The sequence below is a fragment of the Saccharibacillus sp. JS10 genome (assembly GCF_024436065.1).
Lineage (GTDB): Bacteria > Bacillota > Bacilli > Paenibacillales > Paenibacillaceae > Saccharibacillus.
The window spans coordinates 1-54356 of the sequence record NZ_JANFNS010000010.1 but is presented as its reverse complement, the minus strand read 5'-3'; the positions used below and the strand labels follow the sequence as shown (position 1 = coordinate 54356).

43 protein-coding genes, 1 tRNA gene, 1 other RNA gene and 1 riboswitch are annotated in these 54356 nt (G+C 47.1%); of the genes, 18 read left to right on the top strand and 27 right to left on the bottom strand.

Translation table 11 applies throughout. From position 1 onward, the window contains the following. Positions 1-357: 357 nt before the first annotated feature. The 13 genes from recR to NOM90_RS18830 form a co-directional block, all read right to left on the bottom strand. Positions 358-954 (bottom strand): recombination mediator RecR, encoded by a 597-nt coding sequence (gene recR / locus NOM90_RS18890; RefSeq protein ID WP_255944256.1) that lies wholly within the window; start codon positions 952-954, stop codon positions 358-360. A 26-nt stretch (positions 955-980) separates the two neighbouring features. Then, positions 981-1295: a YbaB/EbfC family nucleoid-associated protein gene (locus NOM90_RS18885; protein WP_255944255.1), complete on the bottom strand. Its 315-nt coding sequence runs from the start codon at positions 1293-1295 to the stop codon at positions 981-983. Positions 1296-1365: 70 nt separating this feature from the next. Beyond that, positions 1366-3105 (bottom strand): DNA polymerase III subunit gamma/tau, encoded by a 1740-nt coding sequence (gene dnaX, locus NOM90_RS18880; RefSeq protein ID WP_255944254.1) that lies wholly within the window; start codon positions 3103-3105, stop codon positions 1366-1368. Positions 3106-3229: 124 nt separating this feature from the next. Then, positions 3230-3497, bottom strand: an RNA gene (ffs, locus tag NOM90_RS18875) — signal recognition particle sRNA large type. Positions 3498-3916: 419 nt separating this feature from the next. Further along, entirely contained in the window at positions 3917-5194 is a 1278-nt protein-coding gene (locus NOM90_RS18870; RefSeq protein WP_255944253.1) for a radical SAM family protein, read from the bottom strand. Positions 5195-5328: 134 nt separating this feature from the next. Continuing rightward, positions 5329-6702, bottom strand: a complete 1374-nt coding sequence (gene rho, locus NOM90_RS18865; protein WP_255944252.1) for a transcription termination factor Rho — start codon at positions 6700-6702, stop codon at positions 5329-5331. A gap of 412 nt (positions 6703-7114) precedes the next feature. Then, positions 7115-8368, bottom strand: coding sequence for a UDP-N-acetylglucosamine 1-carboxyvinyltransferase (locus NOM90_RS18860; RefSeq protein ID WP_255944250.1), 1254 nt, complete (start codon positions 8366-8368; stop codon positions 7115-7117). Positions 8369-8561: 193 nt separating this feature from the next. Beyond that, positions 8562-9416, bottom strand: a complete 855-nt coding sequence (gene fba / locus NOM90_RS18855) for a class II fructose-1,6-bisphosphate aldolase (RefSeq protein ID WP_255944247.1) — start codon at positions 9414-9416, stop codon at positions 8562-8564. Between the two features lie 158 nt (positions 9417-9574). Then, positions 9575-9943, bottom strand: coding sequence for a response regulator (locus tag NOM90_RS18850; protein WP_255944245.1), 369 nt, complete (start codon positions 9941-9943; stop codon positions 9575-9577). A gap of 251 nt (positions 9944-10194) precedes the next feature. After that, on the bottom strand, positions 10195-11799 hold the full coding sequence (locus NOM90_RS18845; RefSeq protein ID WP_255944243.1) for a CTP synthase: 1605 nt from the start codon (positions 11797-11799) through the stop codon (positions 10195-10197). Positions 11800-12092: 293 nt separating this feature from the next. After that, the gene (gene rpoE, locus NOM90_RS18840; RefSeq protein ID WP_255944264.1) at positions 12093-12608 is read right to left on the bottom strand and encodes a DNA-directed RNA polymerase subunit delta; all 516 of its coding nucleotides are present in this window, start codon (positions 12606-12608) and stop codon (positions 12093-12095) included. Between the two features lie 146 nt (positions 12609-12754). Further along, positions 12755-14434 (bottom strand): arginine--tRNA ligase, encoded by a 1680-nt coding sequence (gene argS, locus NOM90_RS18835; RefSeq protein WP_255944242.1) that lies wholly within the window; start codon positions 14432-14434, stop codon positions 12755-12757. Beyond that, positions 14424-14855, bottom strand: a complete 432-nt coding sequence (locus tag NOM90_RS18830; RefSeq protein WP_255944241.1) for a YwiB family protein — start codon at positions 14853-14855, stop codon at positions 14424-14426. The genes argS and NOM90_RS18830 overlap by 11 nt, the downstream gene beginning before the upstream one ends. 173 nt (positions 14856-15028) lie before the next feature. On the opposite strand from NOM90_RS18830, the gene NOM90_RS18825 reads away from it, so the two are divergent. Both NOM90_RS18825 and NOM90_RS18820 read left to right on the top strand, forming a co-directional pair. Beyond that, a complete protein-coding gene (locus NOM90_RS18825) occupies positions 15029-15154 on the top strand; it encodes a hypothetical protein (protein WP_255944240.1) in 126 nt (41 codons plus the stop codon). Positions 15155-15192: 38 nt separating this feature from the next. Beyond that, positions 15193-15867: a DNA-3-methyladenine glycosylase gene (locus NOM90_RS18820; protein ID WP_255944239.1), complete on the top strand. Its 675-nt coding sequence runs from the start codon at positions 15193-15195 to the stop codon at positions 15865-15867. A 92-nt stretch (positions 15868-15959) separates the two neighbouring features. Here the strand turns inward: NOM90_RS18820 and NOM90_RS18815 are convergent, their stop codons facing one another. Beyond that, positions 15960-16475, bottom strand: a complete 516-nt coding sequence (locus NOM90_RS18815) for a YwhD family protein (RefSeq protein WP_255944238.1) — start codon at positions 16473-16475, stop codon at positions 15960-15962. A gap of 460 nt (positions 16476-16935) precedes the next feature. Then, positions 16936-17074: riboswitch (cyclic di-AMP (ydaO/yuaA leader) on the top strand. A gap of 7 nt (positions 17075-17081) precedes the next feature. On the opposite strand from NOM90_RS18815, the gene NOM90_RS18810 reads away from it, so the two are divergent. Both NOM90_RS18810 and NOM90_RS18805 read left to right on the top strand, forming a co-directional pair. Continuing rightward, entirely contained in the window at positions 17082-17552 is a 471-nt protein-coding gene (locus NOM90_RS18810; protein WP_255944261.1) for a C40 family peptidase, read from the top strand. Between the two features lie 178 nt (positions 17553-17730). Next, positions 17731-18219, top strand: a complete 489-nt coding sequence (locus NOM90_RS18805; protein ID WP_305121091.1) for a GNAT family N-acetyltransferase — start codon at positions 17731-17733, stop codon at positions 18217-18219. On the opposite strand, the gene NOM90_RS18800 is transcribed toward NOM90_RS18805, so the two are convergent. Then, positions 18216-18509 carry a hypothetical protein gene (locus NOM90_RS18800; RefSeq protein WP_255944237.1) on the bottom strand — a complete coding sequence of 98 codons (294 nt, stop codon included), beginning with the start codon at positions 18507-18509 and terminating at the stop codon, positions 18216-18218. The genes NOM90_RS18805 and NOM90_RS18800 overlap by 4 nt on opposite strands. A gap of 220 nt (positions 18510-18729) precedes the next feature. On the opposite strand from NOM90_RS18800, the gene motA reads away from it, so the two are divergent. The 3 genes from motA (at position 18730) to tadA (ending at position 21114) form a co-directional block, all read left to right on the top strand. After that, entirely contained in the window at positions 18730-19533 is an 804-nt protein-coding gene (gene motA, locus NOM90_RS18795) for a flagellar motor stator protein MotA (protein WP_255944236.1), read from the top strand. Then, positions 19517-20365 (top strand): flagellar motor protein MotB, encoded by an 849-nt coding sequence (locus NOM90_RS18790; protein WP_255944235.1) that lies wholly within the window; start codon positions 19517-19519, stop codon positions 20363-20365. The genes motA and NOM90_RS18790 overlap by 17 nt, the downstream gene beginning before the upstream one ends. Positions 20366-20592: 227 nt before the next feature. Further along, the gene (gene tadA, locus NOM90_RS18785) at positions 20593-21114 is read left to right on the top strand and encodes a tRNA adenosine(34) deaminase TadA (RefSeq protein WP_255944233.1); all 522 of its coding nucleotides are present in this window, start codon (positions 20593-20595) and stop codon (positions 21112-21114) included. A gap of 42 nt (positions 21115-21156) precedes the next feature. Here the strand turns inward: tadA and NOM90_RS18780 are convergent, their stop codons facing one another. Continuing rightward, entirely contained in the window at positions 21157-22254 is a 1098-nt protein-coding gene (locus tag NOM90_RS18780; RefSeq protein ID WP_255944232.1) for a DUF6612 family protein, read from the bottom strand. 250 nt (positions 22255-22504) lie between these two features. Next, positions 22505-23413, bottom strand: a complete 909-nt coding sequence (locus tag NOM90_RS18775; RefSeq protein ID WP_255944231.1) for a YitT family protein — start codon at positions 23411-23413, stop codon at positions 22505-22507. A 301-nt stretch (positions 23414-23714) separates the two neighbouring features. On the opposite strand from NOM90_RS18775, the gene NOM90_RS18770 reads away from it, so the two are divergent. Next, on the top strand, positions 23715-29183 hold the full coding sequence (locus tag NOM90_RS18770) for an Ig-like domain-containing protein (protein ID WP_255944229.1): 5469 nt from the start codon (positions 23715-23717) through the stop codon (positions 29181-29183). Positions 29184-29238: 55 nt separating this feature from the next. Here the strand turns inward: NOM90_RS18770 and NOM90_RS18765 are convergent, their stop codons facing one another. The 7 genes from NOM90_RS18765 to guaB all read right to left on the bottom strand — a co-directional run bounded on the left by NOM90_RS18765 (position 29239) and on the right by guaB (position 36225). After that, positions 29239-29757 (bottom strand): hypothetical protein, encoded by a 519-nt coding sequence (locus NOM90_RS18765; RefSeq protein WP_255944227.1) that lies wholly within the window; start codon positions 29755-29757, stop codon positions 29239-29241. Between the two features lie 233 nt (positions 29758-29990). After that, a tRNA-Ser gene (locus NOM90_RS18760) sits at positions 29991-30079 on the bottom strand. Positions 30080-30220: 141 nt separating this feature from the next. Further along, positions 30221-31504: a serine--tRNA ligase gene (gene serS / locus NOM90_RS18755; protein ID WP_255944225.1), complete on the bottom strand. Its 1284-nt coding sequence runs from the start codon at positions 31502-31504 to the stop codon at positions 30221-30223. A gap of 7 nt (positions 31505-31511) precedes the next feature. Further along, positions 31512-32102 (bottom strand): pyridoxal 5'-phosphate synthase glutaminase subunit PdxT, encoded by a 591-nt coding sequence (pdxT, locus tag NOM90_RS18750; protein WP_370866646.1) that lies wholly within the window; start codon positions 32100-32102, stop codon positions 31512-31514. Between the two features lie 28 nt (positions 32103-32130). After that, complete coding sequence (gene pdxS / locus NOM90_RS18745) at positions 32131-33012, bottom strand: pyridoxal 5'-phosphate synthase lyase subunit PdxS (protein WP_305121090.1); 882 nt, start codon at positions 33010-33012, stop codon at positions 32131-32133. Between the two features lie 92 nt (positions 33013-33104). After that, positions 33105-34523, bottom strand: a complete 1419-nt coding sequence (locus tag NOM90_RS18740) for a D-alanyl-D-alanine carboxypeptidase family protein (RefSeq protein WP_255944258.1) — start codon at positions 34521-34523, stop codon at positions 33105-33107. A 244-nt stretch (positions 34524-34767) separates the two neighbouring features. Continuing rightward, a complete protein-coding gene (gene guaB / locus NOM90_RS18735; protein WP_255944222.1) occupies positions 34768-36225 on the bottom strand; it encodes an IMP dehydrogenase in 1458 nt (485 codons plus the stop codon). A 361-nt stretch (positions 36226-36586) separates the two neighbouring features. On the opposite strand from guaB, the gene NOM90_RS18730 reads away from it, so the two are divergent. Genes NOM90_RS18730 through NOM90_RS18710 form a run of 5 tightly spaced genes read left to right on the top strand, consistent with a single transcriptional unit; the run spans position 36587 to position 41283 of the window. Further along, a complete protein-coding gene (locus NOM90_RS18730; RefSeq protein WP_255944221.1) occupies positions 36587-37699 on the top strand; it encodes an amidohydrolase/deacetylase family metallohydrolase in 1113 nt (370 codons plus the stop codon). Then, positions 37665-38771, top strand: coding sequence for a DgaE family pyridoxal phosphate-dependent ammonia lyase (locus tag NOM90_RS18725; protein WP_255944220.1), 1107 nt, complete (start codon positions 37665-37667; stop codon positions 38769-38771). The genes NOM90_RS18730 and NOM90_RS18725 overlap by 35 nt, the downstream gene beginning before the upstream one ends. Before the next feature lie 16 nt (positions 38772-38787). After that, positions 38788-39552, top strand: coding sequence for a 2-dehydro-3-deoxy-phosphogluconate aldolase (dagF, locus tag NOM90_RS18720; protein WP_255944257.1), 765 nt, complete (start codon positions 38788-38790; stop codon positions 39550-39552). Next, complete coding sequence (locus NOM90_RS18715; protein ID WP_255944218.1) at positions 39545-40561, top strand: sugar kinase; 1017 nt, start codon at positions 39545-39547, stop codon at positions 40559-40561. Before dagF ends, NOM90_RS18715 begins: the two co-directional genes overlap by 8 nt. Positions 40562-40569: 8 nt before the next feature. After that, complete coding sequence (locus NOM90_RS18710; RefSeq protein ID WP_255944217.1) at positions 40570-41283, top strand: GntR family transcriptional regulator; 714 nt, start codon at positions 40570-40572, stop codon at positions 41281-41283. A gap of 335 nt (positions 41284-41618) precedes the next feature. On the opposite strand, the gene NOM90_RS18705 is transcribed toward NOM90_RS18710, so the two are convergent. Continuing rightward, on the bottom strand, positions 41619-42911 hold the full coding sequence (locus NOM90_RS18705; RefSeq protein WP_255944216.1) for a glycoside hydrolase family 125 protein: 1293 nt from the start codon (positions 42909-42911) through the stop codon (positions 41619-41621). A 42-nt stretch (positions 42912-42953) separates the two neighbouring features. After that, on the bottom strand, positions 42954-45737 hold the full coding sequence (locus NOM90_RS18700; protein WP_255944215.1) for an alpha-mannosidase: 2784 nt from the start codon (positions 45735-45737) through the stop codon (positions 42954-42956). Between the two features lie 465 nt (positions 45738-46202). On the opposite strand from NOM90_RS18700, the gene NOM90_RS18695 reads away from it, so the two are divergent. The 4 genes from NOM90_RS18695 to NOM90_RS18680 all read left to right on the top strand — a co-directional run bounded on the left by NOM90_RS18695 (position 46203) and on the right by NOM90_RS18680 (position 50750). Then, positions 46203-47057 carry an ABC transporter permease gene (locus NOM90_RS18695; protein WP_370866645.1) on the top strand — a complete coding sequence of 285 codons (855 nt, stop codon included), beginning with the start codon at positions 46203-46205 and terminating at the stop codon, positions 47055-47057. Between the two features lie 12 nt (positions 47058-47069). Further along, positions 47070-47981, top strand: coding sequence for a carbohydrate ABC transporter permease (locus NOM90_RS18690; protein ID WP_255944212.1), 912 nt, complete (start codon positions 47070-47072; stop codon positions 47979-47981). 37 nt (positions 47982-48018) lie between these two features. After that, positions 48019-49623, top strand: a complete 1605-nt coding sequence (locus NOM90_RS18685) for an extracellular solute-binding protein (protein ID WP_255944210.1) — start codon at positions 48019-48021, stop codon at positions 49621-49623. A gap of 101 nt (positions 49624-49724) precedes the next feature. Next, complete coding sequence (locus NOM90_RS18680) at positions 49725-50750, top strand: glycoside hydrolase family 130 protein (protein WP_255944209.1); 1026 nt, start codon at positions 49725-49727, stop codon at positions 50748-50750. 27 nt (positions 50751-50777) lie between these two features. On the opposite strand, the gene NOM90_RS18675 is transcribed toward NOM90_RS18680, so the two are convergent. Then, positions 50778-53096 carry a helix-turn-helix domain-containing protein gene (locus tag NOM90_RS18675; protein WP_255944207.1) on the bottom strand — a complete coding sequence of 773 codons (2319 nt, stop codon included), beginning with the start codon at positions 53094-53096 and terminating at the stop codon, positions 50778-50780. Between the two features lie 188 nt (positions 53097-53284). Here NOM90_RS18675 and NOM90_RS18670 point away from each other — a divergent pair, with 188 nt between their 5' ends. After that, the gene (locus NOM90_RS18670; RefSeq protein ID WP_255944205.1) at positions 53285-54271 is read left to right on the top strand and encodes an aldo/keto reductase; all 987 of its coding nucleotides are present in this window, start codon (positions 53285-53287) and stop codon (positions 54269-54271) included. Positions 54272-54356 lie beyond the last annotated feature (85 nt).

The following is a 54356-nucleotide window of genomic DNA, read 5'->3' as shown; positions in this document are numbered from 1 at the left end:
CGTATCTCTCAGCGGCGACTTTTATATCCTATCACAGTTTCAAGCAGTTCGTCAAGCACTTTTTTAAAATTCTTTTTTCAGTGCGTTTCGTTCGGCTGAAGTTGTGAGGTCTTCGTTTGGAAGAGCCGTTTATTAATGTATCACGTAGTAAGCCAGCAAGTCAACACTTTGTTTGCAAATTTATTGATATTTATACGTTTTATCAATAAAAGCGGGCTTTTGAGCAGCAATACTTATCGGATTATACCTTGAGAACGCTTCTTTGTCAGCGGGTTTTAGAAAAATTACATATAAAAAGACGTCCATGAGTTGAACTCCCATGAACGTCTTTTAGAAAAAGATGATGCTATCTTACTTTTATAGTTCTCTACGTCCTTCCAAAGCTTTGGAAAGTGTTACTTCATCGGCGTATTCCAAATCTCCACCTACCGGAAGACCATGCGCAATCCGGGTGACTTTAATCTCGAACGGACGAACCAGACGCGAAATGTACATCGCTGTCGCTTCACCTTCGATATTCGGATTGGTCGCCAAAATCAACTCTTGCACTTTTTCATCGCTTAGACGGTTGAGCAGCTCTTTCAATCGAATATCGTCAGGGCCGATTCCTTCCATAGGAGAGATCGCACCGTGAAGAACGTGATAATACCCGTCAAACTCTTTGGTACGCTCCATCGCGACCAAATCTTTGGGATCTTGAACCACACAAATGACTGACGCGTCGCGCTGTTTGTCTTGGCAGATTCGACAAGGGTCGGTATCCGTGATATTCCCGCAGATCGAACAGTAATGCAGATTCCGCTTCACGCTAACCAGCGCTTTGGCAAAATCGATCACATCGTCTTCTTTCATATTCAATGCGTGAAAAGCCAGCCTCGCAGCCGTCTTGGGTCCGATTCCGGGTAGACGGGAGAACGATTCAATCAGCTTGGCAATCGGCTCTGGATAATGCAAGGCCACACTTCCCTTTTAGAAATAGTTTAGAATAGACCTGGAATTTTCATGCCGTTCGTGAATTTGCCCATATCTTGGTTTGCCAGATCTTCCGCTTTTGTCAAAGCATCGTTAACAGCAGTCAAGATCAAGTCTTGCAGCATTTCCACATCTTCCGGATCTACCGCTTCAGGTTTGATATTAATCGCGATCACTTTTTTATGACCGTTTACTTCTACGTTGACAACGCCGCCGCCCGAAGAACCTTCAACTTTTTTAGTGCCGAGTTCTTCTTGAGCTTTCATCATTTGCTCTTGCATCTTTTTAACCTGTTTCATCATTTGGTTCATATTGTTATTCATCGTAATCTCTCCTTAAAAGTAAACCTCGATTTCACCGCTATTTAAAAATAGACGACGCACCGGGTGGGATTCATTCTTTGATAACAACCAGATCTTCTCCAAACAAATTCAAAGCTTCGTCTACCCACGGCTCTTTGCTGCCTGCCTCTTCCTCTTGTTGCAATTCCAACACTTCGGATTGAGGAGACGCCGCTGACTCGGCAGATTCTGTCCAGTCTTTTTGCATAATCGTGAGCAAACTCCATTGACCGCCCAAGAAATCCGATAATACTTGTTCCACGACTTGGCGATTTGCCGGTTTTTCGATCGTTTCCCGATGAATATCGTTTTTAAAAGCGACCAATACGGAATCGTCCAATGCCGATACCGGCTCACCGTTGGTAAACCAAGCATGAACCGTGACCTTCTCTTCTTTTACCCGTTGAAGCACTTGATTCCACTTACTGCGAATATCTTTGAACGAATCATCGTCTTTGCGTGCCAGATATTGATCCATATGAGGCGGAAGCTTAGCCATACGAGATACACGTGGTGCATTTTGACGAGCAGCCGGACGATTTCCACCCGACTCATTGCCGCCGCCACCCGCAGATACTCCGTTACGCATCGCTTGCTCTAGCTTTTTCTCCAGATCAGCGATGCGACTTTCGAGACGTTTGACACTTTGAGTGTCTATTGAAGGAGAAGTTGCACTTACTGCATCTTGCGATGCCGCTTCGGCGCGATCTCCTACACTGACAAGATTCAATAACGCCACTTCAAATAAAATTTGCGGATTGGCTGCGTATTTCATCTCGTTCTGATAACGACTCAATGTATCAATCGTGCGGAACAGATGGTCTTTGGAAAAATGCTCGGCGACTGCGCGGAAAGATTCGGCATCAAGTACACGCTCGGTCATATGCTCAGCATTCGGAACCATTTTGATCATTAACAGATCGCGGAAGTAGTAAAGAAGGTTCTCCATACACTTATCCGCACTTTTGCCGTCTTGCATCCAACTCTCAACGGTTTGCAGAACGCCGCCGGCGTCTTTGGCAGAAAGATATTCGGCAAGTGCCGAAAACTGCTCGGAAGCAATCCCGCCTGTCATCCCAAGTACTTGGTCGTAAGTGACTTTGCCTTCGGTGAAAGACGAAATCTGATCGAGTACACTCAGTGCATCTCGCATCCCGCCATCGGATAAGCGCGCAATATACTGCAATGCACTTTCTTCAGCTTCAATCTGTTCTTCGCGGCAAATTTGAACCAAACGCGACGTTTGCTCTTCCAGCGACACTCTACGGAAATCAAAACGCTGACACCGTGAAATAATCGTCGCCGGAAGCTTATGCGGTTCGGTTGTCGCCAAAATAAACATCGCATGCTCCGGCGGTTCTTCGAGCGTCTTCAATAGAGCATTAAACGCTTCCGTCGTAAGCATATGGACTTCATCGATAATATAAACTTTACGCCGAACTTCGGTCGGAGCATATTTGATCTTCTCGCGCAGATCCCGGATCTCTTCTACACCCCGGTTAGAGGCAGCATCGATCTCAAGCACGTCCATCACCGCACCGGCTGCGATACGCTTGCACGTCTCGCATTCGTTACACGGTTCGGGAGCAGGTCCTTTTTCACAGTTCACGGCTTTTGCCAAAATCTTCGCGGCACTGGTCTTGCCCGTTCCCCGAGGTCCGCTGAACAAGTAGGCATGAGACACCCGTTGTTCACGAATCGCGTTCTGCAACGTTCGAATAATATGCTGTTGTCCCACCATGTCCTGGAAGGACTGCGGCCGCCAAGCCCGGTAAAGCGCAATATGTTCCATTAGCGGCTCCTTCTTTTTTGGACTATCGTCTTCCCTTAATTATACTATATTTTCAGCCAATAAAAAACAAAAACACCTCTGCCTGCGGCAAAGATGTCGATCATTCACTTATTAAAAAGTTAAACCGTGCACCCGCCTTCGATACGTTGTCATCCAAGCGGCACCTCTACCCAACAACTCGGACTAGGCCACCCTCCGGCACAAAAGCTGGTCTGCTTATGGCTGCTTCCTTCCGGATCTGACCAGGTTCACAGGTGCTCATTGCGGAGGACCCAATCGTCAACATTATGTGTAAAGACCAAACCTTACAGGACAAGACCTCGAACGGGAATTCAACCTCGCTATAGCGGATTGCGAGTTACAGGGCACCGCTACCTCCCCGTCTAGCACGGCATTATTGATTATACGGGATACAAAAAGAAAACGCAAATGGTCGGCTTTATGATTGCCGACCGCGCCTTGGGTTCGGTTTCGATCGGCGCTCGGCTTGTTTTCCGGCCCGAAGATGTATTCATCTTCGGGTAAACGGAAATCCAAAAGTCGCTTCGATTCGAAACCGAACCTGCGGCGCTCGTTTCCGGCTCCCTTTTTGCTGGGAGGGAGCGGAAACGAAATGACAAAAGGCTACGCGGCAATCTAAACCGCGCAGCCTTTTGTCTATTTTAAAACCCACAACCTTCAAGATAAGGTTGTGGAGCGCCGCTCGAAGAGTTTAAGTTCGTTCGGAGCGACTTCGGCTTTGCTTCATTGTGATTGGAGACAATCTTGTCTCCAATGGGGGAAGCAAAACGAGCGGAGCGAAAGAATGAACTTAAACTCGCCCTACGATCGGACTTTTAGCACGGCGCTGATCAACCGGCGGCACATGCGTATACGAGCCGATCACAACGTTCGGCAACTCTTCGCGGAAAATCTCCAGCATCTGCTTCATGCCCAGCAGTTCGCTGCGCGCAGGAGGAATAAGCTCCATATAGCTTTCCGGGTCAATATTCAGATTCCGCATCTGAATCAATTTCAGATCGGTGCGACGCGCAAATTCGATCATCGCTTCGATCTCTTCTTCACGGTCGGTAACACCCGGGAAGATCAAATAGTTGATCGACGTATAGACGCCTTGCTGCGCAGCGTAGATCATCGACTTTTCAACATTTTTGAGATTATAAGCACGCGGCTTGTAGTACGCATTGTAATGATCGTCCAAAGCGCTGATCGTACTTACGCGCATCAGATCAAGACCTGCATCCACGATCCCGCGGATATGGTCGGTCAAGCCGGCATTCGTATTGATATTGATATAGCCCATATCGGTACGCGAGCGAACTTCGCGCATCGCTTCGATAATGATCTTAGCTTGCGTAGAAGGCTCGCCTTCGCAACCTTGACCGAAACTGATGATCGACTCCGGCGTCGTCAAATGTTCCATCATAATCTGAACGATCTCGTCTGTACGCGGACGGAAGTTCATCCGAGTTTGCGGCGCAACAAAGCCGCTATCGTCCGGTTGCTCAGAAATACACCCGAAGCAGCCTGCATTACAAGAATACGAAACAGGAACGCCGCCTTCCCAGCGGCCGAGGAACGTATTCGAAGAAGTCAGACACTCGTAACCCAGCGCACAGTTAGACAAATGCGCATAAAGGCGATTTTCTGGATACTTTTCGACGAAGTCGTGCACTTTTTTGTTCAGTTCTTTTTTATCGCAATTGTCCGGGTTCCACTTTTCTGGATCATCGCATTGTTCCGCTGTTACATAGAAGTTTCCGTCTTTCCAGACGACAGCGGAATAACCGAATAACGGCAATTTGTATTCTTTGTCGGTTTTGACGTAGCCAGGCAAAGCTAGACGCGTAAAACCTTGCGGAAGCAAAGCGCCAACCGCTTGCATTCCGTCGAGTGCGACCATTTCGCCACTATCGGGATCAAGAGCGACTGGTTTGGTACTTGGAAGACCGACCAATGTCGCGCCTTCCGGGAGCGGAATCAGTTCTTCGTCCATAATTTCAATAATTATATCAGCGCTACGCGCCAAAGCTAACAGTTCGGGGTGATCGTATACGTTGCCGTTTTCGTCGGCATAAACCAAATGCATGGATGAAGTCTCCTTTTAGCGGGCTTGCGCTTGATGCTTTGACGCATGAACTCTTGTATTTACAGCTATTATCGTCTCGTTTACGCCGTTTGATTACTGAGCGGCGCAGCGCAATGTAACCCGATATCGATCTTTTATTTTGTCGGTACAGTAGGTGCAGTTGTCGCGGAAGCGGTCCGTGCCGGGCGTCTAGTTGAGCTTGAAGACGAGTTTCCGCTAGTTTTTGCAGCTGTCGAAGATGTCGGTTTTGCTTTGCTTTTTTCTTCGGTCACATCTAACGACGCCAAAAACTCAGCGTTATTTTTAGCATTTTTCAGCTTTTTCAGGAAACCTTCGATAAAGTCGAATGAATCGTTCATGCTTTTACGTACATGCCAGACCGCATCCAACTCTTCTTTGGACAATAACATTTCTTCGCGGCGCGTACCGGAACGACGAATATCGATCGCCGGGAAAATTCGACGTTCGGCAAGTTTGCGATCCAAATGCAGTTCCATATTACCAGTTCCTTTAAATTCTTCATAGATAATATCGTCCATTCTGGAGCCGGTGTCAATGAGTGCCGTCGCCAAAATCGTCAAACTGCCGCCTTCTTCGACGTTACGAGCCGCTCCGAAGAATCGTTTCGGACGGTGGAACGCGGCTGGGTCGATACCACCGCTTAGCGTACGACCGGATGGCGGGATAACCAAATTGTAGGCGCGTGCAAGTCTTGTAATGCTATCCAATAAAATAACGACGTCTTTTTTGGATTCGACCATACGCAAAGCTCGCTCTAATACGAGTTCCGCAACTTTGATATGATTTTCAGGCAATTCGTCAAAGGTCGAGGCTACGACTTCGCCTCGAACCGAACGCTGCATATCGGTGACTTCTTCCGGACGTTCGTCGATTAGTAATACGAAAAGTTCAATATCCGGATTGTTTTCCGAGACGCTGTTGGCGATTTCTTTGAGCAATTGCGTTTTGCCGGCTTTTGGAGGAGCAACGATCAAGCCGCGCTGACCTAAACCTACAGGAGCAATCAAGTCAACAATACGTGCCGACAAGCGATTTTGCGTTGTTTCCAATGGAAGCTTTTTCTCCGGATATAACGGGGTCAGCGCCGGGAAATGAAGACGTTCCGAAGCGGTAGCCGGGTCGAGTCCATTAACGGCATTTACTTGTAGCAAACCGAAATAGCGTTCATTTTCTTTAGGAGCACGGCATTTTCCCGATACCAAGTCTCCGCTACGCAGATCAAATTTACGAATTTGAGAAGCAGAGATATAAATATCTTCGGTACTTGGCAAATAATTGATTGGACGTAAAAATCCGTAGCCTTCAGGTAAAACTTCGAGTACACCTTGCATAAACATCAGACCGCTTTGTTCCGCCTGTGCACGCAAAATAGCAAAAACTAATTCTTTTTTCTTCATTTGGCTGTAGTACGTAATTTGATGTTGCTTCGCTAATTTATAAAGATCGGTCAATTTCATAACTTCCAAATCGGAAATTTGTAAATCCATGTAAGATAACCACCTATTCAATTTTATATTGGAAGGCTCCGCGCCGCTTAGTAAAAAGCTCTAGCCGGATACCGTATGTGCAAATTTAACGTTTGATCGAAGACCGATGTCTAGAATCAAATCAAATATATTCATCAGAATATCTATATTTAAACGAAAACCGAACTGCGCTCGTAACTACGATGTAAAAAATTTGGAGTCTGACCAATGAGTGTTAGGCGCGAATCGCTCAGAAAGAGTTATCGATCAACGTTGAAATCGGGTCAAGCCCGAAGAAAGAGACAGGAGTAAGACGTCTGGAAATGAGAGAAACGGAGAAAGGAACTTCCATTTACTTACGATAAGCATTACCCAATTTATAAAAAGCTGAAAAAAATGCGGACGCGACCGGAGGTCGCGCCAGCCTTGAAAATCACACCGTTTGACGCCAAACATCGGCTCCCAAACTACGAAGATTAGCGACCAGATTATCGTAACCGCGATCAATATACTCGACGCCTTCGATCTCGGTCACACCGTTTTCTACGGTAAGCCCCGCAATGACTAATGCAGCACCAGCACGCAAATCAGCAGCTTGAACTTTTGCCGCATTTAATTTGCCACCTTCAATGACCGCAGAACGACCTTCGACACGGATTTTTGCCCCCATACGAACCAGTTCAGGCACATGCTTAAAACGATTACTGTATACAAAATCGCTTAATACACTTGCTCCATTCGTCTGTGTCAACAAACTCGTCATTGGCGATTGAAGATCGGTCGGGAAGCCTGGGTAAACCAGAGCTTTGACATCAATATGCTGATAATCAGGCCCGCCGATAATACGGATACTTTCATCCATTTCTTCAACCGTAACGCCGATTTCTTGCAATTTGGCTGTTAACGCTTCTAAGTGCTTGGGAATAACGCTATCAATTAACACATTGCCTCGCGTTGCCGCAGCAGCAATCATGTATGTTCCGGCTTGAATTCGGTCAGGAATAATCGAATGTCGGCAACCATGCAGCTTTTCAACGCCTTCGATACGGATTGTCTCTGTACCGGCGCCTTTGATGCTGGCTCCCATTGAGTTAAGTAAAGTCGCTACGTCTATAATTTCAGGCTCTTTCGCCGCGTTTTCGATAATGGTAGAGCCTTTGGCTTTTGAAGCCGCCAGCATAATATTGATTGTTGCTCCTACACTTGCAACATCCAAATAGATTTTGGTTCCGACAAGGCCTTCTGAATGCAAATGAATAGCGCCGTGTTCATTTACTGCGGTCGCTCCCAATGCTTCAAATCCTTTGATATGTTGATCGATTGGACGAGGTTCAAAATTACAACCTCCAGGCAATCCGATCAATGCTTCGCCAAACTTGCCGAGTAAAGCTCCCATCATATAATAAGAAGCTCTTAATTTTTTGACCGATCCATTAGGCATCGGAATCGACTTGACTTGAGACGGATCGATTCGCATCTGGCTACCTTCCCAAGATACGCGAGCGCCAAGCCCTTCAAGAATCTCAGCATACACCGCTACGTCGCTGAGCAGCGGGAGGTTGTCCAATATCACTTCGGAATCGGCAAGAAGCGCCGCAGGAATAAGCGCAATTGCGCTGTTTTTCGCACCGCTGATCGTAACCGTTCCTTGAAGCGGACGACCGCCAGTGACCATTAATTTCTCCATAAGTTGAAAGGTCCCCCTACATGTTGTGCAGCCATTCAAAGAAGACTGAAAATTTAAACACACCGATTTTAAAACAAAATGGAAAGACACCGCTAGGCACGGTGACCTTTCCATAATGAATGAGTGCTTCAGGTTTTGCAATAAAAATCGAATTTACGCGCAAAAAGGGCGCACATTCGATTCTCGCCTACATTTAGGCTTTGTTGCTCGAACCGAATTCTTTAATTTTGCTGATTACAGTTGCTTTGATTGCATCGCGGCCCGGTACGATAAATGTACGTGGGTCATAAGCGTCAGGCTTAGCAGCCAGAACTTCGCGAACAACTTTAGCAAATGCGATTTGGTTTTCTGTGTTTACGTTGATTTTCGACGTGCCCAGAGAAATCGATTTTTGGATGTCATGCAGCGGGATACCCGTACCGCCGTGAAGTACCAGTGGAAGGTTAACCGCATCGCGGATTTCTTCCATCTCTTTGAAGCCCAAGTTTGGCTCGCCGTGGTAAGGACCGTGTACGGAACCCAGTGCTGGAGCCAATGTGTCGATACCTGTTTCTTTTACGATGCGTACGCATTCGTTCAAGTCAGCATATTGAATACCGCCGATTACGTCGTCTTCTTGTCCGCCTACAGTACCAACTTCAGCTTCTACCGAAGCGCCTTTGGAATGTGCGTATTCAACGACTTTTTTCGTCATTTCGATATTCTCTTCGATTGGGTGGTGCGAACCGTCGATCATAACGGAAGTGAACCCAGCGTCGAGAGCTGCTTTACACTTATCGAAGCTCGAACCGTGGTCAAGGTGAATCGCAACAGGAACGCTAATGTTCATGTCGATCAACAGACCTTCTACCATTTTCACAACTGTATTGAATCCGCCCATGTGACGAGCTGCGCCTTCGGATACACCGAGAATGACTGGCGATTTTTCTTCTTCAGCTGCGCCCAGGATGGCTTGTGTCCACTCCAGGTTGTTGATATTGAATTGACCTACCGCGTACTTTTCTTCCAGAGCTTTGTTCAACATATCTTTCATCGAAACTAATGGCATTGTTGTTCCTCCTAATTAAATGTTGGATTTCTAACTTGAACCGACATCCATACTCTTCATTATAACACTCTCGCTTCAAATACTAAACAGGCAGGTTGTAAACTTCATGAAATTTGCATGAATGAAGCATCTATACCGATTCAGAAGCTTCAGATTCTTTATTCGCCCCGCAAATGACGACCGACAGCAAGGCGCATTTCGTCAATATCGAAAGGCTTTGTGAAGTGCATCAAAGCGCCTTGGTCTTTGGCTTCTTTGATCATATCGAGTTCACCGTAAGCCGTCATCATAATGACTTTAATATCAGGATCTTGAGCTTTGATATGACGAAGAATTTCAAGTCCGTCCATACCGGGAATCTTCATATCCAATAAAACTAGATCAGGTCGATCGGTCTGGAGCAAAGCAAGTGCCTCTTTTCCGTTAGCGGCTTGATAAGTCTGGTACCCTTCACTGCCAAAAACTTCGGTCAGCAGCATTCGGATTCCGTTTTGATCGTCGACGATTAAAATTTTATGTTCGCTCATATTCACTCATCCTCCCCCAGTTCTTTTGTAGAATATAGATGTAAGGCTTGAGATGCCGATTCTTTTTATAGACATAGGAGCTTTCGCTTCCCTATTCATTCGTTTACACTACAAAATAATGAATTCGACTTTTAATGGCAGTTTCCTGCTAATTCAAGCAAGAAACCGAATATTTCCCAATATCGGACGAACACGGAGAGAATAGCGAAAAAAGAAAGACTCGGCAATCGCCAAGCCTTTCTGGATTAGTTTTAGTCAACCGTATACGTGATAGCTGCTTTCACGAATTCACGGAACAGCGGTTGTGGACGGTTTGGTCTTGACGTGAATTCTGGGTGGAATTGTACAGCCAAGAACCAAGGGTGATTAGGCAATTCAACAATCTCAACCAGACGACCGTCTGGCGAAGTACCGGAAATCACGAGACCTGCTGCTTCGATCTGTTCGCGGTAAGCGTTGTTGAACTCGTACCGGTGACGGTGTCTTTCGTAGACCAATTCGTCATCGTAACATTGCATCGCCAAAGAACCTTCAACGAGTTTGCACGGATACAGACCCAGACGCATTGTGCCGCCCAAATCTTCGATATCTTTTTGTTCCGGCAGCAAGTCGATAACCGGGAAAGTTGTCGTTGCATCGATTTCCGAACTGTTCGCGCCTTCCATATTCGCCAAAGCACGTGCATATTCGATTACCGATACTTGCATGCCCAGACAAATACCGAAGAACGGTACATTGTTTTCACGCGCATAACGGATGGCTACGATTTTGCCTTCGATTCCGCGATCGCCGAAACCGCCTGGAACCAAAATGCCGCCGAGCCCATCGAGTTTGGCTTCTACGTTTTCTTCGGTCAGTTCTTCTGCATCGACCCAACGGATTTTCACGTCGGCGTTCGCATCGAAACCAGCATGCGACAACGATTCAACCACACTCAAATACGCATCATGCAATGCAACATATTTGCCGACAATCGCGATTTCGACTGTTTTCTCCAACTTGCCGATACGTTCAACGAGCGCTTCCCATTCGGACATATCCGGTTGCGGCGTATCCAGCTTCAAATGCTTAACGACGATTTCGTCCAATCCTTCAGCACGCAAGTTCAAAGGAACTTCGTACAAAGTAGCCGCATCGCGGCATTCCACGACAGCGTCTTTGTCCAGATCGCAGAACAATCCGATCTTCGCTTTTGTATCTTCGGACAGTTCGTATTCGGTACGGCAAACGATCACGTTTGGCTGAATACCGATACTGCGAAGTTCTTTTACGCTATGCTGAGTTGGTTTTGTTTTGATTTCGCCCGCAGCTTTGATGTAAGGAATCAACGTAACGTGGATATACATGACGTTATCGCGACCTACATCGCTACGAAGCTGACGAATCGATTCCAAGAACGGCAAGCTCTCGATGTCGCCTACCGTACCACCGATTTCGGTGATGACAACGTCGGAACCGGACTCGCGTCCAGCGCGCATGATGCGTTCTTTGATCTCATTCGTGATATGCGGGATAACTTGTACGGTTCCGCCCAAGTATTCGCCGCGGCGTTCTTTGCTGATAACCGAAGAATAGACTTTACCTGTCGTTACATTGCTGTTTTTGGACAAGTTGATATCGATAAAACGCTCGTAGTGCCCAAGGTCAAGATCCGTTTCCGCGCCATCGTCGGTTACGAATACTTCACCGTGTTGATACGGGCTCATTGTTCCTGGATCGACGTTGATATATGGATCGAATTTTTGAATCGTTACTTTTAGACCTCTATTTTTGAGAAGTCGACCGAGCGAAGCTGCTGTGATGCCTTTGCCAAGCGAAGATACAACACCGCCTGTTACGAAGATATACTTAGTCACTGTAAAAAACCCCCTGTACTGTCATTTTGTTTGATTCTCAAAACGTTCCGGCGCCCTATGGTTAATCGTTTGGGATAGCAATACGTATGGAAATCACCCTATAAAAAACAAAAAAAGTGACACCCGTGTCCACGGGGCACTTTTATCGCTTTTCCATATTAATCCGTACTTAAATCAAAAGCCCAAGCAATAGTTTACCTTCTCGTTACGGGGCTGTCAAGCAGGTAAAGGTGGCATTTTCGACCCCTTTTCCCACTTGATAAAAAGCCCTGTTCGGTCACGAAATAAACGTCTTACTCTTTGTCTTGATCGTCTTCGTCGTACTCTTCGTCCTCGTCTTCGTCGAGATCTTCTTCATCCATCTCTTCGCCTTCGATTTCTTCTTCGTCGTCTTCGATCTCGTCGTCTACGATGACATCTTCATCCGAATCGTCTTCGTCAGCATCGAACAGATCGTCGTCTTCGTCGTTCGCATCATCGAATGCTTCTTCATCCGACTCTGCATTGAAGGAAGTATCATCATCCAGATCGTCGTCGTCTTCGTCATTAATAATACGTGGACGCTTCGCACTGACAACCGGATCTTCGGATTTCTCCAGTGGGTACCAACGTTTCAGACCCCAAAGGTTCGTTCCGACGCAAGCAAAACGACCGTCGATATTAATCTCGGTGTATAGTTGCGCGATCATATCTTTCGCTTCTTCGTCAGTCATGCCGCGTTGGCGTCCGACTTCTTTCATCAGGTCTGGATAGTAGTAAGGCTCATTCGCTTTTTTAAGAATCAAAAAGGCAAGATCGACCATAGGCATTTCGCGGATTTTTTCGTTATCGATCGACAATTCAATCGGTGCAGGTGTCAATTGGACACGTCCTCTCCAAAACATAATTCAATTCAGTCGTGCAAAAAAAGTCAACCTAAGTAAAACGCATTCGAGCACAAAAAGCAAGTTCGGTCTTACATCCGTTCCGGTGCAGAAACCCCGATCAGACGCAGAACATTCGCAATGACGATGCGTACCGCACCCAGCAAAGCAAGGCGAGCTTGGGTAACCTCTGCATCTTCGGTGATAAAGCGTTCTGCTTTATAGTAGCTATGCAGCATTGCCGATACTTCGTAAACGTAACGGGTCAAACGGTGCGGCGCATAACCTTCGGCAGCAATCCGAATTTCTTCCGGAAGCTCGCCCAGTTTGCGAAGCAACTCGTATTCGTGATTGGCAGTCAGCTTGCTCAAGTCAACTTGATCCAGCGGAAGCACGGTCACATTTTGCTCAGCCGCTTGACGGAAGATACTGCAAATCCGCGCATGAGCGTATTGAACATAAAATGCCGGATTTTCATTGGATGTCGAAACGGCAAGATCCATATCAAAGTCCAAATGCGAATCCATGCTGCGCATGGTGAAGAAATAACGCATCGGATCCACGCCTACTTCATCCATCAAATCTTGCATCGTGACCGCTTTACCGGTACGTTTGGACATTTTGACTTTCTCGCCGCCTTGGAACAGACTCACCATTTGAGCGATCAATACGATCAGCTTTTCTGGATCATTGCCCAATGCTTGCATAGCCGCCTTCATCCGTGGGATATAACCGTGGTGATCGGCTCCCCAAATGTTCATCACTTTGTCGAAACCGCGTGCGTATTTATTGCGGTGGTACGCGATATCCGGCGTCAGGTACGTATACGTGCCGTCGTTTTTGATCAATACGCGGTCTTTGTCGTCACCGTATTTGGTTGTTCTCAGCCAAGTTGCGCCGCCTTCTTCGAATACTTCGTCACGCGAACGAAGTTCGTCGAGCGCATCAAGAACCTGCCCATTTTCATAGAGGGAAGTTTCACTGAAAAAGACGTCAAAATGAACGCGGAAACGATCCAAGTCGCGGCGAATTTTTTGCATTTCTTTTTCCAAACCGTACGTACGCATGTATTCCATCAGTTCGCCTTGACTCAGTGACAGCAAACGATCGCCTTCGAGTTCGACCAATTCTTTGGCAAAACCTTTGATATCTTCGCCGTGGTAGCCGTCTTCCGGCATTTCGGCTTCTTGACCTAATTCTTGCTTATAACGAGCTTCGAGCGACAAACAAAGATTCGTCACTTGGTTGCCGGCGTCATTAATGTAGTATTCGCGAGAGACTTCATATCCGGCGAAATCAAGCAGGTTGCAGAGTGCATCGCCTACAGCGGCGCCGCGAGCATGTCCCAAGTGCAGACTGCCTGTCGGATTGGCGCTGACAAATTCCATCTGTACGCGTTTGCCGGCTCCTTCCTCGACGCGTCCGTAGTTTTCGCCTTGCGCGTATACCGCATTTACGACCGGATACAGATAGCTTTTATTCAACGTAAAGTTGATAAAACCAGGACCTGCGATATCGGCTTGTTGAATCCCCGCAGCTTCACGATCCAAATTCTCTAAAATCGCTTCAGCAATCATACGCGGATTTTTTTTGGCGATACGAGTTAACTGCATCGCAGCGTTGGTAGACAAGTCACCATGTGTTTTGTCTTTCGGCACTTCCAGCCCGATCTCTGGAATATCGGCTTCGGCAACGATTCCGGATTTCGCGATCGCTTGTGCGACTGCCTTTTTTACAATGTTCTCTAACTGTTCAAGCGGGTTAATCGTCATGTGAATGGACTTCCTCCTGTATGGTTAAGCTAACGGCAAAATTGCCTGAGATCACGTCATGTACTTCCAATTCGTATTCCCAGTGAATCTTTCCTGTGAAACCTTGCATATCCACGCCTAGTTCCCGGGTATGGGCAATCATTGCAAAACGCGTGTAAGGCGAACGGTAAAAACCGGATAAAGCTTCTCCTTTGCGGAAAGACTGTTCCGATTCCACCTCGCCGTGGCGGATGACTTTCAATTCGTCTTGCGTCACCTTAACTAGCGTTCGGATACTCTCTGCCCCGCTCGCTCCCGGTTCTTCGTAACGGATATAAAGGGATTTATCTTTTTGAAAAACTTGTCCGGTGAGACTCTGCTCGACCGTCTCTTCGTCTTGTCGGCTGTTGATCGTAATCAACACGCGGCTCATGCCTTGCATAATGCTTCCGCTCCTATCTTTCTCGATGAAGATTTCCTCTATGATACTATAGCATATTGTAAAGGTCGAAAGGCTGAATTCAAACAAGTCGTGGCAGAAAAGGTTTTTTTCGAACTCTATGATAACATAAAGATTAAATCTAGGTGATTCGGAATAAAATGGAGGGTACTACTTTGAGTAAAAATCAGAAGAAGATATTAAAGATTGCTGGCTTGATTTTGTTAGGTATTGTGGTTCTTACCGCATTATTTCAATTTTTCGGAATTATCTTTAGTATGATTGCTTTTTTTAGAGCATAACTAGATCTATACATCATAGTCCAGACTTAGGAGGCCATATGACATCTGATCAAAATCCAGCGACCGGTAACTTTAATCCGCTACCCCCTTCTTTATTCGCTGCCAAAGCGTTATATGCGTCGCCTCGATTACTTGGTCAAACGCTGGTAAGGCGTACCGAAGTTGGCGAAATCCGTAGTCGCATTATCGAAACGGAAAGCTATGGCGGGATCGAAGATAAAGGAAGTCACGCTTACGGAGGGCGACGCACGAATCGTACGGAGATTATGTTTGGTGCAGGCGGTCATACTTACGTCTATCTGATCTACGGTATGTATCATTGCTTAAACGTCGTGACCGGCGACATTGACGATCCTCAAGCGGTGTTAATCCGAGCCGTCGAACCTTTGACACCGGAAGATGAACGAAAAATGCGGATACTACGCCAAATCCGATCTAAAAAAGCAGTAGATTTGTCAGGTGGACCGGGAAAGTTATGCCGCGCATTGGATATCGATAAGTCGCTCAACGGCTGTCTATTGACTGTACCTACTTCACCTTTATATATAGAAGCAGGCGATAACGTTCATGATTTGCCTATTGTACGTTCACCGCGTATCAATATCGATTATGCGGAAGAGTATACCGCGAAGCCGTGGCGCTTTTTTATCAAAGGAAATGCTTATGTATCGGTAAACGACAAAGCAAACCCGCCTAAAGCCTGTTATTTATGAAGAAATAGATAAGGACATCAAAAAAGCGTCTACTCTTAACTCGCAGAGCGACGCTTTTTTGTCTGTAAAAAGAAGAAAGGCGTACTAGAAATTTATTCGCCGCCTAATTCGTTTTTCAATTCTTCCGGAGAGCGTGCCCACCATTCCGGGTTATGCGTCGCCAGCAACGTTTTAAGCGCAGCTTTGGACTCGGCATCCATTTCGTTAAGCATAATCTTGCGCTTGATCGCATAGTCGAGCTTGTTCACGTGATCCGCTAAAATTTTGAACCCGCGCTTCGTTTCGCTGTTGATCCACATCTCGCAAGCCGTCGCTCCTGCATAACTACCGCCTTCTTCGGTCTTATCTACCGCAACCCACACGAGCCATACGAGACGTCCGCCTTCCGCGTCTTGACGCTCCGCTGTAAACTTGATGCCGCGTTCGACTTTGCTTTTGGCGTGCATCGCTCCGACGTCGATTCGAGCTTCACCCTCATCTATAATGATCGGGGATACGTTGTTAAGATTGATGGCTCCAGTACCGAATCCTTTATGTTTGCTGCTTTTTTGACTGCTGCTAATAATATTCAGCCCGAGCTGTTTTTTGCCTGTCTGATTTTCTTCCATAACGGGATTTTTCTCCCCTTTCTCACAAATAAATAGCTCACGTTCTCACTTAAATTCTTGCAAAAAGTTAACCTTTTTTCTGTAAACTGTTCATCTTTCTCTATTCTATCCGATAAAAAGACGAAAGCAAAACAAAAAACCTGAAGTTTATCCGGTTATCTTGTCGAAAAACGCCTGCTTTCTCTCTTTTACAAATTCTTGAGCATCTAAATTTTGAGGGCTTTTACTCCGAAAAATGGATAAAAAACGTTGGTTCTACGCCATTTTAGCGTTCTTGATGGAAGGTCCGTGCTAGGCACGCGTCAAGAAAGGGTTAAATAAACGTTTGCCAACGGTGAAGTCCTTTGCTACAATGTGTTTTGTGAGTAGTAACAACTTTGTAAACTTTGATTGAAGCCATAGAATGAACGACAACCAAAAGCAATATTGACGACACGACGAACTCAACTTTCGGTGCAAACCAAGATCTAAGCCGAATTTCGGCACCGGGAAGCGGGGGAACCAGTTATGGGTGAATTGACTTCGCAACGAAGGAGTCATAGGGGGACCTTCTCAACCGAATCCTTAAGCTAACCTCGCAGGCAAAATGGAAGGGGTACAATGTCTTTGAAGAAGAAGCTGACAGCCGCAGTAATGGGTCTCGCTATCGCATTTAGCGTTGTGACTACAGGAAACGCTCATGCAGACTCGAAATTGGACAACGTAATTGATTCTGCACTCGGAACACCATACCGCACAGCAGGAACATCACTCAATGGATTTGATTGCTCAGGATTTACAAGCTATGTATTTGATAAACTTGGTATTGATCTGCCACGTCAGTCTTCTGCTCAATACGGAGCAGGCAGCAAAGTAAGCAAAAGCGATCTTCGCTCTGGCGATCTCGTATTCTTCAATACAAACGGCCGCGGCATTTCGCACGTTGGCATTTACGTAGGAAACAACAAATTCGCCCACTCTTCGTCTTCGAACGGAGTGCGCTACGATAGTCTTGGATCTAGCTACTATGCAGATCGTTATGTAGGAGCTGCTCGCGTGATGAGCACTTACTCGTATAACGAACTTGCCGGAAAATAAAATTTCCCTTTTCATTTAAACATTCTATCTACTTTATTATATGCTCGAAGCCGCATTTGGATGATTGTGATCCTGACGATGCGGTTTTTTTCTTGTCTACCATTGATTACCCGTCTCAAAATCCGCTAAACGGGTTTTTCCCATTTTCTTTACACTTTTAAAAAAAGGAGTGATTAGCATGACTGTAGCTCTTTACGAGGTTCGAACGATGACGGAAAAAGAAGCCGAAGTTGTCGCGGGTTGGCGTTACGAAGCCCCTTACGATATTTATGGGTGGATGCCGTGGGAAGAAATGAAACAACTCGGCATCGAATTTGGCGATCCCGAGCTGCGTATTCAGCAATATGTGAGTGTGTATCGAAGTAACCTTTTACAAGGATTTGCTCAATTATTCCCGCTTGAAGGAACAACCCGGCTCGGTATTGGCATGAAACCGGATCAATGCGGGCAAGGCATGGGTGTAGATTTCGTCAAGGCTGTAACTACTGAAGCGCTACGCCGAGGCCCCGGTCAAGAAATCGATCTGGAAGTGCTCACCTGGAATCAAAGAGCGATCAAAGTATATCAAAAAGCAGGCTTTGAAATCACCGATCTGTATGAACGTATGACGCTTGACGGATCGAAGCCTTTTTATTGCATGGTGTATTCCGCTCCCTCAGGTATTTAAACCAAAGGCACAAATGTCATTTGTTGATCGCCGACCAAAATATTAATACGGTGCGTTACCGGATCATGAATGACAACACCACTCCCTACATCGATTGACGGCTGCGTTCCCAGTGCGTAGAACAAATCTTCTGCCAGCGCTTCATGCACTTCAAGCCGATCCTCAGTGCCCAAGCGCTCCCAATCCTCTGCTTCCATCTCGAAAAACACATAGCTATCTGGAATCGATGCAACCGCTTTTGTTAGATCTTGTAGAATGTCCCCGTAATCTCTGCCATGTTTAACTCCCATTTGTATGACTCCTTTTTGTCCATTTTAGTAAACCTGCTCTCTTATTTTCATTATAGCGCAATTTGTCTCTTAAAAAAAAAGCTCCCCCTGTCGATAAAAAGCATAGGAGTCATAGGGTGTTTTTTATCGAAAGAAAGATGCGGTCGGTGTAGTTCGCACACGCCAGGGATGGCTTATTGTGCTTATGCAAGTTTTATATTCTCATGGATGAGGTGCTTACATGGAATTATCGTCACTTATCGGTCTAGTCTTAGCTTTAGTTTCTATCTTTGTCGGTATGATTTTAAAAGGAGCTCCGTTAACCTCGCTAGCGGTTCCCGCAGCCTACCTTATTATTATTGGCGGTACGGTATCGACAGTGTTCGTCGGCTTCCCGATGAGCGACTTGAAAAGTTTCCCGAAGCTTGTCAAAATCTTTTTGTTCAAACCTAAAACAATCGACAAAGCCGCATTGGTCGGAATGTTTATGGACTGGGCATCGATCACTCGCCGCGAAGGTCTGCTTGCGTTGGAGTCCAAAGTCGATGAAATCGATGATGACTTTTTGCGTAACGGAATGCGGATGATTATCGACGGCAACGATCAAGAGTTTGTGAGCGATGTATTGATGGAAGATATACACGCGATGGAAGAACGTCACCGGGTCGGTGCACAGATCTTCGCCCAAGCCGGCATGTATGCGCCAACGCTTGGCGTACTCGGCGCCGTGGTCGGTCTGATTGCCGCACTCGGCGAGCTTGAAGATATGAACAAACTTGCCCACGCGATCGCGGCTGCTTTTATCGCCACATTGCTCGGGATCTTCGTTGGTTACGTATTGGCTCACCCAATCTCCAACAAACTCAAACGCGTATCCAAAAAAGAAGTCGAAGTACGTATGATGATGGTCGAAGGTCTGCTCTCGATCCAATCCGGCGTCTCGACAATCGCAATCAATCAGAAGTTAGCTGTATTCTTGACTCCTACCGAACGTAAAAAGCTAGAAGAAGACAAGGGAGGCGGTTCGAGTGGCCAAGAAAGCTAGACCGGAACACCACGAAGAACATGCCGACGAAAGTTGGCTGCTCCCTTATTCCGACTTAATGACCCTGCTACTCGCTTTATTTATTGTATTGTACGCAATGAGTTCGGCTAACGTGAGTAAATTCGAAGCGATGGCGGAAGCTTTCGATTCGGTCTTCCACGGTGGCAAAAGCGTCTTAGAACATACGTCGACTAATCAAGATAACGATGCACAAGACGGTAGCAAATCCGTCGAACAGATGTCGGCAGAAGCAAAAGAAACCAAACAAGCCAAACAAACTCAACAAGATTCACCAGATAAGACTTTGGAAGAACTGAAGAAAAAAGAACAAGAAGATCTGATGAAGCTGAAAAAGCAATTGGACAGCTACATCGCAAGCAACGGGCTAAGCAATCAGCTCGAAACGAATCTAAACCAATCGCAGCTTAAAATTATTATTAGCGATAAAGCGTTGTTCGCTTCGGGCGAATCGACGGTAAAACCGACATCGCGTAAACTTGGCGCTTCGATTGCAAATATTCTCAAAAACTTCCCAGGCTACAATATCGAAGTGATTGGTCATACCGATAATATTCCGATCTACAACAATCAATTTAAATCGAACTGGGATTTGAGTTCTGGACGAGCGAACAATTTCCTTCAAGTATTGTTGCAAAATAAGAATTTGGATCCGGTACGTTTCACCGCAATCGCGGCAGCGGAATATCATCCGATTGCTTCCAATGCAACAGCGGCAGGTCGTGCGCAAAATCGCCGAGTCGAAGTTTCGATTATTCGGAATTATCAAGATTCGAAAAACACGATCAGCACAGCGAATACGTCTTCTCCGTAAAAGTTGACAGGCATCTAGTCAGTCAGCCGTAAATCAAAACCTCTTCCTTTTTGGAAGAGGTTTTCTTTATCCACAGGCAATTCACAAATCCACAACTGTAAGGTAGAATATGTGCATAACACTGTGGATTACTGCTTACTTATCCACAATTTTATACACACCATGTTAACAACGCGAATATTTGTTCGATAAATTTGGATACATGTATCTCGAAAGGAGCTTTATTTTTGGACGAATCACAGCAAAATCAACACGAATATTGGATGAGAGTGGCGATCGAAGAAGCGAAAAAAGCCGAAGAAATCGGAGAAGTTCCAATCGGTGCGATTATCGTTCGTCACGGTGAAATTATAGGTCGAGGATATAATCTGCGCGAAACTACGCACGATGCGACAGCCCATGCAGAAATGATCGCAATTCGAGAAGCCAGTGAAAAGATTGGCGCTTGGCGGCTACTCGATTGTACGCTATATGTCACACTGGAACCTTGCCCGATGTGTGCAGGAGCCATTGTTCAAGGGCGCGTGCCGCTTGTCGTATACGGAACGCCAGATCCGAAAGCCGGTTGTGCAGGTACTCTAATGAATTTACTGCAAGAACCTCGTTTCAACCATCGGACAGAATTGATTGAAGGTGTCCTGCAAGAAGAATGCGCACAGTTATTGTCTGACTTTTTCCGCGGATTGCGTGTTCGGATGAAAGAACGCAAGTTATTAAAACGTGCGGAACAACAAAAAAGCGACCTTTAAAGGTCGCTTTTTTGTATTCAATCTGTATTCGATATTTACAAATTAGAAGTTCATGTTTTCCAACTCATCAAGTGTGATGGTTTCTGTAGGAACTCCAACTTCGAACGTTTGAGCTTCGTTGACTTTGCTGTACGTCGACGAACCTGTCATCGACATTTTACCCGAAGTATCGGATTCAGCATCTGTGAAGTTCACGTCTACCACCATTTTTTGGTGAATCGGGAACTTGTCTTTGTTCAGTGCTGTATCCAACTGGAACGTGTTCACAGTCAGGTAATTTTTCAACTCGTCCAGATCTTTGTTCATTTGCTCGTTATCTGTTGTGCTCAGTTCCGATTTCGCATCTTGCAGATCTTGTTCAGTCAGACCCAACATTTCGCGATATTCCGGAGTATCCAATGTTTCGATGACTTTAGGCAAGGCTACGTTTACCAATGTTGTGATCGCGTCTTTTACGTTGTCGTTTGTCACTTCAAAACGTACTACGTCTTCAGCTGTCACGCCTTCAGGAAGACCTGCATCGCCTACTGCAACTTTTTTGAAGTATTTACCTTCGTCAAAGCTATCCAGTACCGCCGCACTCAGATCGGAACTCAGCTTTTGCGAGTTTTTCGGATCAAGCATCGCTTCGTTGAACTCTGCGCCTTGCTGTGCAGCCAGTTCTTTCATATCGATCTCGATGAATTTACCGACGATGCTTTGCGGCAATGGCAACAATGCGATGTTCGGTACTTTAATGTACATTTTTTCTTTTGTCATTACGATTGGAAGTTTAATGGTCATTTCCATATCGCCTTTGAGTTTAACTTCAAGGTTCATTTCCGCTTGCATTGGGTCACCTTGATATACCGTTTTCACATTGAACTCGGCGCCTTTAAGCATGCTTACGACTTGATTGACACTTGTAGAATCCATGCTGGATGGAGGAACCGTAACCGTCAGTTCGTTGATCGTGAAGTTACTATCCATTTGATAAGATGTCATTTGCGAAGCGCTGGCTACCGAAGATTTCAACAATGCTTTTGGTGATTCTTCAGCTTTTGTAGCTGCAGGATTTGCTGCGTTGCTTCCGCAACCGGACAATACGAGCGCCCCTGTCAATGCTAAAGCGCTAAAGCTCCCGAATAATTTTTTGTTCATGTTTTGTGTTCTCCCCTATCGTTTCTGTATAATTTTTGAAAATAGCTAATACCCAATACCCTTTTGCTGAATCAACGAATCTTCGTTTGATTCTTTCTTGAACGTTGCTGACATGCCTAAGTATACGTGAAGGTTTTTCGAAAAGTTTCATAATTTTAAAATTGGATATTACGGCTTACAAAAAATACAGGTCTTAGGAACTAATACATTTCCCAAGTCCTGTATAAAAAATAAGGAATACGAATAATTTTTAATGAATATCTTTTTTCTTGAAGCGACCGCCTTTGACATCATGAATATTACCGACTGCCAAAAAAGCTTTATCATCGAACTGATTGACGATTTCTTTAAGCTTTGCTTCTTCAAGCCGCGTGATCACGCAGAAAATAACTTTTTTCGGATCTCCTGTAAAACCGCCTTCTCCCGACAAATAGGTCACACCGCGCCCTAATCGATCCAAAATCGCGTTGCCGATATCGTCAATCTGGTCACTGATGATCCAGACAGATTTCGATTCATTCATGCCTTCGATCGTAACGTCGATTACTTTGTAAGCAATATAGTAGGCAAGAATTGAGAATAACGCCCGATCCCAACCAAAAACAAATCCAGCGCCGGATAAAATGAACAAGTTAACGAACATCACGATTTCGCCGACTGAAAAAGGAGTTTTACGTGAAACGAGAATTGCCACAATCTCTGTGCCGTCCAGCGAACCGCCATTTCGAATCACAATACCGGTGCCTACGCCGAGAAAAATACCTCCGAATACAAAAGCAAGCAGCGTATCTGTGACAAAAGCTTGTACGGGATGGAGCAATACCGTGCCAATCGAAAGTACAGTAATACTTAGAAGCGTCGATAAAGCGAATGTTTTGCCGATTTGTTTATAGCCGATGATCAGAAAAGGGAGATTGAATACAAACAGGAAAATACCGAGTTTCCAGCCGCTGAGGAAAGAAGCCATAACCGAAATGCCGGTGATTCCGCCATCGGTAATATTATTGGGGACAAGAAAGAGTTCTAATGAAACGGCAACCAGAATAGCTCCGAATATGATAAAAAAAGTTCTTATTAAGATCTGCCCGATCGTCCTTTTTCCATGCGCTTTGGGCACAGAAGGCTTACGAGGAGGGGACGAGATTGAAGTTTCAGCCATAATTCACGTTCCTTCCGAATAAGTTGTCTATTGCGATAACTTCTCTCCTTTTTGATAACGGATACAAGTGTAAAAACCGATATAAAGATTGACGTGTATTCTAATTATGCCATACGATTCAAGCTTTTGTCTCACTTAACCTTTTTTAAATGAAAAAGGTTTGTACAAGATTAGGAAATGAAACTATAATAAGCTTAAAATTTGAATATTTTTGATTTTCACTTCATATAAGGAGGGGTCGTAACACTCTACGCTTTGAACGAGTTTTCTGTTTTTCATTTGACAACAAAGGAGCAACAACATGAACAAACAACTTAAATTGTTTTTGATTCGTGTACTATGTGTGGTTCTGGTAATTGGGACGTTTCCTGGGATGGGGGCGCGGTCTTATGCGGCGGAGCAAAAAATTAATTACGAACGATTAGGAACCCATGATTTTGAGTTCAAATATGCCTCTTTTGTAGAAAGTCCACTTTATATTGGCAGTTCACCCGCTTCGAATGCTACTGGATTGATGCATGCTTTTGCTAAATACAATATTCCTAATGGATTTCCCACCAACGGAAATAAAGCAGTCTTATCCTTAAAGATAAATCAACTTGATAATGACGGAAACGGAAATTTTCCTTCCGTTTTACAAATATGGATGTATAAAGGGTCGACTGATTTTGATCCCGTTTCTGGACAAACTGATCCGTCTTTATGGCATACAACCATGAGTGCGCTTCGTAACGATTCAAACTTCGAATTGATCGACACGAAATATCAGACTGAAATTTATGACGCATTCAATAATAATGGAGGGGTTTTGGCGTTCGATGTAGATGCTTCCGTCAAAGCTAAAGCAGGAAGTAAACTTCAACTGCTAATTACAGGACCAGAAGGATCTTCAAATAGTAACATCAATCGATTCGAGGTCACAGAAGCGCCTTACCTCACCGAAGTCACCGCAGCTGCTCCTGCCAGCGCAAACCAATCCACCGTATCTGCTTCTTCACCTACAGCCATAGCTAACGGAACAGCAAGCTCCACGATCACAGTTACAGTCAAAGACAGCAGCAATAACCTCCTAAGCGGTAAGACTGTTACTTTATCCAAAGGAGCCAGTAATTCCGTGATCTCCCCTGCTTCTCAAATCACGGATGCAAGCGGCGTCGCTACTTTTACCGTGACGAATACAAAAGCCGAGACAGCAATCTACACCGCTTCTGTAGCCGCAGACAGTGTCACTATTACCCAACAAGCAAACGTTACCTTCCAGCCTGGAGCAATTGACGCATCGAGATCGACAGTTACCGCAAATCCAACTTCGTTACCTGCTGACAATTCAAGCACTTCGACAATTACTGTCACCTTGAAAGATGCAACTAATAATGTCATTAGCGGAAAGCTTGTCACGCTAGGTCAAGGAAGTGGTAGTTCAACAATTACAGCTACGCAAAGTACTACAGATGCTAGTGGTGTAGCCACGTTCACTGTCAATGATTCAAAAGCAGAAGCAGTGACCTACACAGCGATGTCAAATGGCGTAACGCTCTCGACAACTCCGACAGTCACTTTCCAAGCCGGAGCAGTCAGTGCTATAAGCTCCACGATCACCGCGTCAAAACCCAGTGTTCTTGCCAACAATACAGATTCTGCAACGATCACGGTGTTACTCAAAGACGCAAACGGAAATGTTGTACCCAGTACAGCCGTGACATTGAGCCAAGGAAGCGGAAGTTCATCGCTGGGTACGAATCCAGCTACAACGAACCCGAGCGGTATCGCGACTTTTAATGTAAGAAGTACAAAAGCCGAGTCTGTAACTTATACTGCTACAGCGAATGGTACAACGATCGCGCAAACCGTGAATGTTACTTTCCAACCTGGCGCGGTCAGTGCTTCGGCATCTCAAGTTACTGTTTCTAAAAACAGTGTCTTAGCCGACGGAAGCGACAGCAGTAATGTAACCGTAAAGCTAACGGACGCTTACAACAATCCGATTAGCGGTAAAAACGTTACTTTATCGCAAGGTAGCGCAAGTTCGAATATTACACCAGCGAACGCGGTAACGAACTCTAACGGACAAGTCATTTTTACAGTAAAAAGCACCAAAGCCGAGACGGTAACTTATACCGCAACAGATGCGACGGATAGTCTTACTCTTACACAATCCGGTGCGGTAACTTTTATTGCAGGGGCAGTTAGTACAAATAACTCTTCGGTAGCTTCGTCCAGATTGACAGTGAATGCCAACAATAGCGATAGCGCTACAATCACCGTAACATTGAAAGACACCAATAATAACTTGATTAGCGGCAAATCTGTTACGCTTAGCGGAGATAAAACTTCGACGATTACCAGTATACAAGGTACAACAGACGCAAACGGTACCGCTACATTTTCAGTTAAAAGTACCAAAGCAGAAAAAGTGACTTATACAGCTACGGCAAGCGGCGTAACGATTGCAGAAACCGTGCAAGTTACTTTCCAACCAGGTGCAGTCAACGCGACAACTTCAAAAGTAGAAGTATCCAAGTCCAACGTATCTTCCGACAATGTAGACAGCAGTACGATCACCGTCACGCTGACGGATGTCAACAGCAATCCAATTAGCGGCAAAAACGTTACCTTATCGCAAGGTAGCGGCAGCTCAACGATCACCCCTAGCAGCGGAGTAACAACAGATGCTAATGGGCAAGCGCTATTTGTAGTGACTAGCTATAAAAAGGAGACGGTCACATACACAGCAAAAGATGCAACCGATAACCTTACCCTCACGAATACGGGTACTGTGACGTTCGATGCAGGTGCTATCGATGCAGCATTATCGAATGTCACGATTTCCAAAACAGCTGTAGCCGCCGACAATCTAGATGAAGCAACGATCACCGTGACGCTGAGAGATAAAAACAATAATGTGATTAGCGGCAAAGCGGTTACTCTTTCTCAAGGTAGCGGAAGTTCAACAATTACAGCTACGCAAGGTACAACGGATGCTAATGGTGTCGCTACATTCACGGTCAAAAGCACAAAAGCAGAAAGTGTAATCTACACCGCAACTTCTGGCGCAGTCACATTGACTCTCCATCCGGTTCCGGCGACGTTTACGCCAGGTGAAGTCGATGCGACAACTTCGACGGTCACCTCATCCAAGCCAACAGCTTCAGCAAACGGATTGGATACAGCGAATATTACCGTCACGCTTAAAGACTCGTATAGCAATGTCATTTCGAATCGCGAAGTCACGCTGTCGCAAGGTAGCGGAAGTTCGCTGATTGCCCCGACGAAAGCGAAAACGAACATTGATGGCGTAGCAAACTTTACCGTATCGAATACAGCAACAGAAAATGTCTTCTATACAGCGAGTGTTGCCGATGCCAATATTACGATTAGCCAAACGGCAAGCGTGAACTTCCTGAATGCCAATGCTAATCTAAGCAGCGCGGCATTATCGGTGGGCGAGTTAGTACCGATCTTTACGCCTATGCAGACCAGTTACTTCGCATCGGTAGATGACTATATATCTGGGGTTACCGTTGCGTTGACTGCCGCTAATCCCGATGCCAAAATCGAAGTGAACGATGAGTTCGCAGGGAATGGAATCGCTTCTAAATCTGTGTTGCTGCAAACCGGCAACAATGTGATCACCATCAAAGTTACAGCAGCCGATGGGATTACAACTAAAACCTATACCATTCAAGTCACCCGTAAGCCGAATCAAGATGCTAGCTTAAGCAGCCTGACTGCTTCGCCTGTTGATTTGAAGCCTACATTCGATTCCGGTGTGACGTCTTACAAAGTAAACGTACCTTATAACATTGAGCAGTATGAAATCAAAGCCAAAACAGCAAATGCTTTGTCTACGCTCACTGTTACCGGAGCCGTTTATGACGCCAATACCGAAGCCTATGTCACGGATCTAAAAGTAGGCAGCCAAACGATCAATTTCGAAATCACCGCGCAAGACGGACTGACTTCGGTAACCTATGCCGTTGAAGTCATTCGTGCCAGCGTGCAAGAAGAAGTGAAAAACGCGTTAAACAATCTCAAAATCGGATACACAGGTACAGACTCTTGGGAATTTGTCAGTCAAGACTTGATTCTGCCGACGACTCAAGACGGACTACCGGTTATATGGAGTACGAACCAACCGCAGCTTGTCAGCCCTACAGGTATCGTATCGCGTCCAATCAACAACGAAGCTTCTGTGATCTTGACAGCTAGCATTGTCGAAAATGGCGTAGAAATGAGCCGTACGTTCTTAGTGATCGTCAAGCCACAAGGGCTGAGTATTACAAACTCCTCTGTAACGCGTAACGTCCCGATTCGTATCGGCGATAGCGCAACGGATATCGAACAAACGCCGATTACACGCAAAACTCTGTCCGACGGCACCAAGATCGATAAAGTCGTCGCTGAAGCTTCGCAATTGTCTTCGGCGCTTCAAGCAGCGATCACTAACAATCAAGATAAGGTTCGCGTCGTAGTTACCGACCTGCCTGCCGATCCTTCGGATGAAGTGACGATCGATGTCCCTGCACCGTCTTACGCACCGCTCGTTGGACAAGCAGATTTGGATTTAGAAACCGATTATGCTCATGTTCAATTGGATAAAGCGACGTTGACTGACTTGCAAAATGACGGACAAAGCCTATTCTTCCGCTTCGTTCCGATTCGTCAAGCCGGTCAAAAAGAAGCTGTTACGGAACAAGCTTTATCCGATTCACGAGTGAAGTCTCTGCAAAGCAGTAATACCGTCTCTCAAATCGGTACGCCAATGACGATCGAGACGAACTACAGCGGCTACAATACAACGTTGTTGTTCCCGGCAGACAAATTGAATTTGCCTGCGGGAAGTCTTTCGCAACAAGCCGCTTATGCTTCATCGTTATATGTATATATTCAACACAGCGACGGTACAATTGCTTTGCAACGTGGTACTGTTCAATACGATGCCAACGGACAAATCGAAGGTATCGCGATTCAAATCAGTAAATTCAGTACGTTTACGATCCTTGCCGCGCAGCCCATCACTCCGCCGGCAAGCGGTGGAAATAGCGGTAATGGAGGTTCGGCATCGGGAGGCACAGGATATCCGGCTCCAACTAATCCAGGCGGCTCTACGCCAACACCAACTCCGACTCCGGTTGATCCAGCAAAAACCGGTAAGCACCAAGCTTATGTAAAAGGTTATACGAATGGCACGTTCCGCCCTTCTCAGACGACAACACGTGCTGAGTTCGCGGCAATGCTGTGGCGCGTAATGCAAGCAAATGGTGCGCAAGCCACAACCGCTTCTGCTTCGAATTATACTGACGTTCCGCGCAATCACTGGGCGTACGATGCGATTAGTCAGTTGCAAGCGCAGCAAATCATTCTCGGCGTATCTGCCGACCGTTTTGCGCCGAACCGGCCGCTGACACGCGGCGAATTCGCGACACTGGCTGTTCGTTGGCAAAAACTGAGTCCGACAGGTACTAGCCAAGTTACGTTCACTGATACGCAAAACCATTGGGCAGCGCAAAGTATCGCGATCCTTGCCCAGACGGGTGTCGTAAAAGGCTACACAAACGGAACGTTCCGTCCAGACGACGGCGTAACGCGCGCCGAGCTTGTGACGATGATGAATCGTTTGCTCAAAAGAGGTCCACTGAGCAGTGTGACTCAGCCGACATGGACAGATGTTCCAAAAGCGTATTGGGCATTTGGAGATATTGAAGAAGCTTCCCGTACGCATACGTATGAAGTGCTTTCGAACGGAGCGGAGAAGTGGATTAGTGAGTAACGTCTGAAACAAAAAAGAACGGATGCCCATACTGCACGGGCATCCGTTCTTTTTTTTAGTTTTCATACTCTTTGTGTTTAGACTTTTCTTCACCCGCTTTTAATATTGATCTTCTGATCATCATTTCAACCCAAACTTCCACAGAGTGTTCCTTTTCTTCTTGTGATAAGTTTTTTGAAAACTTCAAGTAACGTTGTGACTCTGGAAAAGTGTTTATAGATTTTTGAATAATCCCGTCAGCCATTATATCTTCTCCAAATTGATAAAAAAGCAAATGTGATCCTTCTTCAGTACAATATAAATGGAAACTGAACTCCATTTCGTCCTTACTGTGCCAGTAATGACCTTGTACGTTGGGATCACAGAGTATATGTTGACCTTTAAGCTTTGAAAAAGAGTACATGAATCCATCTAGTTGAGCCATAGTAAGATGGTATTCGTTAGTATAATAAGAGTAAGAAGGTTTTTTAGGATTCAGATCAATGGTTTGTACTTGTAAAATTAATTCAGATCTCTTTTTGATAACTTTTTGTTTAGAATCGATGTCCATATAAGGTCGTAATAAACTTTCCACAAGGAATCTCATATTACTATGATCCAAATCTATTCCGTAACTAACTAATAACTTTTTATGCTCGTTAATCTGAACTCCCCCATTTCGGCAATCAAGTGTAGCTAGTATACATTCAAAAATACTAGAATCCAACAGTCGTAAACACAAAAAAACGCACCCCACCGTTATCCAACGGTAAAGTGCGTTTCAGTCAAACCCGCCGCAAAGACTTGCGGAGCGGGAAATAGGCAATATGGCGGAGAGGGTGGGATTCGAACCCACGTGGAGTTGCCCCCTAACGGTTTTCAAGACCGCCCCGTTATGACCGCTTCGGTACCTCTCCAAAAGTAAATCATTTATCAAAAGTGCAACATGTATTATCATACTTCATTTTTTCGATTCATGCAAGACAGAAAGCCCACTCTTTTCATATAAATATGTCTGGAGTGGGCTTTTTGACTATAAATTGCATGAAAAGAACCTGTTAGCCTTGAGCAGCGATCACTTTCACGCCGCGCATATAAGGTTGAAGAACCTCAGGAATCACGATGCTACCGTCTTCTTGCTGATAATTTTCCAAAATCGCTGCAACTGTGCGACCTACAGCAAGACCCGAACCGTTCAGCGTATGAACGAACTCTGGTTTGCCTTTCGTTTCGCGGCGGAAACGAATGCCTGCACGACGTGCTTGGAAATCTTCAACGTTGGAACACGACGAAATCTCGCGGTACATGCCGCTTTCCGGCAACCATACTTCAAGATCGTATGTTTTCGCTGCGGTGAAGCCCATATCCGCTGTGCATAATGCCATTACGCGGTATGGCAGACCGAGCAATTGCAATACGCGTTCTGCGTTCGCTGTCATTTGTTCCAACTCGTCGTAGGAATGATCGGGGTGAACGACCTTGATCATTTCGACTTTGTTGAATTGATGCTGACGGATCAGACCGCGGGTATCGCGACCTGCGGAACCGGCTTCCGAACGGAAACAAGCGCTGTACGCGATATATTTTTTCGGCAATACGTCCGCTTCCAAAATCTCGTCGCGGTGATAGTTCGTCACCGGAACTTCAGCGGTAGGGATCAGATAATATTCCGTATCTTTCAACTTGAACAGATCTTCTTCGAACTTTGGCAACTGCCCCGTTCCGTAAAGACTGTCTTGGTTGACGATATACGGCGGCAGCATTTCTTCGTAGCCGTGTTCTTCGCTATGCAAATCCATCATAAAGTTGATCAGAGCGCGTTCCAGACGAGCGCCTAACCCTTTATAGAACGTGAAGCGCGAACCGGTAACTTTAGCCGCAGCTTCGAAATCCAAAATTCCGAGATTTTGTGCCGCTTCCCAATGGGCTTTCGGCGTGAAATCAAACGAACGCGGTTCACCAACGCGGCGAATCTCGACGTTATCGTCTTCCGATGCGCCTACCGGTACATCTTCATGCGGAATATTGGGAATCGCCATCGTAATGGCGTCGATTTCCGTTTCCAAATTGCGTACTTCTTCGTCGATTTCTTTGATACGGTCGGAGACTTGACGCATTTCGGCGATCAGATCGTCTGCGTTCTCACGATTTTTTTTGAGCTTCGCGACTTCGCCCGATACGGTATTCCGGCGATTTTTGAGCACTTCAACTTCTTGCAATTTTTCACGGCGCGCGCCGTCGAGACTAGGGAAATTCGCGATCAGATCTTCGGATTTGCCACGATTGGCAAGAGCTTGCTTAACCCGATCATAGTCGTTTCTGAGTATTTTTACATCCAACACGGGAGCTTCATCCTTTCGATTCTCCGGTCTTGGACTGACGTACCATCTGCGTGAAATATTCGTGCAATCGGTAATCGTCGGTCAATTCCGGATGAAATGACGACACGAGAAGATGCCCTTCCCGAGCCGTTACCATTTCTCCATTATAAACCGACAAGACTTCGACGTCTGCACCGATTTCACGAATTAACGGCGCGCGGATAAAAACAGCCCGAATCGGTTGCTCAATTCCGACTACCGGAAGATCGATTTCGAAGCTTTCTTTTTGACGGCCGAACGCATTTCGGGTCACTGTGATGTCCATTAAGCCTAGATGCGGCTGCTCTTGCCCTTCGATTTCTTTCGCGAGCACGATTAATCCGGCGCAAGTACCGAAGATCGGCTTGCCTGCTTCAGAAAACTCGCGAATCTGTTCGATAAAACCGTACTTTTGCATCAGCTTCCCGATCGTCGTACTTTCACCGCCGGGAATGACCAGACCATCCAATTCGCTTAACTGCTGCGTTTTTTTGACTGCGACCGCTTCGGCTCCGGCTTGCTCCAGACTACGTATATGTTCAGAAACAGCGCCTTGGAGAGCCAAGACGCCGATTTTCACTCTATTCATGGTTTCTGTCATCTGCAACTTACCAGCCGCGATCTTGCATACGCTCGGATGGCGCAAGTTGCTTAATATCGATACCTTTCATCGGAGCGCCCAGATCTTTGGACACTTCGGCAATGAGGCGATAATCGTCGAAATGCGTCGTCGCTTCTACAATCGCCCGTGCGAATTTCTCCGGATTATCGGATTTGAAAATACCTGAACCTACAAATACGCCATCAGCGCCCAAGTGCATCATCAGCGCGGCATCGGCTGGAGTCGCTACGCCGCCTGCGGCAAAGTTCACGACCGGAAGTTTACCCGTCTCATGAATACCAAGCAAGATATCATACGAAACGCCAAGATTTTTTGCTTCTGCGTACAATTCGTCTTTGGATAAATTGCGCACTTTGCGAATTTGTCCATTGATCAGACGCATATGACGTACGGCTTCGACGATATTTCCGGTTCCCGGCTCGCCTTTGGTACGCAGCATCGAAGCGCCTTCTCCGATACGGCGCAATGCTTCGCCCAAATCTTTGGCTCCGCATACGAAAGGAATCGTAAATTCATGTTTATCGATATGGTAGACTTCGTCAGCAGGCGTGAGCACTTCGCTCTCATCGATATAATCGACGCCAAGTGATTCCAGTACTTTCGCTTCGACATAATGCCCGATACGTGCTTTTGCCATAACCGGAATCGATACGACTTTCATGACTTCTTCAACGATCGTCGGGTCAGCCATACGTGCCACGCCGCCCGCAGCGCGAATATCGGACGGAACGCGCTCAAGCGCCATCACGGCTGTCGCGCCCGCAGCTTCGGCGATCTTCGCCTGTTCTGCGTTCATGACATCCATAATGACGCCGCCTTTTTGCATTTCTGCCATACCTCTTTTAACGCGCGATGTGCCTGCTTCCATGATTATAGCCCCCTGTTTGCTCCGTATTTTGGAACTTCTTAAGGGCTGATTCTACAGGAGCGATTACACCGTTACAACGGATTTTCGATAACTTAGAACAGGTTTTTGATGCCTTCGAACAGGTCAGAGAAAAATCCGCCGATCGCGCGAAGCAATTGCTTGAACCAACCTGCTTTTTCAACATCGGTCGAAGCAACCAGGTCTACGGTTTTGGTTTGTGCTTTTTCCATGCCTTCCGCTTGATACGTATATGTGGCTGTACCGACTTTGTCGCCTTTGGCAATCGGAGCTTCCAGTGTTCCTTCGAGACTCGTTTGCATTTTCAGACCGCTTGCATCTGCGCCTTTCGGTACGACGAAGCTGATCGCTTTCGCTGTCTCGTAAGCTACCGATTCTTCTTTGCCTTTGGATACGGCTACCGGTTCTTCGCCTTCAACCGCTTTGTTAGCCGCAACCATTTCTTTGATCTCAAAGTTATTGAAGCCGTAATCCAGGACTTTGCGAGTCTCAACGAAACGCGAACCTTGATCGTTCACATCCGTACCCATCACGACGCTGATCAGACGCATGCCGTCGCGAACCGCTGTACCCGTAAAGTTGTTGCCCGCTGCTGCCGTGTGACCGGTTTTCAGACCGTCAAGCCCTTGATACGCATAAGCTTTGAAGTTCTGCACCGATGCGTTGCCTTCCAGCATCCAGTCCAAGTTGTCGATTCGACCTCCTGCACCCGGACGGAATTGGAACGAAGGCAGTGTCGTATATTTATTGAAATCCGGATGATCCGTTACGATATATTTCGCCAAAATCGCCGCATCCATCGCAGACATCACCGTTTCTTTGTCATCCGACGGACGCGTGCCTTCCGGCATATCCGCAATATCCAGACCTGTCGAGTTGGCAAAATGAGCGGTTTTCATGCCCATGCGTTTCGCTTCGCTATTCATCAATTTAACGAATTCTTGCTCGGTAGGCGCTACCGTCTCCGCCAAAGCTACCGTCGCATCGTTCGCCGATCCGATCGCCATCGCAATATATAGATCTTCTACGGTATGCTGGTCACCTTCCGCCAAAAAGACACGGGAACCGACTTGCGCAGCCGCGTTTTTGCTTGTCGTTACCACATCGGTCCACGCCATTTTACCTTGCTTGACTTGCTCGGCAACGATATATTCCGTCATCATTTTGGTCATGCTTGCAGGCGGAAAAGGCGTATCGGAATCTACCGACAAAATGACTTCTCCAGTCGTTGGTTCAAGCAAGACCGCAGCTTTTACAGCAAGATTCAGGCTTGCCACCGGTGGAATTGCTTTTTGGGTCGCTGCTGGTGTAGCCGCTTCTGTCGTTTCGGTTGTAGTCGACTGCGACGTTGCGGATGCCGCGCTAGCCAGATTGGCTGGAACCGCCGACAAACAAAGCATATGAACAAGCAAAACGGAAGCTACGCTTCTTTTTAAAAATTTAGGCTGGGCAAAACCGCCCTTTTCGAGTCGTTTTTTAGAAGTAGAAGTCATGCGTTTCAATGGATAAATACTCCCCTCGTGCTAAGTTTCTGACATGCGTTATTAGTCTACCACAGGGTTAGGTCATGTGTCTTCCTACCCTCTGCCTAAAGCAACCGGGAATCCGGTAGTCACGATTATGCCTGTATGATCATTCCTCACAAACAAAAACGCGGCGAACGGAGATGAGTCCGCAAGCCGCGTTCCGATCAAGCAACAACATGAAAGTAACCACATACTGCTGCAAAAATAAAAATTATACCGAGTAGTTCGGTGCTTCTTTTGTAATTTGGACATCGTGCGGATGGCTTTCGCGCAGACCCGCGCCTGTAATCCGAATAAATTGCGTTTCGTTACGCAATACATCGAGATTTTCAGCTCCGCAGTATCCCATACCGGAACGCAGACCGCCGATCAATTGGTTGATCGTATCGGACAAAGCTCCTTTGTAAGCAACGCGACCTTCGATTCCTTCCGGAACCAGCTTTTTGTCGTCGTCTTGGAAATAACGGTCTTTACTGCCTTGCTTCATTGCTGCGATCGAACCCATGCCGCGGTATACTTTGAAGCGGCGACCTTGGTAAATCTCCGATTCGCCTGGGCTTTCTTCTGTTCCGGCAAACATGCTACCGAGCATAACAGCGCTAGCGCCAGCTGCGATTGCTTTGGTGATTTCACCGGAGTATTTGATCCCGCCATCGGCGATGATCGGAATTCCGTACTCGCGAGCCACTGTCGCGCAATCGTAGATTGCGGTAATTTGCGGAACGCCGATTCCGGCGATGACCCGAGTCGTACAGATCGAACCCGGACCGATACCGACTTTGACAACCGAAGCGCCGGCTTCGATCAGTTCGCGCGTTGCTTCGCCTGTCGCTACGTTACCGGCTACAATCGTCAGCTCCGGGTATTTCGCGCGGATATTGCGAACCGCATCGATGATATTGATATGGTGCCCGTGCGCCGAATCGACTACGATCACGTCAACGCCTGCGGTTACCAGCGCGTCAATACGCTCGATCGCATCGTTCGATACGCCAACAGCCGCGCCGACCAACAAACGACCGTGCGCATCTTTTGCCGCGTTCGGGAACTGGATCGCTTTTTCAATATCTTTAATGGTGATCAGACCTTTAAGGACATTGTTCTCGTCAACGAGCGGCAACTTTTCGATCTTGTGTTGTTGCAGCAGACCTTCCGCCTCGCGAAGCGTCGTACCGACTGGCGCCGTTACCAGATTTTCTTGCGTCATGACTTCTTTGATCGCGATGCTGTAATCATGGATAAAACGCAGATCGCGGTTCGTCAAAATGCCGACCAGTTTTTCGTTTTCATCAACGATCGGAACACCGGAAATCCGGTATTTACCCATCAGAACTTCTGCGTCGGACACCAAGTGATCCGGGCTCAGGAAGAACGGATTTGTGATAACGCCGTTCTCGGAACGTTTAACACGGTTAACTTCATCCGCTTGCTTCTCGATCGGCATATTTTTGTGAATGATGCCGATGCCGCCTTCACGGGCAATCGCGATTGCCAATACCGCTTCCGTTACCGTATCCATACCCGCACTCATCAAAGGGATGTTCAACTTTACGTGTTCGCTCAGTTTCGTGGACACATTAACTTCCTTTGGTAGAACTTCCGACTTCCTCGGAACGAGCAACACGTCGTCGAACGTAAGACCTTCTTTGTCAAACTTGCTATTCCACACCCGATTTTGCCTCCTTTTTTTATCTGGTCCTAACCGCCGTTTTCTCCTTATATGGAAAGCTGAAAGGGCTTTTCTGAAAATATATTATTGCAATCTTAGCAAAGGGGGTATGGGCTGTCAAGTTGCAAAAATCAGCGTAGTTACGCGGTTTCCGAACGTTTTAAAAGGTAGGATAGATGTCCTCCCTGCATAGACATTCCGCTATTTTTTAACAAGACTTTTCAAGATTGAACAACTTTTTCATAACGCTGCAAATAAAAATTTGGTAAGAAATCAAATTAAACATTATAACGTTATATTGTTTTTTCAAAAAAGCGATGGTATGTTGAACGCAAGACTTTAATCAGAAAGTAGGTGCGTGATGAAGCCAAGTATGGTTTTGAGTCGTGTCCGGTTCCTGAATGGTGAGATCGTCGACATTGCGATGGAGAACGGTCGGATCACAGGTCTACATGAGCCCGGAACCGTAAGCGGAACCCAAACAATTAATGGCGAAGGATTATATGTGTCTAGCGGCTGGATCGATATGCACGTCCATGCTTTTCCGGCTTTCGATCCGTACGGCGATGAGATTGATGCCATAGGGATTCAAGGCGGCTGTACAACGATTGTCGACGCAGGAAGCTGCGGTGCGGATCGGATTCACGAACTTGCGGCAAGCCGGAAGCAGAGCCATACCCGATTATTTGCTTTCCTTAATATATCGAGGATCGGTCTGGAGCGAACGGACGAACTTTCACAGCTTCATTGGATCGATGAAACAGCCGTAATGCAAGCTTTGGAGAATCATGCTGACTTCATTATTGGGTTAAAAGCTCGGATCAGCAGCAGTGTGGTGGGCGAAAATGGAATTACACCGCTTCGGCGTGCAATACAATTTGCTGAAGATACCGGGCTTCCGATCATGACGCATATTGGCTCGGCACCTCCTTTAATTGAAGAGATCATGCCTTTGCTACGAAGCCGCGATATGGTTACGCATTACTTGAACGGCAAAGCTAATAATCTATTTGACGAAAAAGGGCTGCCCAAGTCGGTGCTAACCGATGCGATTGAGCGCGGCGTCAAGCTAGATGTCGGTCACGGCACAGCCAGCTTCTCCTTCGAAACGGCACAGCAAGCCAAAGACGCCGGAATTTCGCTACATACGATCAGTACAGATATTTATCGCGGAAATCGACTGAACGGCCCTGTATATAATATGGCGAACGTATTAACGAAGTTTTTGACCCTTGGCTATACGCTCACCGAAGTGATCGAAGCAGTTACGACGGCTCCTGCGGCTTGGCTGGATCGCCCGGAACTCGGTCGTATCCAAGTCGGCGATGCGGCGAATCTAACCTTGTTCTCTATAGAACCCAGGCCGTCTCGGCTTATCGACTCCGAAGGTCGCACTTACACCTCTACTCATACGATTCAAGCGGAAGGAGTTATTCTCAATGACCAGTACTTTACATGCCCGATACGGGCTTAAACGCGTCATTAATGCAAGCGGAAGAATGAGTATTCTCGGCGTCTCCGCGCCAAGCGATACCGTTATGGAAGCGATGCGGATCGGAGGGCAAAGTTATGTCGAGATCGCGGATCTCGTAAACAAAGCCGGTGACCGAATCGCGGCGCAAATTGGTTTTGAATCGGCGGTGGTCGTCAATTCCGCATCGAGCGGGATCGCTCTTGCCGTAGCGGGAATCGTCACAGGAGGCGACCCCGGTGTAAGCGTGCGGCTGCATCAAAGATCGATCGAGAAAAATGAAATTGTGATGCTCAAAGGTCATAATGTTCAGTACGGCGCTCCTGTCGAAACGATGATCTATCTCGGCGGCGGATCTGTAGTCGAAGCCGGTTATGCCAATGAAGGTACGGTTCAGCAGATGCAAGATTGTGTCACGGAACGTACTGCGGCTCTTTTATACGTTAAATCTCATCACGCCGTGCAAAAAAATATGGCATCCCTAGACGAAGTCTGGACGCTGGCGCAGCAATTACACCTCCCTCTGATCGTCGATGCGGCTGCCGAAGAAGATTTACAGCGGTATGCGTCTTGCTCCGACCTTGTCATTTTTAGCGGTTCCAAAGCGATCGAAGGCCCAACATCGGGAATCGTAGCAGGTAAACGCAGATATATTCAACAAGTCAAAGTACAACTGCACGGGATCGGACGCAGTATGAAAGTCGGCAAAGAAAGTACATTCGGATTGCTGCAAGCTTTAGATGAATATTTGGATAAAAAAGATAACAGCGTGCAAGAGCGCAATTCGCTGAATCTCCTTCTACCGCTCGGCGAACTACACGGCGTACAAGTGAGCATCGTGCAAGACGAAGCTGGACGACAAATCTATCGCGCACGGATCAAAATCGATCCAGAACTTGCAGGTATAAATGCGCTGCAAACCGTGGAGCGTCTGCAAAACGGCGAGATTGCGATCTACACAAGAGATTACGGCGCCAGACAAGGTTATTTCGATATTGATCCAAGACCGTTACTGAGTGACGATATGCAAGTGATTCAACGTCGATTACAAGAAATTTTACAAGGAGGAGTTTAAAATGAATCAGGCAGCTTTGACGAACGAACATCCGATCTTAAAACGCTTATACCAAGGACGCGCAGCACTCAATGTATTGGCGGGTAGTGTGGAAAACGCAAAAGACGTTTTTGCAGCGGCTGAAGGCTATATCTTGGTTGGCGTGTTATCCAAAGCATACAACACCGTTCCCGAAGCGGTCGAAGCGATGCGGCAGTACGGAAGTCAGATTGAAGACGCCGTCTCGATCGGGCTGGGTGCCGGCGATAACCGCCAAGCTCAAGTCGTTGCGGAGATTACGACTCATTATGCGGGCAGTCATATCAATCAGGTGTTTCCGTCGGTCGGCGCGACCCGTGCCAATCTCAAGGGTGCGCCGGGCTGGATCAATGCGCTCGTCTCTCCTTCCGGCAAGCCGGGTTATGTGAATGTATCGACGGGTCCTTTTAGCGCGGCATCGCAAGATCACGCTATCGTTCCGGTCAAAGCCGCTATTGCGCTCGTTCGCGATATGGGCGGTAACGCGCTGAAATATTTCCCAATGAAAGGCATGGATCTCGAAGCCGAATACCGAGCTGTCGCAAAAGCTTGCGGCGAAGAACAGTTTGCATTGGAGCCGACCGGCGGCATCGATAAAAATAATTTCGAGCCTATTTTGCAAATCGCATTGGAAGCTGGCGTCCCTCAAGTGATTCCGCATGTGTATTCTTCGATTGTCGATTCGGCAAGCGGCGATACGATTGTATCGGATGTCAGCGAACTGCTGATGAAGATGAAAAAGCTGGTAGATCGTCATGGCTAAAAAAGTCGCGGCTTTCGGAGAAGTCATGATGCGTCTCGAAACGCCGGGGCTACGGCTACTCTCGCAAACGGATACGTTGCAAGTCTCGTATTCCGGTAGTGGGGTTAATGTACTGTCGGCGCTATCTCGATTTGGCCATACGGCATTTCCGGTTACGACCCTACCGGACAATCCGATCGGCGATGCGGCAGAAGCTAATCTGCGCAAACTTGGATTATCCAGCGATTATATTCGAAAAGACGGTCTATATTTGGGTATGTATTTTCTTGAAAGCGGTTTTGGTGCAAGAGCGAGCCGCGTCACGTATTCGAATCGCCCACAAAGTAGCTTTAATACCGCAGCCGAAGATGCTTATTCTTTTGCAGAAACCGCGAAAGCGGTCGACGCGGTTCATTTTTGCGGCATTTCGCTCGCGATGAATGATACGGTGCGCCGTCAAGCGTTAGCTTTTGCCGAAGCGGTTAAAGCTGCGGGAAAGATCGTCATTTTCGATTGCAATTATCGTCCGGCTTTGTGGGGAGCAGACGGATACGCGCTCGCTAGACCCTGGTTTGAAAAAATGCTGCATTTCGCCGATATTGTATGTATGAACGAAAACGACGCGATTCATATTCTCGGCTTGCCTACGTCTTCGATAGAACGCGTCGATCAGCTGCTTGAATTGATTCCTGCTGTCGCCAATCATTACGGAATCGCGACGATTGCGGGTACGCACCGCGCAATCGAATCGGACGGTCGCCATTCCCTGCTCGGTTACTTATATACGGGCGGCGACTTTCATTTTTCCGATCTATTGACGTTTTCGGTATATGATCGGATCGGCGCGGGCGATGCGTATGCAAGCGGCATTATACATGGGCAGCTTTCCGATTTTGCACCGGAGCAGACGGTTCGCTTCGCTTCTGCCGCTTCGATGCTGGCACATACGATTGCAGGCGATACGCCGTTTTCGTCCGAAGCTCAAATTTTCCGAGCGATGATGGAAGGAATCGGCGATATAGAAAGGTAGGAATGGTCATGGCGACTAGCCAAACGAAACAACCGCTTTATGTCAAAGTACATGGGATTCTCAAAGATCGGATTTTGCACGGTCAATATGCGCTGCATAGTTTTTTGCCGCCGGAGCCCAAGTTGGAACAAGAATTTGCAGTCAGCAAAATCACGGTGCGCAACGCCGTCAAATTGTTGGTTCAAGAAGGATATTTGGAGACGAGCAGCGGCAAAGGTACACGCGTGATCCGCAATACGTCTACCTCCAAACTTTCGACTTGGAAAAAGTTCACGGAAATTCTCGTCGAAGAAGGGTATCGGATCGGCAAACAAGTGCTGCACGCCGAGATTATTCGCACCGGTTCGGAAGGGCATTTGCGCGAGTTATTCGGCGAATCTTGTTTGCGGGTCGAACGGTTATATTCGTTAGACGATACGCCTTATATTCACTACATCCATTACTTGCCGGCACGTGCGGAAGACGAAGTGATTTCAGGTCTTGAAGGACAGTCGCTGTACGGATGGCTTGAAGATCAAGGCATCACGATCGCGCGAATGCGCGACGAATTTTCAGTCGGATCGCCGGATGTCGGAATTGCCGATTCGCTCGGTATTCCGCCGGGAACGCCGCTGCTGAAAAGGTTACGGTTTGCTTATGATGAGCAGGGGCATGCGGTGGAGTGTAGCGAAGGGTATTACCGGGCGGGGATGCACCCGTACGTGGTGAACTACGAAGTATAAGGTGGAGGATTCGCACAGGGTTGGGTGGAGCCGCGAGTCGTTTTCAACCTGCGCTTCGTTGCCTTTTCCCCTTTTCATTTGATAAAAGATTAGAGGCAAGGGGAAAAGGCAAAGGCGCTCCGGTTTGAAAACGACTCGCGTCTCGCGGCATGTGCGGGGTGGGGATAGAGAGGCAGTTCAAGAGCTTCAACACTTCAAAAACAAAGACTAAGGGAAAAGACCAAGCTTTCGCAGAGTGCGAAAAGGCTTGGTCTTTTTTGTAAAGGCTTAGTTTGATCGACGTCAAACAGATATAGATCAATGATTAGAGAATTGAATGATATGGATATGAATGCTTAAACGATGCCTTTTTCCATCGCTTTGACGACTAGGGCGGCGAAAAGGCTATTAGACCAAGCGAACCATTCGCGGGAAAAGTCGCTTGGGTCGTCGGGGTGGAAGCCTTCGTGCATATAGCCGGTTCCGGCGTCGGTAGCAAGTAGAGTCTCGATCAGGTCTTTGATTTCTTGATCGTTTTCGGACGTTAGCCCTTGCATCGATAACGCCATATGCCAGACGTAGCCGCCCGGTGTATGGGGGCTACCGATTCCTTTGGCATACTTTCCTTCGAAATAGAACGGATTATCGAAACTGAGTGCGAAGCGGCGGGTATTTTGATAAACGGGATCGTCGGTGCCCACGTAGCCGATATACGGAATCGACAGCAGACCCGGCGTACCGGCGTCGTCCATCAAGGAGAAGTTGCCGTAGCCGTCGGTCTCGAACGCATAGATTTTACCGTGTTTGGGATGGTCGACGATGCCGTAGCGTTGAATACCGAAATTGATTTCTTTGATTAATTTCGCTGCGCGGCTTGCAAGTTCTGCATCTTGGTAGATTTGAGACGCGATTTTTTCAATATGCCCAAGAATCACGACCGCGAACATATTCGCTGGGATATTGTAGCCGAATTCGCACGCGTCATCGCTAGAACGGAAGCCCGACCAGCTCATACCGGTATAATTCGTCGGCATTCCTTTGCCATCGTTGTATAGCGTTTCGGTATCTTGCTTCGTATCGCGGCGGAAAAAGTACGGCGATTTCTCATCGTGCCGCTGCTCAGTCGCGATGACGCGAACGACGCTGCTGAGTGCGCGGTAACAGTCGTCGTCGAACATTGCAGTGCGACCTGTTTCTTGCCAATACTGCGCAAGCAGTTGTACCGGGAAGCAGAGCGAATCCAATTCGTATTTGCGTTCCCACATCCACGGGCTAAGTTCGCAATCGTCCGAATCGCGATAATGTCGACCGTTTGCCGTTTCATTGAACGCATTCGTATACGGATCAATATTAATGTAGAAAAGCTGACGGGCGATCAATCCTTCGATAATCCGCTGCAAATCAGCATCGTCTTTTGCCAGCGGAATATAATGACGGACTTGCTCGACCGAATCTCGCAGCCACATCGCCGGAATATCGCCGGTATAGACAAAAGTCGTCCCATCGTCCAGTAGCTTAGTCGTTGTCTCTAGCGTATTTGGAAAACAGTTGCGGAAGACTTGCTTCAACTTCGGATGATGCTCAAGTCTTTGATCCATTTCTTGCAGATATCGTTCGACAGCTTCGGGTAACGTTTGCGTTGTCGTCATCGATTTTACCTCCTATTTTGAGAAAAGGGATATGAAGATTTCTTAAAACGTAGACGCAGATGTAGCCAATGCGAACGTAACGATTTTGGCTGCACCTATATTCTTTTGCACCTGCCCAACCTCGGACTGATCCTTTGATGAATCATTATGCGAATCATAAATTTCGCCACGTCGCTCCAAAATATCACTTTCGTAGACCGACTCTACCTTGAACTGCGGTGCAAATTGAAGCGTCGTCGCTTCGCCGGATAGATTGTACCACCGCGCGATGATATCGCCGCTTTCTTCCGATTGCTTGAACGCGGATAAAGCCAGCGATTGCCCGCTCCAGGTCAGCGCGCTATATTCAGCCCCGAGACTGCCCGATTGCATCGGCAGCGCCTGATCGAACCACGGCGTCTGATACTGATACGCCCAAGCGAAAGCGCCGGAATCCACTACATTCCCGCTATGTGGAATCACCGCATACTCTAGCGTATGCTCGCCCAAACATTGCGCTTCCGGCGTCGGGAACACGCCCCAATCGCCCATCTCCGACACGCTGCGAAGCAGCGTCACCGCAATCGTATGCCGATCGTCTTGTAGCACTTCGTATTCATTCAAGCCTTTGTTCGCGACCGTCAATCCGTTTTTTCCGTCGGATAGACTGACAAAAGCTTGCTGATGCTGCGCGTTGCTTGGATTGATCCATTCCGGAGCCGGAACAATATCTCGCTCTGCGACTTCAAAGATCGAATCCGCCATGACCGTTTGCGTCTGCAAATCGGTTGGCAACAAGACCCGCAGCCGATGGTCGCGTGCTTGATTGTTCACGGTTACGCGAACTTGTACCCCTCGCCCGCTGCTTTCGAGCGACACCTGCGTCGTCAGCTTCAACGTGACCGTCTCCGCCGAGCGTCCTGATTGACGCTTGCGGAACTGTACCAGACGCCGCTTTTCATCTTCGAACGATGCTTCTGCCGAAGCCGGAATCTCCCATTCGTGTACCACTTCGTATGTCACGCGGTACGGCTGATCTTCGATCAACGACAGACTTGTGGCAAGCCCTCTGGTCGTTAACATTGAATCGCCATCCGGTTGGCGGAACACATATTCATTGCCGATATCGCCGCAATTTTCGTAAATGCCCAGATCGTTAAATACGCGACCCGTCGTTTTGTCGGTGAGTGAATAAGAACCGTCGTCCGCGAAGCGGACGGCGAGAAATTGATTTTCCATTCCTTGCGAAGTCGAGACGACTTCTTCGGACTTCGCCAGATCTCCCGCTTCATTCGCTGGTTCGGGTTTCCAAGCGTATACACGATATCCAAGCGCCGGAATCTGCTGCGCTTCGAACGTCAATCGGAACGTTCGCGCCATATAAGGGATACGGAATCCGTCATCCGGTAGATCGTAACCGAATTGTGCGCCCAGATCTTCGATCGTTGCCGGAATGGTTCGTCCTTGATGATCGACGACTACGCCGGGTTCAATATTCATCGCATCCAACTTCTCCGCGATGGCTTGCGGTGACGGCCCTTCGCTAAAGTTAATCCGAACCGCTTGTACGTCTACCGTCACAATGCCGCTTCGTTCCCACCCCGTCGTATTGAACAAAGCGACAGGTCTTGCGGCATCGGACAATCCGGGTATGCCGCTTGTATGAATCTTCGAACCGATTGCGCTTACGCTTTCTGCAATCAAGGCTTCTGCCATATGCCGGCTTTTATCGAATCGCCCGATCATTTCCCGGTGGATCTCATCGACGCCGCAGCCGCAAATACTGTCGTGTGGATGATTTTGCATCAAGGTCTTCCAAGCGTAATTTAACGCTTCATGCGGATACTTCTGCCCGGCTGTCAGATGTGCAAGTGCCGCCAGCGGCTCGGCTCCTTTTTCCAATATCGTCTGCCCCATCTGATTGAGCTGCTTCAAATACACTCTAGCCGACGCTGTATTTACTAACGTTCCCCAACCATCCGTTTGCGTACTGCGCAGCTCTCCGTGAACCGTCACCCAATTCTCGGACGGATAGCGGCTAAGCGCTTCTAAATAATCGTCGAACGTCGTATGCACAAAGTCCACGTCCGGGTAGAGTTCCGATGCCGTCTGGATCGCGTCGCCCAGATCTTTTTGAATCGGCTGATGATCGCATCCATTCATATAAAGAAGCTCTGGCGTAGACGCATATTTCTGCGTATCGGCAAGCTTTTTGTCCCAGTAGATTTTTGCTGCACCTGCTTCGACCGGAATCTCGTTGCCGTTGCTATACCAATTCGCAAACAAAATCCCGACCACGCTTGAGCCGTCCGGCGATTGCCAATTCATCTCGGAGTAAGGAGACTCGTATTCGCCCGGTGTATCCACGACTATATTATCGAATCCGGTCGGCTTCACCCCACGTCCGAATACAGCGGCTTGAATATCGGCTTGCTTGAGCAGTTGCGGAGCTTGTCCCATATTGCCGAAAGAATCCGGGAAATAACCTAATTTCGATACGTTACCCCAGCGTTTCGCTTCGCGGTGCCCGATCAGCAAATTCCGTACATTCGCTTCGCTGCTTGTCAAAAATTCATCTTGCAGCACGTACCACGGCCCAATAATAATCTTGCCCGCTTCAATCAAACGCGATAACCGTTCTTGACCTTCCGGGTAGATCTGCAAGTAATCGTCGATAATAATCGTCTGTCCGTCGAGATGAAAATAACGATACCGTTCATCTTGTTCCAGCGTATCCATCAATTCGTTCATCAACGTTGTTAGACGCAGATGATGAGACTCGTAAGGCAAATACCATTCCCGATCCCAATGGGTGTGCGAGATAATATGTGCGGTTTTCCGATTCATGAATGATGCCCTCCTTCACCGTGTTCGTTCAGTAGCTCATACTGTCATACCCTTGGCATAAGTACAATATGTGGTTTTCCCAACCTTGATCTTGGCTCAAATTTGACACAATTGTAGATTTTAAAAAGTTGACATGCTGATTCATTTCACCCTTCAAAACCGCTCTACTGCGCCGTTTGTCCGCTTTTCAAGAATGACAATACGCAATTGACATATTTACGGCTTCTCCAAAACTTCGTTAAGATTCAAGTTGTAAGCGCTTATCATTTTGGATAACCAAGTTGGACATGCTGCATGTTCGCTTCGCACTTATCCGATACAAGATCATCGCTTTACGCGTGCTTTTCAATAGAGAAGGGAGGAAAGTCAATGAAAGCATCCAAGTCATCCACTGCCGATTTGCCGCTTTTGAAAAAGAGTTCGAAGCGTGCCCAAATTTTAGCCAACTGGGAACTGTACCTATTTATGCTTCCGGCACTTCTGTACTTTTTAATTTTCCATTACTTCCCGATGTACGGTATCCAGATCGCTTTCAAAAACTTTATTCCGTCCAAAGGTATCACCGGTAGTTCTTGGGTCGGGTTCGACCATTTTGAACGTTTCTTCAATTCTTATTATTTCTGGGATTTACTTTGGAACACATTCAGCATCAGTTTCTACGAGCTTGCGATCGGGTTCCCGCTTCCGATCATTTTGGCTCTCGCTTTTAACGAAATCGCGAGCGGCAAATTCAAAAAGACGGTACAGACCGTCACTTACGCGCCGCACTTCATTTCCGTTGTCGTCATGGCGGGTATGATTATCACTTTCCTGTCTCCAAGCAACGGCATGATCGTCATGTTGATCGAAGCGTTAGGCTTTAATGCGCCGCAATTTCTGACCGATCCCGCATGGTTCAAAACGATGTATGTCCTCTCTGGCGTCTGGCAAAGTACAGGCTGGGGCACGATCATCTATCTCGCCGCTTTGTCCGGGGTAGATCCCCAATTACACGAAGCCGCTATCGTCGACGGTGCAAGCCGCTTCAAGCGTGTGCTACATATCAACTTGCCGACGATTTTACCGACGATTACGATCATGTTGATTTTGAATATGGGCAATATTTTGACTGTCGGCTACGAAAAGATCTTGTTGCTGCAAAACTCGCTCAACTTAGAAGCTTCCGACGTTATCTCCACTTATGTATACCGAGCCGGTCTCGTCGATGCCCAATACAGCTTCTCGACCGCGGTCGGATTGTTCAACTCGGTCATCAATGTCATCTTGCTCGTTACGGTCAACTGGATCGCTAGACGCACCAGCTCAAACAGTCTGTGGTAAGGAGGGAACGTTATGGTCAAATCGATGCAAGAATCTAAAGGCGATAAACTTTTTTTGCTCGGCACGTACGTCTATCTCTGTGTCGCCCTTGTTGTCGTGTTATATCCGCTGATTTATATCCTGAGTGCGTCGATCAGCAGCCCGCAAGCCGTCAATTCGGGGCAAATGTGGTTGTTCCCCAAAGACATCACGTGGGCAGGATATGAACTGGTATTCAACAACCCGAAAATATGGAACGGTTATCTGAACACGATCATTTATACCGCTGTCGGCACGATGCTCAATTTGGCAGTCACCTTGCCCGCAGCCTATGCACTTAGCCGCTCCGACTTTGTCGGACGCAACTGGTTTATGGCATTCATTTTGCTGACGATGTTTTTCAGTGGCGGTCTGGTTCCGACTTATCTCGTGGTCAAAAACCTCGGGCTGATCGATACAATGGGTGCTCTGATCTTGCCGGTAGCCGCTTCCGTATGGAATATCGTCGTTGCACGTACCTTTTTCCAATCCACGATTCCAAAAGAACTGCAAGAAGCCGCGCATATCGATGGCTGTACGAATATCAAGTTGTTTTGGAAAATCGTTTTGCCGCTCTCTGCGCCAATTATTGCAGTTATGGCTTTGTTCTACGGCGTCGGGCATTGGAATAGTTACTTCTCAGCACTGATCTATTTGAATACGGAGTCGAAATATCCGCTGCAAATGGTATTGCGTCAGATTCTCGTTTTGCAAGAAATGTCGGCGGAAACGACCGGAGCTGCGATCAGCGGAGATATTGCTCAAGCGATGAACTCCAAAGCAGAAACCGCTTCGTTGATCAAATACGGCGTTATCGTCGTATCAACGCTTCCGATCATCGCCGTGTACCCGTTCCTGCAAAGATATTTCGTACAGGGGGTGATGATCGGTTCGGTGAAAGGGTAAGCTTGAACAACTGACTTTAAAAAGAGGGGGATTTACGATGAATATCCGAAGCAAAGCTTGGAAACTGCTTATGGTTGGAGGGTTAGGCGCATCGCTGCTTGCAGGTTGTGGCGGCGGCGAAGATGCTTCCAATAGTGCGCCGAGCGTTACAGTCAGCAAAGAAGGTTTCCCGATTGTCGAAGAACCGATCACACTTACGATGATGGCGCCCGACGTCGGCGTTCAGAACTGGCAAGACATGGCGGTGCTGCAAGAGATGGAGAAGATGTCGAACATCAAGTTTGAATACAAAAATGCACCGAAAGATAGTTTTGAAACGAAAAAAAATCTGGTCTTTGCCAGTGAAGATTATCCCGATGTATTTTATGCCGCAGGATTGACGTCTTCAGAGCAGCTGAAATACGGCGAACAAGGTGTCTTGATTCCTTTGGAAGACTTGATCACTGAATACGCGCCGAACTTCAATGCACTGCTGGAAGAATACCCGGATGTTCGCAAATCGATTACCGCTCCAGACGGTCATATCTATTCCTTGCCGGTCATCGAGTTCAGTCAACACTGGTATCGCAATCCGCTTTGGTACAACGGCGAATTCTTGAAAGCACTGGGCATCGACAAACTGCCGGAAACGACTGAAGAATTGTACGATTACCTCAAGCGCGTCAAAGAAGAAGATCCGAATGGCAACGGCAAAGCCGACGAGATCGGCATTTCCTCGGTAACGACGCCTGCTGCAAACTTACGCGATATTCGGACTTGGCTGCTAGGCGCATTCGGCGCTTACGAAGAAGAAATCTATGTCGATGATAACGACGTCGTACATTACACGCCGATGGACGAAAGCTTCAAAAACTATCTCGAATATATGAACCGTCTGTGGAAAGACGGATTGTTGGATTCGGAAAGCTTCTCGCAAACCGCTGAACAGAAAAAAGCCAAAGGACAAAACAACCAAATCGCTTTGTTCTCGGATTGGAATGCGTATATGACAAAAGGTGGAGAACCTTCCACTGACGATCCGATGTTCTTGCCTGTACGTAGCGAATACGTAGAGAAAGCGGCAATCGCCAAAAACCGCGGAATCACGACAGGAGCTTTTGCGATCACGAAAAAGAATCCTTATCCGGAAGCTTCGATGCGTTGGGTCGATTATCTCTACTCCGATGAAGGCGCGTTGTTATTCAACAAAGGCCCGGAAGGTATTCTTTGGGAGTATGAAAACGAAGCCGACAAAACCAAAAAGTACTTGCCTGTACCGGACGGTCAAGACCGCGAAGACTTCCGTGCGACCTTGACGCCAAACTACGGTATTCCGGCTCCTACGGTGAATACAGACGAGATCGGCAAAGGTCTGACGACGGACTTCGACCTATGGGTGTCGGAAGAAACGCAAACCAAGTTGCTGGACAACGGAGCACGTATTCCGTTCCCTGCCCTGTTCTTGACGGTCGAGGAGCAATCGGAGATCAATAGTCTCAACTCCGACCTCAGCACTTACGTCAAGCAGATGGAAGCGAAGTTTATTACTGGTGCCGAACCGTTGAGCGGCTGGGATAACTACGTCGCAACGCTCAAAAAGATGGGCGCCGATCGTGTAGCCGAGATCAATCAAGCTGCTTATGACCGCTGGAAAAGCAATTAAGTAGATCGTCAACAAGGCGGGCGGTACCGGAGAACTTTCCCGAACCGACCCGCCTGCTTTTTACCTATTTATATTTCGTCATTCAGGAGGCTTATATCTTTATGAAAATCACTCGTCACCCGGATAATCCGATCGTGGTTCCTGGTTTGTACGACTGGCGCAAAGCGACGGTCTTCAACCCCGCTGTCATTATCGACAACGACAAATTTTATATGATCGAACGCACGGCAGGATCGCTGACACCCTGCAAAAACTTTCTCGGCCTGCTGGAAAGCGACGACGGCGTACATTTCACGCATGTCAAAAACGAACCGGTACTCACGCCCGACGAACTCGGCTTTCCGTATGGCAGCGTACAAGATCCTCGCGTCGTGAAGATCGACGGAACTTTTTATATGAACTATGCACTGCGTCCGTGTGCGATGAATTACTACCCGACCAATACCGGCGTTCCGGAGCGTTCGATTCCGACTTACCCCGACGGTTGGGGCGAAGAAGAAGGGCATTGGCTGACTCGATCGTCGATTGCCAAATCTACCAACCTGATCGATTGGGAATTTGTTGCCGATACGACTCCGCTAGAGATCAATGATCGCGACAATATTTTATTCCCCGAAAAAATCAACGGTCGTTACGTGCTGCTGCGTAGACCGGAAGAGTACGTAGGCGAACAGTACGGTACCGAAAAAGCCGCAATGTGGATTACATACTCCGACGATCTTATCCACTGGGATGAACCGAAGCTACTCGCCAAAGCCGAAAATCAGTCTTGGGAATCGCGTAAAATCGGAGGTTCTACCCCGCCTATCCGTACCGACAAAGGCTGGCTCGTTCTGTATCACGGGGTAGACGACGATATCGTATACCGCGTAGGCGCTTTGCTATTGGATCTGGACAATCCCGAAAAAGTAATCGCGCGTACATGGGAGCCGATCATGGAGCCGGAAACGTATTACGAAAAATTCGGTTATCAGATCCCGAACGTCGTATTCCCTACCGGAAACGTCGTGAAAGACGATCTGCTGTATATCTACTATGGAGTAACGGATACGGCGATTGCTTTAGCGACCGTACCGGTAAACGAATTAGTGGAGCATATTTTGTCTGACGCCGCCGTAAAAGCCTAACGAGAGCAGACAGAAGTAGACGTAGAACTAGGCACGCTTAGACGCTTTCAATTTACGGTATTGTCCCGGCGTAAAGCCCATTTCTTTTTTGAACTTGCGAATAAAGTTAGGGGCATCCAGATAGCCGACTTGTTCGATGATTTCTTTTAACGGTGCGCTAGTCGTTTCTAACTGCCGGATGACTTCATCCACGCGGCGACGCCAAATATATTGCGAAAAGTTCAGCCCTGTTTTTTCTTTGAAACTGCGACTCAAATAAGAAGTGGACACCGAATACTTCAACGCGAGATGTTCAAGGCTCAGCGTGTAATCGGAGAATCGGTCGTCCACGTCTTTTACAATGTCGTCGATTAACGTATCTCGTTTTTCTTCGGTCGTACGCTCGACTTGTAGACAAATTTCCGAAGCCAGCGATACCAGACGGCTTTCCAGTTCTTCCAACGTCTCGAATGAAGCCAATACCGAAATATCGGCAAACACTTCTTTCATTCCGATTTCTGAAGCCGTTCGCAGTAACGAATTGAGCACGTCAAAACAGATACAGCGCAGCAAAGGAGCGGATAACGGTTCTTTTTTGAGCGTATCCATAATATCTGATATCATCCGCATTGCGACAAGCGTACTGCCTTGCTTGAGACTTTGATCCAATTTCAACATCATTTTGCGCGGAATCCAGAAGCTGCTCTCATCCGTCTGTTCAGCGTCCGATAACTGTTCGAAATACGTGATAGTTTCGCGTCCGTTCATTTTCCGATATTCCAGTGCCGCTGCCGCTTCGACAAAAGATTGATTAAGCGAATCCAGATCCGCATAAGCTGAACCTACCGCGATATTTAACGAAGACGGCAAAAGACTTTCCGCGATCTGTTGAACATGTTCGATCGTATATTGAATTCGTGCACATAAATCTTCTGCATCTTCTCTTTCTTCCAAAGCAATCACCAAAGCCAACTGATCGTCAGCCGAAAACTCAACGCCGAATACTTTTGCACCGCTTGGCTCAATATCCAGACATTCAAATCTTTCTTGCATATCGTAATGCTGCGGCTCAACTGCTTTGCTATTTCCAGCATCGCTCCACGATAAGATCGCCGTGACATACATGCCTTTACCGCTTGAAAATCCAAGTCCGATTCCATCGATGACTTTTATCATTTCACGGTCATTCGGACGACCATGCTTGAGCAGCAATAATAGACATTGATTCCGTACAAAAGGCTGCTGCATATCGATTCTGGCATTATAGTCGCGAATCGTTTGGCGAATCGAGTCCCACTCATTCGAAGCTTTCATCGCTGCGCCGCTCTGAATGCCAACAAACTCCATCAGATCTTTCACCGGATGATACTGACGCTTGGCGAGCATCATTGCCGCAATACTGCCTGTCAGCACAACCAAAGCAAACACAATCGCAATCAACGTCTGTACATGCGCGACCCGTCCAAAAAACTGATGGCTTGGCATCGTCATGACGTAGGTCCAATTATTTTCTTCTGACTTGACCGAGACGACCGATTGTTTTTCTCCGTTCAGTTCCATGCTATGAATACCGGGTTGAAGTTGCGCGAGTCTATTCCATTCGTTATTCGGAGTCACTTCCCCGCGGCTATTCGTCGTCAGTACTTCTCCGTTTTCATTAAAAATATAATTACTTCCGTTCACATCGTTCAAGATCGAATCCATCACACCCGTTAATTTGGATTCCTTCATTAAATACACGACCGCTCCGTACGGATACGGATCATTCGTTTTGATCGGGACGATGTAGGTGAGGAGAGGCTCTTGGCGCGAATACATATTCACCATCTCTGCGGCGCGAACCAAAGGCTGATCGATCTCGTTCAGATTGCTGCGCACTTGCTCCGCTGTCCAATTTTCGAATCGATATTCTTTGTTAAAAACAACATCCAGATCGGCAAGCCCACGATGTGAATAAATCTTTTCGTCTCCATGCGTGTATAGCAGCAAATCTTCCACGATACTGTTACTGGCTTTATAATTGGCGAGTATTCGAACTGCTTCCTGCGCAGATAACGGATCATTCAGCATATAAGGTGTCAAATGTTCATCGTAAGAAATTCGACTCGCCAAAGCATGAAGTTCACTCATCCGATCGTCAATCGTAAGTTTAACTTGGCTCAATTGATTGACTTTGGATTGTTCGATTTCGGAACGCAAATTTTTGACAGCGCTATCATATACAAATACGGTAAGAGCGGTTAAAGGAATCAGGAAAGCTAAGATATAAGAAATCGCATAACGAAATAAAAGTTTGGACTTTACAAAATTCCAGCGTTCTTGAAAAAAGATTCGGGACCTATTTAAAGCTTGCATACGCTGTTTCATGATGTTATTTGCCCCCTATTACCGATCATGTTTTTAAACATTATAACGTTATATTGTCGTATCCGCTAGAGCGATTTTGCTTTTGATCTCATTATCTATGTATAATCGTACATAAGTGACGACATGTGCAGCGGATATGTTTGTTTACTTGTTTGGACGATACCTATCTTGTAAGGAGGCTTTTTTACATGGAAAAAGTAACTCTCGGTCAGCAAGGTTTAAAAGTTTCTCGATTAGGATTAGGCTGCATGGGCATGTCGGAGTTTTATGGAGGACAAGACGATCACGAATCGTTGCGTACGCTAGATGCTGCTTTTGAACGTGGCATTACCTTCTACGATACCGCAGATATGTACGGAAGCGGGAAAAACGAAGAGTTTATCGGCCCTTTTATCCAGAAACATCGAGACGACGTGGTCCTTGCAACCAAGTTCGGAAACGTCCGCGGAGAAGACGGTTCTTATTTAGGGATTAGCGGAAGACCCGAATACGTACGCGAAGCCTGTGAAAAAAGCCTGAAACGATTAGGTGTAGATGTCATCGATCTGTATTATCAACACCGAGTCGATCCGAACGTACCGATTGAAGAAACAATCGGCGCAATGTCGGACCTTGTTCGCGAAGGTAAAGTCCGCTATTTAGGAATGTCTGAAGCTTCGCCGGAAACGATTCGCCGTGCTCATTCGGTATTCCCGATCTCAGCATTGCAAACGGAATATTCATTGTGGAGCCGCGATGTTGAAGATGAGATTTTGCCGCTATGCCGCGAACTCGGTATCGGTTTTGTTCCGTATAGCCCTCTCGGACGAGGTTTCTTAACCGGACAAATTCGTTCATTCGATGACCTTGCCGAAGATGATTTCCGTCGTTTCTCTCCACGTTTCCAAGGCGAGAACTTCCAGAAAAATTTGGATCTTGTCGATCGGATCAAAGAAATCGCAGCTCAAAAAGGATGTATGCCTTCTCAGCTCGCTCTAGCTTGGCTGCTCGCTCAAGGCAATGGTATCGTGCCGATTCCGGGTACGAAAAAAGAAAAGTATCTGCTTGAGAATGCAGGTGCCGTCGACGTCCAATTGACTGCTGAAGAATTGCAACAAATCGATGCGGTCGCACCAAAAGGCGCTGCTGCCGGCGAACGCTATGAGAAAAATGGAATGAGTACACTCAATCATTAATCCAATTTATACAAAAAAGCCTGATCCGCAAATGCAGATCAGGCTTCTTCTTCGGCTTGGCAGCTTCCTACTCTCCCAGGACCCT

Bases quoted from the DNA above. Each gene is read 5' to 3' on its own strand.
- NOM90_RS18885 (WP_255944255.1), bottom strand. From the start codon at position 1,295: ATGAATAACAATATGAACCAAATGATGAAACAGGTTAAAAAGATGCAA.
- dnaX (WP_255944254.1), bottom strand. From the start codon at position 3,105: ATGGAACATATTGCGCTTTACCGGGCTTGGCGGCCGCAGTCCTTCCAG.
- NOM90_RS18870 (WP_255944253.1), bottom strand. From the start codon at position 5,194: ATGCATTTGGTTTATGCCGACGAAAACGGCAACGTATACGATCACCCC.
- rho (WP_255944252.1), bottom strand. From the start codon at position 6,702: ATGGATTTACAAATTTCCGATTTGGAAGTTATGAAATTGACCGATCTT.
- NOM90_RS18860 (WP_255944250.1), bottom strand. From the start codon at position 8,368: ATGGAGAAATTAATGGTCACTGGCGGTCGTCCGCTTCAAGGAACGGTT.
- fba (WP_255944247.1), bottom strand. From the start codon at position 9,416: ATGCCATTAGTTTCGATGAAAGATATGTTGAACAAAGCTCTGGAAGAA.
- NOM90_RS18850 (WP_255944245.1), bottom strand. From the start codon at position 9,943: ATGAGCGAACATAAAATTTTAATCGTCGACGATCAAAACGGAATCCGA.
- rpoE (WP_255944264.1), bottom strand. From the start codon at position 12,608: ATGCCTATGGTCGATCTTGCCTTTTTGATTCTTAAAAAAGCGAATGAG.
- argS (WP_255944242.1), bottom strand. From the start codon at position 14,434: ATGACGATTAACCCGCTTGAACAGTTAGAGAACATTGTAAAAAAGGCA.
- NOM90_RS18830 (WP_255944241.1), bottom strand. From the start codon at position 14,855: ATGCAAGGCATGAGCCGCGTGTTGATTACGATCAACAGCCGACAAGAC.
- NOM90_RS18820 (WP_255944239.1), top strand. From the start codon at position 15,193: ATGACATCTGATCAAAATCCAGCGACCGGTAACTTTAATCCGCTACCC.
- NOM90_RS18815 (WP_255944238.1), bottom strand. From the start codon at position 16,475: ATGGAAGAAAATCAGACAGGCAAAAAACAGCTCGGGCTGAATATTATT.
- NOM90_RS18805 (WP_305121091.1), top strand. From the start codon at position 17,731: ATGACTGTAGCTCTTTACGAGGTTCGAACGATGACGGAAAAAGAAGCC.
- NOM90_RS18800 (WP_255944237.1), bottom strand. From the start codon at position 18,509: ATGGGAGTTAAACATGGCAGAGATTACGGGGACATTCTACAAGATCTA.
- motA (WP_255944236.1), top strand. From the start codon at position 18,730: ATGGAATTATCGTCACTTATCGGTCTAGTCTTAGCTTTAGTTTCTATC.
- NOM90_RS18780 (WP_255944232.1), bottom strand. From the start codon at position 22,254: ATGAACAAAAAATTATTCGGGAGCTTTAGCGCTTTAGCATTGACAGGG.
- NOM90_RS18775 (WP_255944231.1), bottom strand. From the start codon at position 23,413: ATGGCTGAAACTTCAATCTCGTCCCCTCCTCGTAAGCCTTCTGTGCCC.
- NOM90_RS18770 (WP_255944229.1), top strand. From the start codon at position 23,715: ATGAACAAACAACTTAAATTGTTTTTGATTCGTGTACTATGTGTGGTT.
- pdxS (WP_305121090.1), bottom strand. From the start codon at position 33,012: ATGGAAGCAGGCACATCGCGCGTTAAAAGAGGTATGGCAGAAATGCAA.
- NOM90_RS18740 (WP_255944258.1), bottom strand. From the start codon at position 34,523: ATGACTTCTACTTCTAAAAAACGACTCGAAAAGGGCGGTTTTGCCCAG.
- NOM90_RS18730 (WP_255944221.1), top strand. From the start codon at position 36,587: ATGAAGCCAAGTATGGTTTTGAGTCGTGTCCGGTTCCTGAATGGTGAG.
- NOM90_RS18725 (WP_255944220.1), top strand. From the start codon at position 37,665: ATGACCAGTACTTTACATGCCCGATACGGGCTTAAACGCGTCATTAAT.
- NOM90_RS18715 (WP_255944218.1), top strand. From the start codon at position 39,545: ATGGCTAAAAAAGTCGCGGCTTTCGGAGAAGTCATGATGCGTCTCGAA.
- NOM90_RS18710 (WP_255944217.1), top strand. From the start codon at position 40,570: ATGGCGACTAGCCAAACGAAACAACCGCTTTATGTCAAAGTACATGGG.
- NOM90_RS18705 (WP_255944216.1), bottom strand. From the start codon at position 42,911: ATGACGACAACGCAAACGTTACCCGAAGCTGTCGAACGATATCTGCAA.
- NOM90_RS18700 (WP_255944215.1), bottom strand. From the start codon at position 45,737: ATGAATCGGAAAACCGCACATATTATCTCGCACACCCATTGGGATCGG.
- NOM90_RS18695 (WP_370866645.1), top strand. From the start codon at position 46,203: ATGCTTCCGGCACTTCTGTACTTTTTAATTTTCCATTACTTCCCGATG.
- NOM90_RS18690 (WP_255944212.1), top strand. From the start codon at position 47,070: ATGGTCAAATCGATGCAAGAATCTAAAGGCGATAAACTTTTTTTGCTC.
- NOM90_RS18685 (WP_255944210.1), top strand. From the start codon at position 48,019: ATGAATATCCGAAGCAAAGCTTGGAAACTGCTTATGGTTGGAGGGTTA.
- NOM90_RS18680 (WP_255944209.1), top strand. From the start codon at position 49,725: ATGAAAATCACTCGTCACCCGGATAATCCGATCGTGGTTCCTGGTTTG.
- NOM90_RS18675 (WP_255944207.1), bottom strand. From the start codon at position 53,096: ATGAAACAGCGTATGCAAGCTTTAAATAGGTCCCGAATCTTTTTTCAA.
- NOM90_RS18670 (WP_255944205.1), top strand. From the start codon at position 53,285: ATGGAAAAAGTAACTCTCGGTCAGCAAGGTTTAAAAGTTTCTCGATTA.